The 57,671-nt window shown below is 66.3% G+C and carries 53 protein-coding genes, 1 tRNA gene and 1 pseudogene (2 of these 55 only partly in view); 43 read left to right on the top strand and 12 right to left on the bottom strand.

Translation table 11 applies throughout. The features are described 5' to 3' along the window. Positions 1-454 carry the 5' portion of a xanthine phosphoribosyltransferase gene (locus tag AC1AYP_RS03205; protein WP_476501586.1) on the bottom strand. It extends 128 nt beyond the left edge of the window, so only the first 454 of its 582 coding nucleotides appear in the window; its start codon is at positions 452-454; its stop codon lies beyond the left edge, outside the window. Between the two features lie 171 nt (positions 455-625). Here AC1AYP_RS03205 and AC1AYP_RS03200 point away from each other — a divergent pair, with 171 nt between their 5' ends. The 11 genes from AC1AYP_RS03200 to mltG all read left to right on the top strand — a co-directional run bounded on the left by AC1AYP_RS03200 (position 626) and on the right by mltG (position 12,717). Continuing rightward, positions 626-3,292: an ATP-dependent helicase gene (locus AC1AYP_RS03200; protein WP_476546707.1), complete on the top strand. Its 2,667-nt coding sequence runs from the start codon at positions 626-628 to the stop codon at positions 3,290-3,292. Positions 3,293-3,503: 211 nt separating this feature from the next. After that, entirely contained in the window at positions 3,504-3,896 is a 393-nt protein-coding gene (locus tag AC1AYP_RS03195) for a DUF4418 family protein (RefSeq protein ID WP_476532269.1), read from the top strand. A gap of 20 nt (positions 3,897-3,916) precedes the next feature. After that, positions 3,917-5,134, top strand: a complete 1,218-nt coding sequence (locus AC1AYP_RS03190) for an ABC transporter permease (RefSeq protein WP_476546739.1) — start codon at positions 3,917-3,919, stop codon at positions 5,132-5,134. Between the two features lies 1 nt (position 5,135). After that, positions 5,136-5,894, top strand: coding sequence for an ABC transporter ATP-binding protein (locus tag AC1AYP_RS03185; RefSeq protein WP_476546706.1), 759 nt, complete (start codon positions 5,136-5,138; stop codon positions 5,892-5,894). Positions 5,895-6,107: 213 nt separating this feature from the next. Beyond that, on the top strand, positions 6,108-6,734 hold the full coding sequence (gene rpsD, locus AC1AYP_RS03180) for a 30S ribosomal protein S4 (protein WP_101623104.1): 627 nt from the start codon (positions 6,108-6,110) through the stop codon (positions 6,732-6,734). Between the two features lie 169 nt (positions 6,735-6,903). Continuing rightward, on the top strand, positions 6,904-7,578 hold the full coding sequence (locus AC1AYP_RS03175; protein ID WP_476546705.1) for a histidine phosphatase family protein: 675 nt from the start codon (positions 6,904-6,906) through the stop codon (positions 7,576-7,578). Between the two features lie 36 nt (positions 7,579-7,614). Continuing rightward, positions 7,615-8,007: a DUF948 domain-containing protein gene (locus tag AC1AYP_RS03170; RefSeq protein ID WP_476501592.1), complete on the top strand. Its 393-nt coding sequence runs from the start codon at positions 7,615-7,617 to the stop codon at positions 8,005-8,007. Continuing rightward, the gene (locus AC1AYP_RS03165) at positions 8,007-8,243 is read left to right on the top strand and encodes a hypothetical protein (protein WP_476501593.1); all 237 of its coding nucleotides are present in this window, start codon (positions 8,007-8,009) and stop codon (positions 8,241-8,243) included. The genes AC1AYP_RS03170 and AC1AYP_RS03165 overlap by 1 nt, the downstream gene beginning before the upstream one ends. Before the next feature lie 131 nt (positions 8,244-8,374). Continuing rightward, positions 8,375-11,068, top strand: coding sequence for an alanine--tRNA ligase (gene alaS / locus AC1AYP_RS03160; protein WP_476532267.1), 2,694 nt, complete (start codon positions 8,375-8,377; stop codon positions 11,066-11,068). Positions 11,069-11,073: 5 nt separating this feature from the next. Then, positions 11,074-11,529 carry a Holliday junction resolvase RuvX gene (gene ruvX / locus AC1AYP_RS03155; protein ID WP_476501595.1) on the top strand — a complete coding sequence of 152 codons (456 nt, stop codon included), beginning with the start codon at positions 11,074-11,076 and terminating at the stop codon, positions 11,527-11,529. 9 nt (positions 11,530-11,538) lie between these two features. Then, on the top strand, positions 11,539-12,717 hold the full coding sequence (gene mltG / locus AC1AYP_RS03150; protein WP_476501596.1) for an endolytic transglycosylase MltG: 1,179 nt from the start codon (positions 11,539-11,541) through the stop codon (positions 12,715-12,717). A gap of 64 nt (positions 12,718-12,781) precedes the next feature. Here mltG and AC1AYP_RS03145 read toward each other — a convergent pair whose 3' ends face one another. After that, the gene (locus AC1AYP_RS03145) at positions 12,782-13,240 is read right to left on the bottom strand and encodes a prepilin peptidase (protein WP_476546704.1); all 459 of its coding nucleotides are present in this window, start codon (positions 13,238-13,240) and stop codon (positions 12,782-12,784) included. Between the two features lie 111 nt (positions 13,241-13,351). Here AC1AYP_RS03145 and aroC point away from each other — a divergent pair, with 111 nt between their 5' ends. From aroC to AC1AYP_RS03120, 5 genes are read left to right on the top strand one after another with little or no spacing between them, the layout of a single operon-like run. Then, positions 13,352-14,545, top strand: coding sequence for a chorismate synthase (aroC, locus tag AC1AYP_RS03140; RefSeq protein WP_476546703.1), 1,194 nt, complete (start codon positions 13,352-13,354; stop codon positions 14,543-14,545). Between the two features lie 8 nt (positions 14,546-14,553). Continuing rightward, the gene (locus AC1AYP_RS03135) at positions 14,554-16,176 is read left to right on the top strand and encodes a bifunctional shikimate kinase/3-dehydroquinate synthase (protein ID WP_476546738.1); all 1,623 of its coding nucleotides are present in this window, start codon (positions 14,554-14,556) and stop codon (positions 16,174-16,176) included. A 25-nt stretch (positions 16,177-16,201) separates the two neighbouring features. Continuing rightward, positions 16,202-16,651: a type II 3-dehydroquinate dehydratase gene (gene aroQ, locus AC1AYP_RS03130; protein WP_034528071.1), complete on the top strand. Its 450-nt coding sequence runs from the start codon at positions 16,202-16,204 to the stop codon at positions 16,649-16,651. A 31-nt stretch (positions 16,652-16,682) separates the two neighbouring features. After that, positions 16,683-18,134 carry a DUF2142 domain-containing protein gene (locus AC1AYP_RS03125; RefSeq protein WP_476546702.1) on the top strand — a complete coding sequence of 484 codons (1,452 nt, stop codon included), beginning with the start codon at positions 16,683-16,685 and terminating at the stop codon, positions 18,132-18,134. Positions 18,135-18,140: 6 nt separating this feature from the next. Beyond that, positions 18,141-19,802 (top strand): CTP synthase, encoded by a 1,662-nt coding sequence (locus AC1AYP_RS03120; protein WP_034528073.1) that lies wholly within the window; start codon positions 18,141-18,143, stop codon positions 19,800-19,802. 160 nt (positions 19,803-19,962) lie between these two features. On the opposite strand, the gene AC1AYP_RS03115 is transcribed toward AC1AYP_RS03120, so the two are convergent. From AC1AYP_RS03115 to AC1AYP_RS03105, 3 genes are all read right to left on the bottom strand, one after another. Continuing rightward, a complete protein-coding gene (locus AC1AYP_RS03115; RefSeq protein ID WP_476532256.1) occupies positions 19,963-20,886 on the bottom strand; it encodes a TraX family protein in 924 nt (307 codons plus the stop codon). Between the two features lie 276 nt (positions 20,887-21,162). Then, entirely contained in the window at positions 21,163-22,251 is a 1,089-nt protein-coding gene (locus AC1AYP_RS03110; protein WP_476546701.1) for a hypothetical protein, read from the bottom strand. A gap of 140 nt (positions 22,252-22,391) precedes the next feature. After that, a complete protein-coding gene (locus tag AC1AYP_RS03105; RefSeq protein WP_476546700.1) occupies positions 22,392-23,066 on the bottom strand; it encodes a LuxR C-terminal-related transcriptional regulator in 675 nt (224 codons plus the stop codon). Positions 23,067-23,224: 158 nt separating this feature from the next. On the opposite strand from AC1AYP_RS03105, the gene sufB reads away from it, so the two are divergent. From sufB to AC1AYP_RS03075, 6 genes are all read left to right on the top strand, one after another. After that, a complete protein-coding gene (gene sufB, locus AC1AYP_RS03100; RefSeq protein WP_034528076.1) occupies positions 23,225-24,724 on the top strand; it encodes a Fe-S cluster assembly protein SufB in 1,500 nt (499 codons plus the stop codon). A 4-nt stretch (positions 24,725-24,728) separates the two neighbouring features. Next, positions 24,729-25,964 (top strand): Fe-S cluster assembly protein SufD, encoded by a 1,236-nt coding sequence (gene sufD, locus AC1AYP_RS03095; RefSeq protein WP_476546699.1) that lies wholly within the window; start codon positions 24,729-24,731, stop codon positions 25,962-25,964. A 31-nt stretch (positions 25,965-25,995) separates the two neighbouring features. Beyond that, positions 25,996-26,775, top strand: a complete 780-nt coding sequence (gene sufC, locus AC1AYP_RS03090; protein WP_476501606.1) for a Fe-S cluster assembly ATPase SufC — start codon at positions 25,996-25,998, stop codon at positions 26,773-26,775. A 177-nt stretch (positions 26,776-26,952) separates the two neighbouring features. After that, the gene (locus tag AC1AYP_RS03085) at positions 26,953-28,224 is read left to right on the top strand and encodes a cysteine desulfurase (RefSeq protein WP_476546698.1); all 1,272 of its coding nucleotides are present in this window, start codon (positions 26,953-26,955) and stop codon (positions 28,222-28,224) included. Between the two features lie 82 nt (positions 28,225-28,306). After that, the gene (gene sufU, locus AC1AYP_RS03080) at positions 28,307-28,864 is read left to right on the top strand and encodes a Fe-S cluster assembly sulfur transfer protein SufU (RefSeq protein WP_476501608.1); all 558 of its coding nucleotides are present in this window, start codon (positions 28,307-28,309) and stop codon (positions 28,862-28,864) included. 93 nt (positions 28,865-28,957) lie between these two features. Beyond that, entirely contained in the window at positions 28,958-29,545 is a 588-nt protein-coding gene (locus AC1AYP_RS03075) for a metal-sulfur cluster assembly factor (protein ID WP_476546697.1), read from the top strand. A 94-nt stretch (positions 29,546-29,639) separates the two neighbouring features. Here the strand turns inward: AC1AYP_RS03075 and glgC are convergent, their stop codons facing one another. The 3 genes from glgC to AC1AYP_RS03060 all read right to left on the bottom strand — a co-directional run bounded on the left by glgC (position 29,640) and on the right by AC1AYP_RS03060 (position 32,089). After that, the gene (gene glgC, locus AC1AYP_RS03070; RefSeq protein ID WP_476501610.1) at positions 29,640-30,887 is read right to left on the bottom strand and encodes a glucose-1-phosphate adenylyltransferase; all 1,248 of its coding nucleotides are present in this window, start codon (positions 30,885-30,887) and stop codon (positions 29,640-29,642) included. A 141-nt stretch (positions 30,888-31,028) separates the two neighbouring features. Further along, positions 31,029-31,895, bottom strand: coding sequence for a TrmH family RNA methyltransferase (locus AC1AYP_RS03065; RefSeq protein WP_476501611.1), 867 nt, complete (start codon positions 31,893-31,895; stop codon positions 31,029-31,031). Between the two features lie 105 nt (positions 31,896-32,000). Next, positions 32,001-32,089 (bottom strand) — tRNA-Leu (locus AC1AYP_RS03060). Between the two features lie 100 nt (positions 32,090-32,189). Here AC1AYP_RS03060 and AC1AYP_RS03055 point away from each other — a divergent pair. The 6 genes from AC1AYP_RS03055 (at position 32,190) to era (ending at position 37,718) form a co-directional block, all read left to right on the top strand. Then, entirely contained in the window at positions 32,190-32,987 is a 798-nt protein-coding gene (locus AC1AYP_RS03055) for a 16S rRNA (uracil(1498)-N(3))-methyltransferase (RefSeq protein ID WP_476502013.1), read from the top strand. Between the two features lie 111 nt (positions 32,988-33,098). Further along, the gene (locus tag AC1AYP_RS03050) at positions 33,099-33,437 is read left to right on the top strand and encodes a histidine triad nucleotide-binding protein (RefSeq protein ID WP_476501612.1); all 339 of its coding nucleotides are present in this window, start codon (positions 33,099-33,101) and stop codon (positions 33,435-33,437) included. An 82-nt stretch (positions 33,438-33,519) separates the two neighbouring features. Then, positions 33,520-34,692, top strand: coding sequence for a PhoH family protein (locus AC1AYP_RS03045; protein WP_476501613.1), 1,173 nt, complete (start codon positions 33,520-33,522; stop codon positions 34,690-34,692). Beyond that, positions 34,682-35,227 carry an rRNA maturation RNase YbeY gene (gene ybeY, locus AC1AYP_RS03040; protein WP_476501614.1) on the top strand — a complete coding sequence of 182 codons (546 nt, stop codon included), beginning with the start codon at positions 34,682-34,684 and terminating at the stop codon, positions 35,225-35,227. Before AC1AYP_RS03045 ends, ybeY begins: the two co-directional genes overlap by 11 nt. Before the next feature lie 36 nt (positions 35,228-35,263). Continuing rightward, positions 35,264-36,706 (top strand): hemolysin family protein, encoded by a 1,443-nt coding sequence (locus tag AC1AYP_RS03035; protein WP_476545052.1) that lies wholly within the window; start codon positions 35,264-35,266, stop codon positions 36,704-36,706. 1 nt (position 36,707) lies between these two features. Continuing rightward, positions 36,708-37,718 carry a GTPase Era gene (gene era, locus AC1AYP_RS03030; protein WP_476546696.1) on the top strand — a complete coding sequence of 337 codons (1,011 nt, stop codon included), beginning with the start codon at positions 36,708-36,710 and terminating at the stop codon, positions 37,716-37,718. An 81-nt stretch (positions 37,719-37,799) separates the two neighbouring features. On the opposite strand, the gene AC1AYP_RS03025 is transcribed toward era, so the two are convergent. Then, positions 37,800-39,464, bottom strand: a complete 1,665-nt coding sequence (locus AC1AYP_RS03025) for a type 1 periplasmic-binding domain-containing protein (RefSeq protein ID WP_476546695.1) — start codon at positions 39,462-39,464, stop codon at positions 37,800-37,802. Between the two features lie 96 nt (positions 39,465-39,560). Continuing rightward, entirely contained in the window at positions 39,561-40,781 is a 1,221-nt protein-coding gene (locus AC1AYP_RS03020; RefSeq protein ID WP_476501618.1) for an NADP-dependent isocitrate dehydrogenase, read from the bottom strand. A gap of 138 nt (positions 40,782-40,919) precedes the next feature. Between AC1AYP_RS03020 and AC1AYP_RS03015 the strand changes: the two genes are divergently transcribed. The 14 genes and pseudogenes from AC1AYP_RS03015 to trpE all read left to right on the top strand — a co-directional run bounded on the left by AC1AYP_RS03015 (position 40,920) and on the right by trpE (position 55,432). Continuing rightward, positions 40,920-42,047: a GuaB3 family IMP dehydrogenase-related protein gene (locus AC1AYP_RS03015; protein ID WP_476501619.1), complete on the top strand. Its 1,128-nt coding sequence runs from the start codon at positions 40,920-40,922 to the stop codon at positions 42,045-42,047. A 186-nt stretch (positions 42,048-42,233) separates the two neighbouring features. After that, complete coding sequence (locus AC1AYP_RS03010; RefSeq protein WP_476501620.1) at positions 42,234-42,737, top strand: Rv3235 family protein; 504 nt, start codon at positions 42,234-42,236, stop codon at positions 42,735-42,737. A gap of 77 nt (positions 42,738-42,814) precedes the next feature. Further along, entirely contained in the window at positions 42,815-44,911 is a 2,097-nt protein-coding gene (locus tag AC1AYP_RS03005; RefSeq protein ID WP_476546694.1) for an AMP-dependent synthetase/ligase, read from the top strand. A gap of 2 nt (positions 44,912-44,913) precedes the next feature. After that, positions 44,914-45,399: a peptide deformylase gene (gene def / locus AC1AYP_RS03000; RefSeq protein WP_476501622.1), complete on the top strand. Its 486-nt coding sequence runs from the start codon at positions 44,914-44,916 to the stop codon at positions 45,397-45,399. A 297-nt stretch (positions 45,400-45,696) separates the two neighbouring features. Further along, positions 45,697-46,506, top strand: a complete 810-nt coding sequence (gene rpsB, locus AC1AYP_RS02995; protein ID WP_476546693.1) for a 30S ribosomal protein S2 — start codon at positions 45,697-45,699, stop codon at positions 46,504-46,506. 131 nt (positions 46,507-46,637) lie between these two features. After that, positions 46,638-47,489 carry a translation elongation factor Ts gene (tsf, locus tag AC1AYP_RS02990; RefSeq protein WP_476546692.1) on the top strand — a complete coding sequence of 284 codons (852 nt, stop codon included), beginning with the start codon at positions 46,638-46,640 and terminating at the stop codon, positions 47,487-47,489. Positions 47,490-47,655: 166 nt separating this feature from the next. Next, a complete protein-coding gene (yddG, locus tag AC1AYP_RS02985) occupies positions 47,656-48,591 on the top strand; it encodes an aromatic amino acid DMT transporter YddG (protein WP_476546691.1) in 936 nt (311 codons plus the stop codon). 164 nt (positions 48,592-48,755) lie between these two features. Continuing rightward, positions 48,756-49,505 (top strand): UMP kinase, encoded by a 750-nt coding sequence (gene pyrH, locus AC1AYP_RS02980; RefSeq protein ID WP_476501626.1) that lies wholly within the window; start codon positions 48,756-48,758, stop codon positions 49,503-49,505. An 84-nt stretch (positions 49,506-49,589) separates the two neighbouring features. Continuing rightward, positions 49,590-50,144: a ribosome recycling factor gene (gene frr / locus AC1AYP_RS02975; RefSeq protein WP_476501627.1), complete on the top strand. Its 555-nt coding sequence runs from the start codon at positions 49,590-49,592 to the stop codon at positions 50,142-50,144. 16 nt (positions 50,145-50,160) lie between these two features. Then, a complete protein-coding gene (locus tag AC1AYP_RS02970; protein WP_476501628.1) occupies positions 50,161-51,147 on the top strand; it encodes a phosphatidate cytidylyltransferase in 987 nt (328 codons plus the stop codon). A 150-nt stretch (positions 51,148-51,297) separates the two neighbouring features. Then, the gene (gene rlmN, locus AC1AYP_RS02965; protein WP_476546690.1) at positions 51,298-52,500 is read left to right on the top strand and encodes a dual-specificity RNA methyltransferase RlmN; all 1,203 of its coding nucleotides are present in this window, start codon (positions 51,298-51,300) and stop codon (positions 52,498-52,500) included. Positions 52,501-52,582: 82 nt separating this feature from the next. Continuing rightward, on the top strand, positions 52,583-53,353 hold the full coding sequence (gene hisF / locus AC1AYP_RS02960; protein ID WP_476546689.1) for an imidazole glycerol phosphate synthase subunit HisF: 771 nt from the start codon (positions 52,583-52,585) through the stop codon (positions 53,351-53,353). Between the two features lie 52 nt (positions 53,354-53,405). Then, positions 53,406-53,798, top strand: a pseudogene (gene hisI / locus AC1AYP_RS02955) (phosphoribosyl-AMP cyclohydrolase); the annotation flags it as partial. A 74-nt stretch (positions 53,799-53,872) separates the two neighbouring features. Next, on the top strand, positions 53,873-55,432 hold the full coding sequence (trpE, locus tag AC1AYP_RS02950) for an anthranilate synthase component I (RefSeq protein WP_476501630.1): 1,560 nt from the start codon (positions 53,873-53,875) through the stop codon (positions 55,430-55,432). A 66-nt stretch (positions 55,433-55,498) separates the two neighbouring features. On the opposite strand, the gene AC1AYP_RS02945 is transcribed toward trpE, so the two are convergent. Continuing rightward, positions 55,499-56,482: a cobalt transporter gene (locus AC1AYP_RS02945; RefSeq protein WP_476546688.1), complete on the bottom strand. Its 984-nt coding sequence runs from the start codon at positions 56,480-56,482 to the stop codon at positions 55,499-55,501. Positions 56,483-56,716: 234 nt separating this feature from the next. On the opposite strand from AC1AYP_RS02945, the gene AC1AYP_RS02940 reads away from it, so the two are divergent. Beyond that, positions 56,717-57,484 (top strand): DUF1287 domain-containing protein, encoded by a 768-nt coding sequence (locus AC1AYP_RS02940; protein WP_476532230.1) that lies wholly within the window; start codon positions 56,717-56,719, stop codon positions 57,482-57,484. A 41-nt stretch (positions 57,485-57,525) separates the two neighbouring features. Here the strand turns inward: AC1AYP_RS02940 and AC1AYP_RS02935 are convergent, their stop codons facing one another. Beyond that, positions 57,526-57,671 carry the 3' portion of an MATE family efflux transporter gene (locus AC1AYP_RS02935; protein ID WP_476546687.1) on the bottom strand. It continues 1,249 nt past the right edge of the window, so only the last 146 of its 1,395 coding nucleotides appear in the window; the start codon falls outside the window, past its right edge; its stop codon occupies positions 57,526-57,528.

Genomic DNA, 57,671 nt, shown 5'->3' with positions numbered 1-57,671 from the left:
CGATGCCCTCGACCACTGCGCCGGCCGACTCGCACAGGTCGATCAGGCCGCGCAGCGCCTTGCCGTTCGCCAGGAAGTCGTCGATGAGCAGCACGTGGTCGCCCGCGTTGAGGTACTTCTTCGCGACGATCACCGGGAACTCCTTCTGCTTCGTGAAGGAGTAGACGGTGGTCGTGTACTGGTCCCCATCAAGGTTGATGGACTGCGCCTTCTTCGCGAACACGACCGGCACGCCATCGAAATGACGGGCGGCGACGCAGGCGATGCCGATGCCCGACGCCTCGATCGTGAGGATCTTCGTGATGGTCTTTCCCGCGAAATGCTCGGCCCACGCGGCGCCCATGTGGTCGAACAGGGTCACGTCGCACTGGTGGTTCAGAAAGGCGTCCACCTTCAGCACGTCGCCCGGCTTGACCGTGCCTTCCCTGCGGATGCGCTCCTCGAGTTCCTTCATACAACCCCTTTGATGAATAACGGGTAACGGATGATTGAACCGACAGTCTACGCCGCGCGCATGACCTCCACGCCCCGTCCGCACGACGACGGCATGTGGTAGACATGGATGGCCGAAAACAGGGGGAGCGCGTCCCCCGGAAGAACCCATCAGACGACACAAGGGAGCAACGTGCAGCAGGATCCGGACGTCATCGCAAGAAGCGCCGACGAACTCGTCGGAGACCTCAATCCGCAGCAATCGCAGGCCGTGCAGTACCGCGGTCCCGCGCTGCTCATCGGCGCCGGCGCCGGATCGGGCAAGACCCGCGTGCTCACTCGACGCATCGCATGGATCCTGAGCCGGTTCGGCGCATGGCCCAGCCAGGTCCTCGCCATCACCTTCACCAACAAGGCCGCCGCCGAGATGCGCGAACGCCTCGAAACGCTCATCGGGCCTGTCGCCCAGCGCATGTGGGTGTCCACCTTCCACTCCGCCTGCGTGCGCATCCTGCGCCGCGACGGCAAGGCCATCGGGCTCAACAGCGGATTCTCCATCTACGACTCCGCCGACTCCGAACGCCTCGTCAAGATCATCGCCACCGAATTCAACATCGACGTCAAACGCTACACGCCGCGATCCATCCTCGGACGCATCTCCGACTACAAGAACCAGCTCATCGGCGTCCAGACGCAGCTCGCCCAGTACGCGCCCGACTTCAAACCCGGCCAGCGCGGCTACAAGATCGGCACCGTCGGCGACATCGAAGCGCTGTACGCGGTCGTCTACGCCGAATACCAGCACCGGCTCGCGCTCGCCAACGCCGTCGACTTCGACGACCTCATCGTGCGCACCGTCGAGCTGCTGCGCGACCATCCGGACGTCGCCGAGTATTACCACCACCGCTTCCGCTACATCCTCGTTGACGAGTACCAGGACACCAACCACGCGCAGTACGTGCTCGTGCGCGAACTCGCCGGCGTCGACGCGGGGGAGGGGAAGGCCGTCGCGCCCGCCGTCCCGTCGCAGGAGGCGACCGCCGGCCGCCAGGGCCCGGCGTGGATCACCGTGGTGGGCGACTCCGACCAGTCCATCTACGCGTTCCGCGGCGCCGACATCCGCAACATCCAGGACTTCGAGCAGGACTTCCCCGACGCGAAGACCATCATGCTCGAACAGAACTACCGTTCCACGCAGACCATCCTCGACGCGGCGAACGCCGTCATCTCCAACAACGAGGGGCGCAAGCCGAAGAAGCTGTGGACGGCGCTCGGCAAGGGCGAGCCGATCGTCGGCTATGCGGCCGACAACGCGCAGCAGGAGGCGCAGTGGGTCGCCGGCGAGATCGCCCGTCTCCACGCCGAGGAGGCCATCGCGTACTCGGACATGGCCGTCATGTACCGCGCCAACGCGCAGTCCCGCTCCCTCGAGGAGGCGCTCATCAACGCGGGGCTGCCCTACCAGCTGGTCGGCGGCACCAAGTTCTACGAGCGCCGCGAGGTCAAGGACGCGATGGCCTACCTGCAGGCCATCGTCAACCCGGACGACGATGTGAACCTCAGGCGCATCCTCAACGTGCCCAAGCGCGGTCTCGGCGCGCGCGCCGAAGGCATCATCCTCGACTACGCGCGGGCGCACGGGGCGAGCTTCTTCGCCGGCCTCATGCACATGGACGAGATCGAGGGCATCCCCACCCGCACGCTCAAGCAGCTGCACGCGTTCCGCGACCTCATGGGCGGACTGTCCGCGTTCGCGCGCGCCAACGAGACCAAGCCGAGCGAGATCGTCGCCGAAGTGCTCGAGAAGTCCGGCCTGCTCGAGGAGCTGCGCAAATCCACCGATCCGCAGGACGAGTCACGCGTCGAGAACCTCTCCCAGCTGCAGTCCACCGCCGCCGAATTCGAGCAGAAGACGCCGGACGCCACGCTCGCCGGGTTCCTCGAGACCACGGCGCTCGTCGCCGACTCCGACCAGTTGCCCGGCGAGAACGAGGATTCCGGCAAGGTCACGCTGATGACCCTCCACACCGCGAAGGGACTCGAATACCCGGTCGTGTTCCTGACGGGCATGGAGCAGGGCACGTTCCCGCATTCGCGTTCCATGGAGGACACGAGCGAACTGCAGGAGGAGCGTCGTCTCGCCTACGTGGGCATCACGCGCGCCAAGCGCCGCCTGTACGTGACGCGCGCCGCCGTGCGCGCCCAGTGGGGTCAGGCGGCGGACATGATGCCCAGCCAGTTCCTCGACGAGATTCCCGAGAACCTCATCGACTGGAAGCGCCGCGAGGCCGGCGTCGAACGCATGCGCTCCAGCTGGGACGACGACGAGTTCGGCGGATGGGACGACGGCATGCCCTCGTCCGGACCGACGTTCGGCGGCTCCTACGGCTCGTCGTCCTACGGTTCCGGTTCACGTTCGTACGGCGGCGGCTCGTCGTACGGCTCGCGCTCGCGCTCGTACGGCTCCTCGTACGGTTCCGGCTCGTGCGGCTCGTCCGGTTCGTCGCGGCGTGGATCGGCCTACGGCTCGTCCACATACGGCGGCTCCTCCGGCTCACGGTACGGCTCGGGCTCATATGGTTCGGGTTCCGGCTCGCGCTCCGGCAAGGTCACGACGCGACGTGTCACGCCGAAGGCCGCGTCGTCGGGTCACGGCGTGCCGGCGTCGTCGTTGACGAAGGACAACGGCCTCGACGTCAAGGACTTCGCGATCGGGGACCGCATCACCCACGACCGCTACGGCATGGGCAAGGTCGTCGACGTGCAGGACAAGGGACGCAACTCGGTCATCACCGTCGACTTCGGCACCGACGGCGTCAAACGCCTCATGCTGCGCGTGGCGCCTATCGAGAAGCTCTGACGGCTTCCCGATAGGCGCCCTTCGCGGCCGCCGCCGCTCACCTCGCCTACGGACGTCCCACCGGGCTGTCCGTTCGACGGCCCGGCCATGGAAAAGCTCTGATTCCGTAGCAGACGGGCGGGCGACAGTCAAGACTTGTGTTCCATGGGATCATCTGCGCATAATGCCAGACGTTCCGGCAAACGGGACAGCAGCATAGGAAGAGAGAACCATGAAGAACAAGCTCATCGCATCCGTCCCGTCCATCGTCATCGGTGCCTTGACCGCCATCGCGCCGCAAACCTTCGCCCACGCCTGCACGGGTCACGGCGCGTTCGGCGCCTGCCACTGGTCGCAGCAGGCCGCCACCGGCATCGGCGTCGTGATCCTCGTTCTCGGCGTCATCGCTTTGTTCTCCGGACCGAAGACCCGCATGGGCCTCAACATCGCCGTCATCGCCGACTGTCTGCTGCTGCTCGCCGTGCCCACGATCCTCATCGGCGTCTGCCCGGGCGCGATGATGCACTGCCGCATGGTCATGCTGCCGACACTCATCGTGCTCGGCGTGCTCGGCATCGCCTTCGCGGCGGCCGGCGCATGGCTCGACTCCCGCACCCGCGCGTGACGACGCGACACGGCGACGCCATGGACACGCACGTCACGCTCCGCGACCTTCCCCTCGCGAACCTCGCACGCAAACCCCTGCGCACGACGGCGCTGCTCGCCGTCGTCACCGTACTCGCCGTCGCCCTGTTCGGCGGAACCATGCTCGGCATGAACCTCGGCAACGGCATGCGCAGCATGGAACGCCGGCTCGGCGCCGACCTCATGGTCGTGCCGCAGAACAGCGCGAACCAGGCCGAGGCGCTGCTCATCGGATCGAACTCCAGCACGTTCTACTTCACCCGCGACATCGCGCGCAAGGTCGAACGCGCCGACGGCATCGCACAGGCCACCGAACAGACCTACATCTCGTCGCTCGCCGCCGCATGCTGCGAGGAGAAGCTCCAGATCATCGGCTACGATCCCGCCACCGACTTCGTCATCGCGCCATGGGTGGCCTCCCAGTTCCAAAGCGAGTTGGAGGACGGGCAGATGGTCGCCGGGGCGAACGTCAACGTCTCCACGGACGGCACCATCGAACTCTACGGACGCAGCTGGCCGGTCGTCGCCCAACTCGCGAACACCGGCACCGGACTCGACAACTCCGTGTTCATCAACCAGCGCACCGTGCCCGACATGGTCGAGGCGTCCGCCGCGGTCTCCAAGCGCGTCATGCCCGAGGAATACGCGGGCAAGGCCGTCTCCACTGTGATGATCAAGGTGAAGGACGGCTACGATCCGCAGACCGTCGCCGCGAACATCAAACGGCTCGACACGCGGTTCGCCGATCTCGGCTACGTGTATCCGGGAGGCGTGACCGCGACGACGAAGACCGCGCTGGACGCGCTGACCGGCTATATGGCGGCGTTCGTCGCCGCGTTGTGGGCGATGGGCGTCATCGTCCTGCTCGCCGTGTTCGCGGCCAGCGCCAATGAGCGCAAACGCGAATTCGCGTCGCTGCGCATCATGGGCGCCACACGCGGCATGGTCAACGGCGTCATCGCGAAGGAGGCCGCCGTCATCGGAGCGGCCGGCGGTGTGATCGGCGTCGCCTTGGGGGCTCTAGGCATCCTGCCGTTCAGCGCGCTCATCGGCAGCAGACTCCAACTGCCGTACCTGCAGGCCGGGCCCTGGACGGTCATCGGCCTCGCCCTGCTCGCCGTCGCCTGCTCCACGGCGGTGGGCGTCGTCTCGTCGTTCGCCGTCATGGGCAGGATCTCCCGCGGCGACGCCGACATCATCCTCAAGGAGGGACGCTGACATGACGGCCGAAACGGAGAAGCGAGACCCGGGCGCGACCCCGCTGCTGCGCATCGACGACCTGACCCGGACCTTCACGCGCCGTGGCAAGCCGTTCGACGCAGTGAGCCATGTGAGTCTCGACCTGGACGCGGGCGGATTCGTCGCCATCGTCGGGCGTTCCGGCAACGGCAAGAGCACGCTCATCAACATGGTCGCCGGACTCGTGCGGCCCACCGGCGGATCCGTCGAGGTGGACGGCGCGCGCGTCGCCGACCTCGACGACCGCGGGCTGTCGCTCCTGCGCAACCGGACCATCGGATTCGTCACGCAGGAGCAGACGCTGCTCGGCAACCTGCCCGTGCTCGATAACGTGATCCTGCCCGCCACCTTCTTCCCGGACGGGAAAGCCGGGTCGGAGCCGTCCGGGGAACGGGGCGACGGGGAAGGGGAGGGCCGCGATCCGCTCGTCGACCGCGCGATGCGGCTGCTGGAACGGCTCGGCGTCGACGATCTCGCGGGATGCCTGCCGCGCGAACTGTCCGGCGGCGAGATGCGCCGCGTGTCGATCGCCCGCGCCCTCATCAACGATCCGAAGCTCATCATCGCCGACGAGCCGACCGGCGACCTCGATGCGGACAGCACCACGACGGTCATGCGTCTGCTGCGCGAGCGCGCGGATTCCGGCGTCGGAGTGCTCATGGTCACGCATGACGCGGACGCGATTGGCTACGCCGACACGGTGTACCGGATGGACGCCGGAACGTTGTCCCGGGCATAGGTGTAGATTAGTCGATTGGTGTCTGCCGCAAGGCGGACGTCATCTGGAGTCTTAGCCCGTCAACGGGTCGGCAGCCGGAATCGTCAGAATCCGAATGATACGGCCGCTCGTGAGCAATCACGATGAAGCGTTGGAGAGGCCCGACTCAGCGCGGGGCGCCGCACAGGCGCATCGCGTTCCGTTCAGATAACGACAGAAAGAGAACAAACCAAAATGACGAACGTTCAGCGTTCCCGCCGTCAGGTGCGCCTGTCCCGCGCCCTCGGCATCGCCCTGACCCCGAAGGCTCAGCGCATCTTCGAGAAGCGCCCGTACGCTCCGGGTGAGCACGGCCGCACCCGCCGCCGCACCGAGTCCGATTACGCGGTGCGTCTGCGCGAGAAGCAGCGTCTGCGCGCCCAGTACGGCGTGTCCGAGAAGCAGCTGCGCGCCTCCTACGAGAAGGCCACCCGCACCGCCGGCCAGACCGGCAACGCCATGCTGGCCGATCTCGAGGTCCGCCTCGACAACCTGGTCCTGCGTGCCGGCTTCGCCCGCACCACCGCCCAGGCCCGCCAGTTCGTGACCCACCGCCACATCCTCGTGGACGGCAACATCGTGAACCGCCCGTCCTACCGCGTCAAGCCGGGCCAGACCATCCAGGTCAAGGCCAAGAGCCAGACGATGGTCCCGTTCCAGATCGCCGCCGAAGGCGTCCACCGCGACGTCCTGCCCGCGGTCCCGGGCTACCTCGATGTGAACCTGGCCTCCCTCAAGGCCACCCTGACCCGCAAGCCGGAGGCCGAAGAGGTGCCGGTGCAGGTCAACATCCAGTACGTGGTCGAATTCTACGCCCGCTGATCCGGGCCCACTTCTGTATCCACATACAGTCAAGGACATACCGCCGAAACCCCGCGCCTCCCGGAAGGGACGCGGGGTTTCCGCGTTCCCGGGACCCCGGCGTGGCGGCCGTGGCGTCCGCCGGCCCCGGCCGGAGCCTTCGCGCCGCTTCCCGTTGTAGAGTGGTGCCATGATTCTCCACCTGCATCTCGTCCGCCACGGACAGACCACGTTCAACAAGTACAACCGCCTCCAGGGCTGGTGCAACGCCCCCCTGACCGAATCCGGACTCGCCGACGCCGACAAGGCCGGACACAAGCTCGAAGACCTCGACTTCGCCGCCGCCTACTGTTCGGACACCTCCCGCGGCGAGATCACCGCGAAACGAATCCTCGACATCAACGAGGCCGCCGGGCACCGCCGCCCCGAGCTCGTCGCCGACATGCACTTCCGCGAGCAGTGCTACGGCTACTTCGAAGGACAGGACATGTCGCTCGCATGGACCGCTGCCGGCGGCCCCCACGGCGCGAAGAACTACAACGACATCGTCGCGAGGTTCGGGCTCGCCGCCACCCGCGATTTCCTCAAGGAAGCCGATCCGTTTCACGATGCGGAATCCGACGAGGAATACTGGAAGCGCGTCGAAGGGGCGTTCGCGCTCATCGCCTCGAACCCCGATCTCAAGGACGGTGACCACGTGCTCCAGATCTCGCACGGCAACACGCTGCTGAGCCTCGGGCACCGCTTCGGCGGCCCCGATCTCGACCTGAGCGAGCGTCCCGCGAACGGGTCCGTCACGCTCGTCGACTTCGATACGGACAAGCCGTTCGCCGAGGCGATCGCCATCGTGTCGTATGGCAAGTGATAGTCTTGTGCGGGTAACTGTGTACTAGGAGGCAATATGGGAGTTGGAGAGATCGCCGGTCTCGTCGCCGCGATAGCGTTCGCCGTGCTCGCCGGGTTCATGATCTATCCGCTGATCCGTCTGGGCAAGCTGTTCGACCAGATCGCCGACACCGTGCGCGAATCGGGCGAGCACGCCATCCCGGCGCTCGACGAGGGCGTCACCACCGTCAAGCAGGTCAACAAGTCGCTGGAGGACGTCAACAAGATCTCCGCCGCCGCCTCGACGACCGCGAACAACGTGGGCGCGCTCACCGACCTGTACGGCTCGTTCCTCGGCAAGCCGGTCATCAAGGTCGCCTCCGCGGCGTACGCCCTCAAGTCCACCGCGCAGTCCTTCCTCGTCCGCCAGTCCGCCGGGCGCCCCGACGACCAGGCCAAGGGGGAGTGATGTTCAAACGCATCTTCTGGGTCGGCCTCGGCTTCTCGCTCGGAGTCATCGCCGTCACCAAGGCCCAGGCCTACGTCAAGGCCAACACCCCGGACACGGCGCGGCAGTTCCTGCTCGGCCCCGATCAGGACCATGTCGGGATGAAGACGCTCGAAGGGCTCGTCAACGAGTTCAACGCCACGCGCCGAGCCCGCGAGGCTGAGCTCAACAAGCAGTACATCGGCGAAGACCGCTGAGACGGTCCCGCGTCGTGTGCCGCCCGCGCCGTACGGGCGGCACACGCATGATGTAGGACGGTTACGGCGACGATACGTTCCCATAGGGCCCCATGCCCGCACAAACACACAACAAGGAGTTCCATCCGCTTATGCGCACCTCAGAAATCGCGAAGCGCTACCTCGACTATTTCGCGGCGCACGACCACATGGTCGTCCCTTCGGCGTCGCTGATCTCACCGAACCCGACCACGCTGTTCACCATCGCCGGCATGGTCCCGTTCATCCCGTACCTCATGGGCGAGCAGACCCCGCCCCACAAGCGCATGGCCTCCAACCAGAAGTGCGTGCGCACCCTCGACATCGACGAGGTCGGCAAGACCACGCGCCACGGCACGTTCTTCCAGATGATCGGCAACTTCTCCTTCGGCGACTACTTCAAGGAGGAGGCCATCCACTACGCGTGGGAGCTGCTCACCTCCCCGCAGGACAAGGGCGGCTACGGCTTCGACCCGGAGAAGCTGTGGATGACCACGTTCACCGACGACGAGGAGGCCCGCTCCATGTGGGTCAACGAGGGCGTCGACCCCGAGCACATCCAGAAGATGGGCATGGAGGACAACTTCTGGACCACCGGCGGCCCCGGCCCCGGCGGCCCCTGCTCCGAGATCTACGTGGACCGCGGCCCCGCCTTCGGCAAGGAGGGCGGCCCGATTGCCGACGAGAACCGCTACATCGAGATCTGGGACCTCGTGTTCGAGAACTACGAGGTCGACAACGTCAAGTCCAAGACCGACCTGCACATCGTCGGCGAGCTCGAGAACAAGAACATCGACACCGGTGCTGGTCTTGAGCGCCTCGCCTACCTGCTGCAGGGCAAGAACAACATCTACGAGACCGACGAGGTCTTCCCCGTCATCGAGGCCGCCGAGCGCCTCTCCGGCCGCAAGTACGGCGAGGACGAGGCGATGGACGTCAAGTTCCGCGTCGTGGCCGACCACGTGCGCTCCGCGCTCATGATCATGTCCGACGGCGTGCGCCCGTCCAACAACGGCCGCGGCTACGTGCTGCGCCGCCTGCTGCGCCGCACCATCGAGGCCATGCGTGTGCTCGGCGTCGAGAACGAGGTGCTGCCCACCCTGTTCCCGACCTCCAAGGCCGCCATGGAGCCCAGCTACCCGGAGCTCGACAAGACCTTCCACGAGGTGAGCGAATCCGCGTACGGCGAGGAGGACGCCTTCCGCCGCACCCTCACCTCCGGCATCGAGATCCTCGACGTCGCCGTGAAGAAGGCGAAGAAGGACTCCGCCGACGGCAGGTCCGAGGCCGTCGTCTCCGGCGACGACGCGTTCAAGCTGCACGACACCTACGGCTTCCCGATCGAGCTCACGCTCGAGATGGCCGCCGACCAGGGCGTGAAGGTCGACGAGGCCAAGTTCCGCGAGCTCATGGCGGAGCAGAAGGGCCGCGCCCGCGCCGACGCGTTGAAGAAGCGCCACAACGTGGACCTGTCCGTCTACGACGACTTCAAGAAGACGCTCGTCAAGCCGATCGACTTCCTCGGCTACACCGACATGTCCGCCCGCGCCACCGTGCTCGGCATCATGCAGGAGGGCAAGGGCTCCGTGCCCGCTGTCACCGGACCGGCCAACATCGAGGTCGTGCTCGACCGCACCCCGTTCTACGCGGAGGCCGGCGGCCAGCTCGCCGACCAGGGCGAGATCCTGTCCGACGACGGCGCCGTGCTCGAGGTCGATGACGTGCAGAAGCCGATCAAGGACCTCATCGTCCACCAGTGCCGCCTGACCGAGGGCACGCTGGTCGTCGGCACTCAGGTGAACGCCAGCATCGACCTGGCCCGCCGCGGCGCCATCGCCCGTTCGCACACCGCCACGCACATGGTGCACAAGGCGCTGCGCGAGGAGCTCGGCCCGCAGGCCACCCAGCGCGGCTCCGAGGACGCCCCGAACCGTCTGCGTTTCGACTTCCAGTGGTCCAAGGCTCCGACCAAGCAGGTGATGAGCGCCGTCGAGGAGCGCGTCAACGACCGTCTGCGCGACAACCTCGTCGTCACCACCAAGGAGATGAAGTTCGACGACGCCATCGCGCTCGGCGCGATGCACCTGTTCGGCGAGAAGTACGGCGACATCGTGCGCGTCGTGTCCATCGGCGAGGACGGCTGGAGCCGCGAACTGTGCGGCGGCACCCACGTCGACCACGTCGGCAAGATCGGCGCCATCAACATCATGTCCGAATCCTCCATCGGTTCCGGCGTGCGTCGCGTCGACGCCGTGGTGGGCGCCGGTGCCTACGAGTTCAACGCCCGCGAGCACGCGCTCGTCTCCCAGCTGAGCGACAAGCTCAACGCCCGTCCGGACGAGCTCGCCGAGCGCGTCAACGCGCTGCTCGCCAAGCTCAAGGAATCCGACCGCCGTCTGGCCTCCATGTACGAGAGCCAGCTCGCCGCGGCCGTCCCGGAGCTCGTGAAGAACGCACAGGCCTCCCAGGCCCCCGTCAAGGTCGCCGCGAAGAACGTCGGCCACTTCGGCTCGTTCGACGCGCTGCGCAAGACCGTGCTCGACGTGCGTTCCCGCCTCGGCGAGGAGTCGCCGGTCGTCGTGGCCCTCGCCGGCGTGAGCGCCGACGACAAGCCGATGGTCGCCGTCGCCACGAACGAGGCGGCGCGCAAGCTCGGCATCAAGGCGGGCGATCTCGTGCGCGGCGCCTCCAAGGTCCTCGGCGGCGGTGGCGGCGGCAAGCCGGACTTCGCCCAGGGCGGCGGCGCCGACGCGTCGAAGATCGACGACGCGATCTCCGCTCTCGAACACGAGGCGCTGAAGGGCTGAGCCGTTTGACCTGGCTTGGTATCGATCTGGGTGACGCCCGGGTCGGACTCGCGTTGTCCGACCCGGAGCTCACCCTCGCACACCCCATCGGCAACATCCAGGCGTACGGTGATTCATTCCGTGCGCTCGACGATGTGATCTACGTCATCGAGGACGAACAGGTCGACCACGTCGTCGTCGGGTTGCCCCTGCTGCTCAACGGCGATGAAGGAAAAAGCGCCAAAAAGGCGCGTCGTTGGGCCGCCAATCTCGTCAAACGCATCGAGCGTATGATCGCCGACGGCGACATACACCTCGATGCGACACCTGACGTAGAATTGCTGGACGAGCGTCTGACCACGGTGAGCGCGCATCGTCAGCTGCATGAGGCGAACATCGCCGGTCGGAGGCACCGCCCGGTGGTGGACCAACAATCCGCCGTCGTGATCCTGCAATCCGCGTTGGATCGCAAAGAGCGATAGGGAGAAGTGATGTCCGAAAGCTTCAACGATTTCTTCGAGGAGAACGCGCAGAAGGTCTCAGGCAATTCCGCCGCGCCGGCGGCCGAACCGCCCAGGCCTCCGAAATCCCGCAAGGAGATGCGCAGGCATCGTCGCAAGGGACGGCAGAAGAAGGTGATCGTCCTCGTCTCCGTCCTCGTCGTGCTCGCGCTCATCGGCGTCGGCTGCTTCTTCGGCTACCGGCGCATCGCCGCGATCCGCGCGGTCAACGCGTACAACGAGAGCATCTCCCAGGAGTTCAAAGGCAAGGCGTACGGCACCGTCTACTTCACCATCGAACAAGGGCAGGATTCGCTGACCGTCGGCAAGAACCTCGTCAAGGCGAAGATCGTCAAATCCGCCGAGACGTTCGCGGCCACGGTGTCCGCCAATTCGGCGACGCTCTACCCGGGCACGTACGAGATGCAGTACCACATGCAGTCGGCCGACGCGGTCGAGATCCTCTCCGACCAGACGAAGGCCACCGGCTTCCTCGACGTGAAGTCCGGCGAACGCGTGTCCGACGTGATCGCGAACGCCGCCCAGCTGAGCGGCATCGACGAGTCCGAGTTCAAGTCCGTCGTCGACGGCGGTGGCAGCGGCATCCTGCCCGCCGAGGCGAAGGGCAAGTTCGAGGGTTGGTTCGAGCCGGGCCAGTACGACGTGAAGTCGAAGAAGTCCGCCTCCGACATCCTCAAGATGATGGTCGACAGGCGCATCGCCAAGCTCGACGATCTCGGCGTGCCGACCGGCGACGAGCGTGAGCGCATCCTCAACATCGCCTCCATCGCCGAGGCCGAGGTGAACTCGAAGGAGTACTACGGCAAGGTGACGCGCGTCATCCTCAACCGTCTGGACAAGAACATGACCCTCGGCATGGATTCGACCGTCGCCTACGGCAACAACGTGAAGTCCGCCGACATCACGCAGGCCATGCTCGACGACTCCTCGAACGCGTACAACACGCGCATCAGGAAGGGGCTGCCGCCCACGCCGATCTCCAATCCGGGCGACGACGCGATCGACGCCGCGCTCCACCCGGAGAACGGCGACTGGCTGTACTTCGTGACCGTCGACCTCCAGAGCGGCGAGACCAAGTTCACCGACAACGAGGACGAATTCGACAAGTTCGTGCAGGAGTACAAGAGCAACAACGCCGACGCGAACTGATACGCAACGCGATCGGAACCATGTGGGCTCCTTCCCGGGAAACGGGGAGGAGCCCACATCCGTATCAGGCCAGCACGGCGACGACGGCGGCCATCACAATCACCGGAACGAACGGGGCCTTGTCCGCATAGGGGGTCCCGCGCTGGGGGTCGAGACGCGTCCACGCGGCGACGAACACCAGACCCAGCACACCCATCGCGAGCCACCAGACGGCCACATGGACCAGTCCGTACGCGCCGACGGCGAGCCCCGACGGCAGCATCGCCGTCACGTCGCCGAGCCCCAGCGCCCCCGGTTTCGCCAGGGCGAGCAGCAGCTGGACGCCCGCGCACAGGGCCGTGAACAGCAGCGCCTGCAGCACGGTGAAGAAATCATTGGCCATCGCCGCCCACACGAGATCCGCGGCGAGCTGCAACCCGCATCCGGCAGCCACCCATGCGCGCGGCACGCGCCGCCGGCGCACGTCCTCGACGGCGAGGGCGATGCCGCAAATGAGACCGGGCAGACAATACAGGTATGGCATGCCTTAACATTAACCCCTAGTTGCAAAACGCGAGAGCCGCCCACGCCGCGGCCACGGGCCATGTCCCGACCGGCGGCGAGGCGGCGTACGACCATGGAGGAGCGAGAGAGTATGTTGCGTTGGCAGACGGCGGGGGAGTCGCATGGCGAGGCGTTGGTCGCGATGATCGAGGGGCTGCCCGCGGGGGTGTCCGTCACCAGCCAGGACGTGGTGGACGCGCTGGCGCGCCGCCGACTCGGCTATGGCCGCGGCGCGCGCATGAAGTTCGAGCAGGACAAGGTGAGGCTGCTGACCGGAGTGCGTCACGGCTCCACGCTCGGCGGCCCGATCGCCGTCGAGATCGCCAACACCGAATGGCCGAAGTGGACCGAGGTGATGAGCGCCGACCCGCTCGACCATGAGATTCCGCGCGAGGGCCGCAACGCGCCGCTGAGCCGTCCGCGCCCCGGCCATGCCGACCTGACCGGCATGCGCAAGTACGGTTTCGACGACGCCCGTCCGGTGCTCGAACGCTCCAGCGCGCGCGAGACCGCCTCGCGCGTCGCGCTCGGTTCGATCGCGGCGCAGTTCCTGGAGCAGGCGTTCGGCATCCGCACCGTCGCCCACGTGATCTCCATCGGCGGGGCCGGCGTCGAGGACGCCGACGACGCCGCGCTGCCCACCCCGGACGACGTCGCCGCGCTCGACGCCTCCCCGGTGCGCACGCTCGACAAGGCCGCGGAGCAGCGCATGATCGAACGCATCGACGAGATCAAGGCGAACGCCGACACGGTCGGCGGCGTCATCGAGGTCATCGCCTACGGTGTGCCCGCGGGCATCGGCACCTACGTGGAATCCGACCGTCGTCTCGACGCCGCCCTCGCCTCCGCCGTCATGGGCATCCAGGCCATCAAGGGCGTCGAGATCGGCGACGGCTTCCTCGAGGCCGTGCGCCCCGGCTCCGCCGCGCATGACGAGATGGTGCCCGGCGAGGACGGACGCATCACCCGTCTCACCAACCGCGCCGGCGGCATCGAAGGCGGCATGTCCAACGGACAGCCGATTCGCGTGCGCGCCGCCATGAAGCCGATCCCGTCCATCCCGCGCGCCCTGCGCACCGTGGACGTCGCCAACGGCGAGGCGGCGCAGGCCATCAACCAGCGTTCCGACTCGACCGCCGTGCCCGCCGCATCGGTCGTCGCTGAGGCCATGGTGCGTCTCACGCTCGCCAAGTACGCGCTGGAGAAGTTCGGCGGCGACAGCGTCGCCGAAACGCGCCGCAACTGCGAGAACTACCTCGCCTCCTGGCCGGAGCACATGAGGTGAGGCGCGGCATCATCCGCCCGAAAGCCGTCATCATCGGCATGATGGGCGCCGGCAAGACCCGCGTCGGCAAGGAGGTGGCGCACCTCATGCACCTGTCGTTCGCCGACGCCGACATCGAGATCGAACGCGAGGTCGGGATGAAGATCCCCGCCTACTTCGAACGGTACGGCGAACCCGCGTTCCGTGAGGTGGAGGCCGACCTCATCGCCGACTATCTGGAGGACTTCGACGGCATCTTCTCCCTCGGCGGGGGAGCGCCGATGACCCCGTCCACGCAGGACGCGCTGGCCGACTACATCGCCGACGGAGGCCGCGTCGTCTACCTTGACGCCGACCCGCACGAGGCGATGGAACGCGCCAACCGCGGTGGTGGCCGCCCCATGCTCAACGGCGACGCGAACGCGCGCTGGAGGAAACTGTACAAACAGCGCGACCCCGTGTTCCGCGAGGTCGCGAACGTGCATGTACGCACGCGCAGACAGACGCCGCAGATGGCGGCGAGGAAGGTGATGGACATGATCGGCGAACGCACGGTCCACGTGACCGGCAGCGGCATCGAGCCATACGACGTGGTGATCGGCGAAGGGGCGATGAACCATCTCGCCGACGTGCTGGGGGACAAGGTCGCCAAGGTCGCGCTCATCCACACGCAGCCCGTGCAGCGCCACTCCGACCGTGCACGCACCCTGCTGCGCCAGGGCGGCTACGACGTCGTCGACATCGTCGTGCCCGACGCGGAGGCCGGCAAGACCGTCGACGTGGCGAACGGCGTGTGGACGCGCCTCGGCGACGAGGGCTTCACCCGCTCCGACGCGATCGTCGGCGTGGGCGGGGGAGCGGCCACCGACCTGGCCGGTTTCATCGCCGCCACGTGGATGCGCGGCATCCGCTACGTGAACTGCCCGACCTCGCTGCTCGCCATGGTCGACGCCTCCACCGGCGGCAAGACCGGCATCAACACTGAGGCCGGCAAGAACCTCGTCGGCTCGTTCTACACGCCGGCCGGTGTGCTCGCCGACACGAAGACGCTCGCCTCGCTGCCGAACGACATCTTCATCGAAGGTCTCGGCGAAGTCGCGAAATCCGGTTTCATCGAGGACACGGAGATTCTGCGCATCCTCGAGGAGCACGCCGACGAGCTGCGCGCGTTCGACGGGGCGACGTTCCTCGGCTCCGGACTGGAGGACGTGGTCGGCGAGCTCATCGAACGCACGGTCACCGTGAAGGTGCACCACGTGTCCGCCGACCTCAAGGAGAAGGGCAAGCGCGAGTTCCTCAACTACGGGCACACGCTCGGCCACGCCATCGAGAAGCTCGAGCACTTCCGCTGGAGGCATGGCAACGCGGTCGCCGTGGGCTGCGTGTACGCGGCCGAACTCGCCCACCAGCTCAGCTATATCGACCAGGAGCTCGTCGACTACCATCGCGCGTTGCTCAGCTCGCTCGGACTGCCGATCTCCTGGAACGGAGGCTCGTTCGACGACGTGCTCGCGCTCATGCACAAGGACAAGAAGGCCCGCGGCAACAAGCTGCGCTTCGTCGTCCTCGACGGCACGCCCGGCCACATGATCCACCTCGAGGATCCGCCAGCCGACGCCGTGCGCGAGGCGTTCCGCCGCATCCAGCACTGAACCGTCCGAAGGAGGAGAGAGAACCATGTCCACCAAAGTCATCGTCGTCAACGGGCCGAACCTCGGTCGTCTCGGCGTGCGTCAGCCCGACGTGTACGGCCGTCAGGACCTCGCCGAGCTGCGTCGCCTGTGCACCGCATGGGGCGCCGAACTCGGCCTCGAGGTCGAAGTGCGCCAGACCGACGACGAATCCGAGATGGTGCATTGGATGCACCAGGCCGCCGACGAGAAGACGCCGGTCGTCATGAACCCGGCCGCGTTCACCCACTACTCGTACGCGCTGGCCGACGCCGCCCACATGGTCGGCGACGCGGGCCTGCCGCTCATGGAGGTGCACATCTCCAACCCCTCCGCGCGCGACGAGTTCCGCAAGCGCTCCGTGATCTCCCCGGTCGCCACCGGCACCATCACCGGCATGGGCTTCTACGGCTACAAGCTGGCGCTCGACGCCGTCGCCCACATCGTCAACGGCTGATTTCCGGATCGTCCCAGGAACCTTTCCGTATATGAGTCGTACCGACGAATCGAAACATACCGGCGGCGGGCGCGGCAGGGCATGGCTCACGACGCTGCGCGCCGTCATGCCCGTCGTCGTCGCCATAGGCACCCTGCTCATCGGCGGACTGTTCATGACGCACATGCCGCCATGGCGCATCCCCGACATCTGGTCCCACGTCTACCGGGTGGACGGCATCCTCAACGGCGACGTGCTCGCCCGTCCGGTCACGTCGATGAGCTACCTGCATCACCGCGACGGCAACGTGGGCGGCCGCGTCGACTGGCAGTGGATCGAGTTCTCGCTGGAACGCGACGAAGGGCACGACCCCACGATCATCCTCCCCGACACGATCACCGTCTCGGACGCCTCCGGCGCCGACGTGCCGTACAACAACACGGCCACGAACTCGCCGGTGGCCTATCTGCCGCAGCTCGCCGGATTCGCGCTGGGGAGGGCGCTGGGGCTGACCGCGGGCGCGACCTACCTGCTCGCCGAGACGATCATGCTCGTCGTGTACGCCGGTTGCGCCGCGGCGGCCGTCGCCCTGCTGGCCAAGTGGAGGATTCTCGTCGGACTGGTCATGCTGTGCCCAGTGCTGCTCTACCGCTACTCGTTCGCCATATCCGCCGACTCGCTGACCCAGGCGTTGACGTTCCTGCTCTCCTGCATGCTGCTGCGCATGCTGCACCGGCGCGCGGCCGTCGCGGGTCATGCCGCGACGGCCGTCGTGTGCGTGCTGCTCGCGATGTGCAAGTTCATCTACGCGCCGCTCGTGCTGCTCGCATTGCCGGCCGCGTGGGCGGCATCGCACGGCATCGGGTCCGCCCCACGTGACGCCGATTGCGACGAGGCCGCGTCGTCGGTCCCGTCGCAATCGACGTCCCGCTCCGGTCTTCCCATCGCGGCGGCCGGCGTCGTCGTCTCGATGGCATGGCTCGCCGTGTGGATGAGGCTCACCGGATGGTTCGTCACGACGCCGATGATGGTCCCCTACGCCGAGATGGAGCAACGCAAGCATGCGATGCTCACCGACCCACAGGCGCTGCTGGCGACGCTCAAGGCGATCGGACTGTCCGTCGTCACCGGGCGGGCGAACCTCGAGAGGCCCGTGGACACGTGGCTCATCCGCTGTTGCTGGGCGGCGATGCTGGCCATGGTGGTCATGCTCGCCATAGCCACCGCGCGCAGGGCCATGGACGCGCGGGAGACGGTATTCTGGTGGTGCACGTCGGCCGTGATGGTCGGCATCGCGCTGCTCACCTATCTGGCGTTGTGGCTCCAGTACACGCCGGCCGGCTCCGTCATGGTCGAGGGCATGCAGCACCGCTACTTCCTGCCGTTAACGGTTCTCGGCGTGCTGTGCGTCGCCGAAAGCGCGTCGCACCTGAAGCGGCGTACGACGGGCGTACGGCGATGCCTCCGGGCGAACACGCCGGGTCACGCACGCGTGATAGAGTGAAATTCCATGGTTAGAAGAACACATGGCAATTCGCAAGAGCACGTCACCAAGCACATCTTCGTCACCGGCGGCGTGGTCTCCTCCCTCGGCAAAGGCCTGACGGCGTCCTCGCTCGGCCGTCTGCTGCGTTCCCGCGGTCTGCATGTGCTGCAGCAGAAGCTCGACCCGTACATCAACGTGGATCCGGGCACGATGAACCCGTTCCAGCACGGCGAAGTGTACGTGACCGAGGACGGCGCCGAGACGGATCTCGACATCGGCCACTACGAGCGCTTCCTCGATGTGTTCCTTTCGCAGAAGGCGAACGTCACCACCGGCCAGATCTACCAGGAGGTGCTGCGCAAGGAGCGCGCCGGCGAGTACCTTGGCCAGTGCGTGCAGGTCATCCCGCACATCACCAACGAGATCAAGTCCCGCATGCGCGCCCAGGCGGCGGACGACGTGGACGTGATCATCACCGAGATCGGCGGCACCGTCGGCGACATCGAATCCCAGCCGTTCCTCGAGGCGGCCCGCGAGGTGCGCCGCGAGCTTGGCCAGGAGAACTGCATGTTCGTGCACGTCTCCCTCGTGCCGTACATCTCCGCCGCCCACGAGCTCAAGACCAAGCCGACCCAGCATTCCGTGATGATGCTGCGCCAGCTGGGTATCACGCCGGACGCGCTCGTGCTGCGCTCCGACCGTCCGCTCAACCAGTCCATCAAGGACAAGATCTCCCTCATGTGCGACGTGGACGCGGAGGGCGTGGTCAACTGCGTGGACGCGCCCAGCATCTACGACGTGCCGAAGATCCTGTTCAACGAGGGTCTCGACGCTTACGTGGTGCGCGAGCTCGGACTGCCGTTCCACGACGTCGACTGGGACGAGTGGGCGGACCTGCTCGAGCGCGTCCACCACCCGAAGCACGAGGTCAACATCGCGATCGTCGGCAAGTACATCGACCTGCCGGACGCCTATCTGTCCGTCACCGAGGCCATCAAGGCCGGCGGCTTCGCCAACTGGGCGAAGGTGAACGTCAAGTGGGTGGCGGCCGACCGCTGCGAGACCGAGGAGGGCGCGGCCGCCGCGCTCGACCAGGTCGACGGCATCGTCGTGCCCGGCGGCTTCGGCATCCGCGGCATCGACGGCAAGATCGGCGCCCTCAAGTTCGCCCGCGAGCACAAGCTGCCCGCGCTCGGCCTGTGCCTGGGCTTGCAGTCCATGGTCATCGAATACGCCCGCCACGTGCTCGGCATCGAGGACGCGAACTCCACCGAGTTCGAGCCGGACTGCGTCAACCCGGTCATCGCCACGATGGAGGAGCAGAAGGACATCGTCGCCGGCAAGGGCGACATGGGCCACACCATGCGTCTCGGCTCCTACCCGGCCGACCTCGAGGAGGGTTCGCTGGTCGCCGAGCTGTACGGTTCCACGCACGTCACCGAGCGTCACCGCCACCGCTACGAAGTGAACGTGGCCTACAAGGACCGCCTGCGCGAAGGCGGCCTGCGGATTTCCGGCCAGAGCCCGGACGGCGAGCTCACCGAATTTGTCGAGCTGCCGCAGGAGGTGCACCCGTTCTACGTGGCCACCCAGGCGCACCCGGAGTTCAAGAGCCGCCCGACCAAGCCGCACCCGCTGTTCGCCGGCCTCGTCAAGGCCGCGCTTGACCACCAGCGCGAGCGCTGAACGGTCTGTTTTCGGCGCTTGTCTGAGCGGTTGATGCGATGACCGGTGTGGGTGGCCATCTTCTCTTATGGGGATGGCCACCCACACCGGTCATCGTCTTTATGAAGGTCGTCTTTCTGACGGCGACATGGAGGTGAGGGAGATGATTATTCGGTGTGTATCAGAACAGCATATAGTTGTTTAACGCTATGCCGGTAAGGAACAGCACGATGATGTGTGCAGGGTAAAAAATATAGAAAAACCATTTGACGTTCGGACCGCGTCGATGATTGTACAGCAGCATGAACGGCAGGGAAAAAATCATCATCCACTGGTAGTTGACGGTGATTGCCGAACGTCCCAGTATGACGGGGTTGAAACCAAGCGTATTCATAACGAAATTGGTGGTCATGAATACCGTTCCATCGTCGTCCGGGAAGGCAAGGGTGATCTTCGCCATCAGTATGGACAGTATAGGCGTCGCCATCAACACGATATAGATGAGAACCAAGCTCCCGAAGACCAGCGACAGACGGACTCTATTGTTCCGAACCGCCCAGAGGGACACGCCGACGATGATGAAGTACAATCCTCCATCCATTCCGATGATCGTGCCGCTGACCGCCTGGATCATGTACGGTATCCCGTATCGCCCTAATGGTTCGTCCAAAGACTCGAGCATGCGGCCGACGAATGGCAAAGCCGCGGCGAGAATCACCTGTATCAGTACATATAACGCCATATGGCCCAGTCTTTTTCGCGCGTCGGATGCCGACAGGAGACAGATGATGAGACATGTGTGGAACAATGTACGGAAGATGTTGGCGTCGATGGGAATGGCCCCAAACGTATAAGGAAGCACATCCAGCAAGGCATATGACAGGAACTGGATGATGGACATGATGACGCTCGCGATGTACAGACGCATGAGGAACCGGCGTCTGTTGCTGGTATACATGCAGCTCCACCCGATGAGGAAAAGAAAGATTGGAAAGGCGAGACGGCCGATCCAATGCATCCACACCGGCATTCCCGGAAGATACAGTGCGACATGGTCGATGAGCATGAACACGCATGCCAGAATCTTGAGTTGGAAGCTCGTCATGGTTCATCCCGTTCGCATATGGGTTTATCGATTTCGTCGATGAAACCGTGGGCCGGTGCAATCCGCTTAATTTCAATATTAGATCAATATTTGGTGGCATCGTCTAAAAGACGATAGGGCCATCAGCCTATAAAGTTGGTACGAGGAAAGGAGTTGTCATGCGATTGATATCAGGCATCATGATTGCTGTGGTCCTTATGGTCGGTCAGCACGCCCCTTCGCATCAACGGATGGAAACGGTGAATACGTCGATATCCATGCAGACGGTGGTGGGATTCAGTTGTCCGCCATGGTTCGCATGGTTCTGCAATTGGTAGTATGAAAAAGAGGGATACGCGCACGCACAATCCAATTCTCTTCCTCTTTGCGCGTCTCAAGAGAACCTCCGAACGCATGGATGCGTTTTGCGTGGAGGGACAGACCTCTGCCGCGGTGCGGCCACATCCGCGATTCATTCCTGATGATATTGAACTGCTCCACACACAGCACCGAGTTCTCGATCTCCACGTGCATGTAGTAGGCGTCATCGCCTCGGGCGCCGTATACGGCAATGTTCGAATATAGTTGATTCAGGAAGTCCGAGATTTCCTGAATGATATCGGACGGAACGGTACGCATATCTGATGCCGTTTCACTTTCACCCTGCATCGCGCTGTGCCCGTATATGCCGATGCTGCGCAGTTCCGCATCATTGCTCTCCATGATGCCGTGCACCATATCCGCAATGGTGAGCGTTGCATCGTCGTGTGCGGACTTCGCATTTCGGTCGGTTTCAAGGGCGTCTATCACCTTGCGCACGTCGGCCAACGTGGATTGCGCGGTGGATTGGATGAGTGCCAGATTGGCCTGCCTCTCATCCGGAGGGCAATCCATGCACTGATTCGCCAGAATCGTAATGAGCGCGAGCCCGCGCGTCGTGGAATCATGGATGCGGCTCGCCAACTCGATATCCCGTCGCAGCAGATCGCGTTCACGTTTCGCATTCGCCGTCTCAAGGGCCTTCTGCCGCAGGATGTCGGCCGATCGATGCTCCGCTATGGCGTATCCGACGACAATCATGATGATGCAGCTTGCATTGAAGGTTCCTATCCCGGAAAGACTCCAACCGCTGGTGCCATGAAGATGCCACATACCCGTCATAGCTGCGGCCTGGACGAGAATCGTCATGGCCGCCGCCAGGAGATGACGACCATACCCGAGCATGCCGAAGGCCAGCCAGACATTCCAGAACTGCATGGGGAAATCGGCATCCGGAACGCAGCCGAGAACGATGGACAGCGATAAAATCGTCGTTCCACAGAGGAATGGATTCCAGTACATTCCGATCAGCAGACCGATATAGACGGCGAAGATGGTCAGCGGCATGAGCCCGCCATCCCCATCGGCCATTCCCTGGATGCAGGTGCAGCATACGGCGATGGCTATCATCGCCGCCGTACGGGGACGCCTGATCGGCTTTGTGGGTTCATGCCCTATTCCGGCGGAAGATAAGGATGGAACGCGCATCATCGCCCTCTTCTGATTTCGGACCATACCCTGACGGCCTGCAGCTTGTTGCGTACCTGTAGCTTTTCGATGGCGTGGCGGATATGGGTTTTCACCGTTGATTCGGAAACCGACATCTTCAGGGACACCTCCTTGGCCGTCAATCCCTCGATGGTCCAATCCATGGCTTCGGCCTCCCTGGAGGACAACGATTGTGGAACAGACGATTCGCCGTCGGGGTATTCGACGACCGCGGCTGCCGGTGGCGACATCCGATCGGGGGCCGGGCTGAGGTCTCCGGATACGCAATCATGTAGGCAGCGGAGCAATCCGGCGATATCGGACTTGTCCAACAGAATCCTGGCTCCTGCCCTTTGGGCGGAAGTCCTGTAACGGTTCAGGGAATGCGAGGTCATCGCCAACAACATGATCCGTGATGAGAAACGCCGGAGCCGCTCCAACACCGACGCCCCGTCCACATCATCCATGCCCATGTCGACCAGTACCGCATCCGGTCTGCTCCGTTCATCCACACACAGGTCGATGGCCGTTTCGCCGGATCTCGTCGTCCATGCCACGGACACGCCCTCCTCCGCGAGGCGTTGCGTGATGAGCGCATGCAACGCCGCAAGGGTCAATGCGTCGTCGTCGACGAGCCCTATGCGGTAGCCTGTTCCTTTTTGTGCACCCGGCATCGTTACCTCCCCTCCATCTCATTATGGCCTTGTGCCGGGGAACAATCGCCCGTAACCAAGCTCACGTTCATCCATAGCCGACATGCGGTGTCGGTCGTGGAGTTCGCGCATGGGTTCTGCTACATTGACGTAGGAATGTTGTGACAACGGAAGGCAGGATGGTGAGCGAAACACAAGCGCCAAACGCCGCCGCTGACGTGGAGATGAGCCAGTACGTGGCCGATCGCTCCCGCGTCAACGAGGAGAAGATCAGACAGGATGACGAGATCATCCAGCAGTTCGGCGACTACAGCTACGGCTGGCATGATTCCGACGCGGCCGGCGAGGCCGCCAAGCGAGGCATCGACGAACAGGTCGTGCGCGACATCAGCGCCGACAAGGGCGAACCCGAGTGGATGCTCGACATGCGTCTGCGCGGCTTCAAGGCGTTCCTCGACAAGCCGATGCCCAAGTGGGGCGTCGACCTGTCGGGCTTCAACGCGGACGATTTCAAGTACTACGTCAAGCCGATCGAGAAGCAGGCGAAGTCGTGGGAGGAGCTGCCGGACGACATCCGCAACACCTACGACCGCCTTGGCATCCCGGAGGCGGAGAAGAACCGCCTCGTCTCCGGCGTGGCAGCCCAGTACGAGTCCGAGGTCATCTACAACTCCATCCAGGAGGACCTGAAGAAGCAGGGCGTCATCTTCGTCGACACGGACACCGCCGTGCGCGAATACCCCGACCTCGTCAGGAAGTACTTCGGCACCGTCGTGCCGCCGGAGGACAACAAGTTCGGCGCGCTCAACACCGCCGCATGGTCCGGCGGCTCGTTCGTGTACGTGCCGAAGGGCGTGCACGTGGACATCCCGCTGCAGGCGTACTTCCGCATCAACACGCCCGCCATGGGCCAGTTCGAGCGCACGCTCATCATCGCGGACGAAGGCTCCTACGTGCATTACGTGGAGGGCTGCACCGCCCCGATCTGGTCCGAGGACTCGCTGCACGCCGCCATCGTCGAGATCATCGTCGAGAAGCACGCGCGCGTGCGCTACACCACCGTGCAGAACTGGTCGAACAACGTCTACAACCTCGTCACCCAGCGCGCCTACGTGCGCGAGGGCGGCACGATGGAATGGGTGGACGGCAACATCGGCTCCAAGGCCACGATGAAGTACCCCGCCTGCATCCTCGCCGAGCCGTACGCGAAGGCCAGCACCATGTCGCTCGGCTTCGCCGGCAAGGGCCAGTACCAGGACACGGGCGCGAAGATGATCCACCTCGCCCCGCACACCAGCTCCACGATCGTCGCCAAGTCCATCTCGCGCGGCGGCGGCCGTTCCGCCTACCGCGGCCTGGTCAAGATCGTCAAGGGCGCGGAGGGCTCCTCCAACTCGACCGTGTGCGACGCGCTGCTCGTCGACGACTTCAGCCGCTCCGACACGTACCCGCATGTGGACGTGCGCGAGGACGACGTCTCCATGGCCCACGAGGCCACCGTCTCCAAGATCTCCGAGGACCAGCTGTTCTACCTGATGAGCCGCGGCCTGTCCGAGGAGGAGGCGCAGGGCATGATCGTGCGCGGCTTCGTCGAGCCGATTAGCCGTGAGCTGCCGATGGAATACGCGCTCGAACTCAACAGACTCGTCGAACTGCAGATGGAAGGATCGGTGGGCTGATCCCATGGCCGAAACCGAAAACAAGGCGGCGGAACTGAACATCCCGGTCGCCGACCCGAACGACCCGTACAAGATCCCGGCGGCCATGCCGTCGAGCGCCGACCGCGCGCCCCGCTCCTTCGAGGTGTCCGCGTTCCCGGTGCCCGCGCGCGACCAGGAGGACTGGCGCTACACGCCGATTGACCGCATCGGCGAGTTCTTCGACGTGTTCAAGCCTTCCGGCGAGACCGAGATCGAAGTGTCGATGATCGACGGCTCGCCGCTGGCCGAAGGCGTCACGCTCAGCCAGGTCAGGCTCGGCGAAGGCGCGTCCGGCACCGTCTCCAAGCCGAACGACCGCGTCTCCGCCGTCGAATGGAACTCCGGCTCCACGGCGACGATCCTGCGCCTCGACGGCGAGATCGCCCAGCCCGTGCTCGTCAAGGTGCACGGCGCTGGCGAGGACCTCGACGCGTTCCATCTCGTCATCGACGCCGCGGACCGCGCGCACGCCGACGTGGTCGTCGAACACGACGGCGACGCCCGCCTCGCCGAGGGCGTCGAGATCACGACCGGCAAGGACTCGCACGTCTCCGCCACGTTCATCCAGGAGTGGGACCGCACGGCCAAGCACGTCGGCAACCACCGCATCCACGTCGGCGAGGGCGCGTCCCTGCGCCACTCCGTCGTCACGCTCGGCGGCGACGTGGTGCGCATCCGCATGGACCAGGACTTCGGCGGCGAGCAGGGCGAGCTCAACATGCTCGGCATCTACTTCGTCGACCCGGGCGAGCACATCGAACACCGCACGATGGTCGTGCACAACCATCCCGACTGCCGCAGCCGCGTCGTCTACAAGGGCGCGCTCGACGGCAAGGGCGCGCACTCCACGTGGGTGGGCAACGCCCTGATCGAGCCGACCGCCCCCGGCACCGACTCCTACGAGCTCAACCGCAACCTCGTGCTCACGCCGGGCGCCATCGCCGACTCCGAGCCGAACCTCGAGATCGAGAACGGCAACATCATCGGTGCCGGCCACGCCTCCTCGGTGGGCCGCTTCGACGACGAGGAGCTGTTCTACCTCGAATCGCGCGGCATCCCGGAGGCCGAGGCACGTAAGCTCGTCGTGCGCGGCTTCTTCGGCGAACTCGTCGAGGAGATCGGCATCCCCGCCGTCTCCGACCATCTCATGGACGTCATCGACCGCCGCCTGGCGCGCGGCGAGAACGCGGCCATGGCGCAGGTGCTGGAAGACAAGTAACCCAAGACTTTTCGGACTGTTAGGAGAACCAATGTCCACTCTCGAAATCAAGGACCTCTACGTCCACGTCGAAACCAAGGAAGGCACCAAGCAGATCCTCAAGGGAGCCTCCCTGACCGTCAACTCCGGCGAGACCCACGCCATCATGGGCCCCAACGGCTCCGGCAAGTCCACGCTCGCCTACACGCTGGCCGGCCACCCCAAGTACGTGGTCGACTCCGGCGAGGCGCTGCTCGACGGCCAGGACATCCTCAAGATGACCCCGGACGAGCGCGCCAAGGCGGGCCTGTTCCTCGCCATGCAATACCCGGTCGAGGTGCCCGGCGTCTCGATGACCAACTTCCTCAGGACCGCGAAGACCGAGGTCGACGGCGAGGCGCCGTCCATCCGCACGTGGACCAAGGAGCTGTCCCAGGCGATGAAGCGCCTCAAGATGGATCCGAAGTTCGCCACGCGCTCCGTCAACGAGGGCTTCTCCGGCGGCGAGAAGAAGCGTGCCGAGGTGCTGCAGCTCGAACTGCTCAAGCCGAAGTTCGCCATCCTCGACGAGACCGACTCCGGCCTCGACGTGGACGCGCTGCGCATCGTGTCCGAGGGCGTGAACCGCGCCAAGGAGGCCAACCAGTTCGGCATTCTCATGGTCACGCACTACACGCGCATCCTCAAGTACATCAAGCCGGACATCGTGCACGTGTTCGCCGACGGCCACTTCGTGAAGACCGGCGGCCCGGAGCTGGCCGACGAGCTCGAGGAGAACGGCTACGACGCGTACCTGCCGGAAGGGGCGGACTCCGAGTCCGCACTCGCCTGACGTCCGACGGACGGTTCCATCCGGCTTCTTCACGGTTCCGGCGGAGCCATGGGAGTCGGCGGAACGCATACCGTGACACGCTCCGGGCCGCTCTGGCCGAGTCTTTACGGTCTCGGCATGCGTTCCGCCGACTCCCACTCACTTGCATGTGAATGTCACGAAATGGGGGAAATGACAATGGTTGATTTCGCAGCGATCAGGGACGAGTTCCCGATTCTGGACCAGGAGATCCACGGGCATCCGCTCGTGTACCTCGACTCGGCGGCCACCTCGCAGAAGCCGCAATGCGTGATCGACGCGGAGAGCGACTTCTACCGCACGATCAACGCGGGCGTGCACCGCGGAGCCCACGAGCTCGCGGCGCGCTCCACGGTGGCGTTCGAGGAGGCGCGTGCGAAGGTCGCGAAGCTGGTCGGCGCGAGCGCCGAAGAGGGCAACGAGGAGATCGTCGTCACCGGCGGCGCGACGGCGGGCCTGAACCTGTTGGCCACCGCGTTCGGCAACGCGTCGCTCGGCCGTGGGGGAGCGGCTGCCAAGCGCTTCGCGTTGAAGCCGGGCGACGAGATCGTCGTCTCGAAGGCGGAGCACCATTCGGTGCTGCTGCCGTTCCAGGAGCTCGCCTACCGCACCGGCGCCACGTTCAAGTGGATCGACCTGACCGAGGACGGCCGCGTGCGCACCGACGATCTCGACGAGGTCATCACCGAACGCACGAAGGTCGTGGCCGTCACGCACGTGGGCAACACGACCGGCGCGATCACCGACATCGCCCCGATCGTCGCCCGCGCGCACGCCGTGGGCGCCGTGTTCATCCTCGACGCCTGTCAGTCGGTGCCGCATCTCAAGGTCGATTTCCACGCGCTGGACGTCGACTTCGCCGCATGGAGCGCGCACAAGATGTACGGCCCCACCGGCGTCGGCTTCCTGTACGGCAGGCGCGAGCTGCTCGAGGCGTTGCCGCCGGCCAACTTCGGCGGATCGATGGTCGAGCTCGCATGGATGGACCAGCCGGCCCAGTACATGGAGCCGCCGGCCCGCTTCGAGGCCGGCACGCAGCCGGTCGCGCAGGTCGTGGCCGCCGGCGTCGCCGCCGAATGGATGATGAACGTCGGACTCGAGAACATCGAGGCGCATGAGCGCACGATCGCCGCCGAACTGCTCAAGCTCGGCGACATCGACGGCATCCGCATCCTGGGCCCCCGCGAGAACGTGGACCGCATCGGCACCGTCGCCTTCGACGTCAAGGGCGTGCACCCGCACGACGTCGGCCAGTACATCGACGCGCAGGGCATCGCCATCCGCGTCGGCCACCACTGCGCCCAGCCCGTGCACCGCCACTTCGGCCTGTACGCCTCCAACCGCGCCTCGTCCGGCGTGTACAACACCGTCGAGGACGCGCAGGCGCTCGTCGAGGCGGCGAAGGGCATCAGGAAGTTCTTCGGCGCCTGACGGCACCTGACGGAGCCGCGGGCGTCCGGCCCCGTCCACGTCCGTCCGCGTCTGTCCGAGGGGACGATACGATAAGGAAGTTATGAACGATTACGGCATGAGCGGCGACGACCTCGAGCAGATGTACCAGGAGGTCATCCTCGAGGCCGCGAAGAACCCGCATGGCAAGGAGCATTTCGCGGCGGACCTCACCAAGGAGGGAACCGGCGCCCAGTCGTCCGGCGACACGGTGGTGCGCGCCAGCCACGAATACTGCACGCCCGGCGAATCCCACCAATTCAACCCGACCTGCGGCGACGAGGCGACCGTGCACGTGGAGGTCTCCGACAAGGAGCCGCACACCATCGAACGCGTCGTGTGGGACGGCCAGGGTTGCTCCATCTCCCAGGCCAGCCTGTCCGTCATGGTCGATCTGGTCGACGGCAAGACCGTGGATGAGGCCATGGAGCTCGAGCACACGTTCCATAAGCTCATGGAATCGCGTGGCAAGGGCCTCGGCGACGACGAGCTCGAGGAGTCGCTCGGCGACGGCATCGTCTTCCAGGGCGTGTCCAAGTACCCGATGCGCATCAAATGCGCGCTGCTCGCCTGGGAGGGTCTCAAGGACTCCGTCGCCAAGGCGCTGGCCGCCAAGCAGTGACCGACGCCCGAATTCCCGTATGCGCGTCGCCCAGGGCGAAAAGCCGTGGGCGACGCGTACAGTGGATACGACCCGACGATTTTGGAGTGAACTATGAGCGATAATCTCGTGCCCGAACCCCAGCCCAGCGTGTTCGACGCGGTGAACGGCGTGCTGCAGGACGAGGAGGCGTCCCGTCGCGTGATGGCCAACCCGGCCCTCGCCAAGGGATTCCCGAACGGCCGTCCCGCCGAACCGGCAGCCGACGACGACATGTGCGCATGCGGACGCCACAAGAAAAGCGAATGTGGTCACGGCGACGATGCGGAATCGGATGACAGCCATATCCCGCTGAAGTTCGTCGACGACATCGGCCGCGCCACCGCGGAGGACGTGCGCGAGGCGCTGCACCAGGTCATCGACCCGGAGCTCGGCATCGACGTCATCGACTTGGGACTCGTCTACGGCATCGAGATCGACGATCTCGGCCGCGCGATCATCACGATGACGCTCACCACGCCCGCCTGCCCGCTGACCGACCTCATCGAGGATGAATGCGCGAGCACGCTCGCCGGCCTCGTCGAGGAGTTCCGCATCGACTGGACGTGGCAGCCGCGCTGGACGATGGACAAGATCACGCCGGAGGGACGCGAGCAGCTCGCCGCCCTCGGCTTCAACTTCGACAATCTGCCGAAGTACTGATCCGATGCCGATCCAATCGGAAACGGCTGAGGATACGGGAAGGCCCCGAACCGGATGAACGGTTCGGGGCCTTTTTCGCGTCCTCGGGAATCCGTCAGTCGTCGACGACGGTGCCCTTCGGCACGACGGTGATGCCTTCGGGCGTGACGGTGAAGCCACGGGCGAGATCATGCTCGGTGTCGATGCCGACCGTCGAGTTCTCGGTGAGCACGACGTTCTTGTCGAGGATGGCCTTGTACACGCGCGCGCGACGGTTCACGACGACGCCGTCGAACAGCACGGAGTCCACGACCTGCGCCCACGAGTGGATGCGCACGTTCGGCGACAGCACGGAATGGTGCACCTCGCCGCCGGAGACGATCACGCCGGGGGAGACGATCGAATCGGTCGCGTGGCCGAGGCGGTCGCGGCCGGCGTGCACGAACTTGGCCGGCGGCAGGGTGCCGGAGTTCGTGTAGATCGGCCAGGCCTGGTTGTACAGGTTGAACTCGGGCACGTAGGCGATCAGGTCCATGTGCGCGTCGTAGAACTGCTTGATCGTACCCACGTCGCGCCAGTAGGCGTGGTCGGTGGGCGTCGAGCCCGGAATCTCGTTCGAGTTGAAGTCGTACACGCCGGCCTCGCCGCGGGATGCGAAGTACGGGGCGATGTCGCCGCCCATGTCATGCTTCGTGTTCTCGTTCTTCTCGTCCTTGGCGAGCGCGTCGAACAGGGCGTCCGTGTTGGCCACGTAGTTGCCCATGGAGGCGAGGAACGAATTCGGGTCGTCCGGAAGGCCCGCGCAGGTGTCCGGCTTCTCCAGGAAGCTCTTGATCTGGTTCGGGTGGTTCGGATCGACGTCGATTACGCCGAACTGGTTGGACTGCTCGATCGGCTGGCGGATGCCGGCCACGGTGAACTCCGCGCCGGATTCGATGTGCTGCTCGACCATCTGGCCGAAGTCCATGCGGTAGACGTGGTCGGCGCCGACGATCACGACGATGTCCGGCTGGACGTCCTCGATGATGTTGATGGTCTGGTAGATGGCGTCCGCGGAGCCGAGGTACCAGTGCTTGCCGAGACGCTGCTGCGCGGGGACCGGGGAGACGTAGTTGCCGAGCAGCGAGGAGAAGCGCCACATCTGGGAGATGTGACGGTCAAGGGAGTGGGACTTGTACTGGGTGAGCACGACGATGTGGCGGTAGTCGGAGTTCACCAGGTTGGACAGCGGGAAGTCGATGAGGCGGAACACGCCGCCGAACGGAACGGCCGGCTTCGCGCGGTCGCGAGTCAACGGCATCAGTCGGGTGCCCTCGCCGCCCGCCAACACTATCGACAGAATCTTCTGCTTGTTTTTGGCCATTGTCGTGTTGCTCCTCTCAACAACCAACAGCGCCTTTCGGCGCCGCGCTCGGGTTTGGTCCGGGCTTCCTCGCTCCGAACTCACAATGACAATGATTGCACAAAAACCGCGACACGCCCGAATCGTGTCCAGCGCGTCGCGTCAGCGCATGCGCGTGGCGTAGAAGGCGACCGCGCTGGAGGCGGCCACGTTGAGCGAGTCGACATCGTGGCTCATCGGGATCTTCACCGTCAGGTCGGCGCGGGCGATGGTGTGGCGCGACAATCCGTCGCCTTCGGTGCCGAAGATGAGCGCGAGACGGTCGATGCGGTCGGGGTCGCCGTCGTCGGCGTGGAGACGTCGCGTGAGCTCGTCCAGGCTGATCGAATCGTCCTCCAGCGCCATCGCGACGGTGGTGAAGCCGAGCGACTTCAGCTCGTCGATGCCCTGGAACGGCCAGTAGCGCTTGTCCTCGCCGCCGATGCGCGTCCACGGGATCTGGAAGACGGTGCCCATCGACACGCGCGCCGCACGACGGTACAGGGGATCGCCGCAGGAGGGGGTGACGAGCACGGCGTCCACGTCGAGCGCGGCCGCGGAGCGCATCAGCGCGCCGACGTTCGTATGGTCGACGATGTTCTCCATCACGGCCACGCGGCGCGCGCCGCGGCAGACATCGGCGACGGACGGCAGCGGCCAGCGGCGCATCGCCGCGAGCGCGCCCCGGTGCAGGCGGTAGCCGGTGAGCCGCCGCAGCTGTTCGGGGGAGGCGACGTAGACGGGGACGTCCGCGCCCCAGCGCGCGTCGATGGCGTCGAACGTGGCGGCCATGCCCTCGATCCACGGCTCCTCGACGAGCAGGGAGATGGGTTCACGGCCCGCCGCCAGCGCCCGGTCGATCACCTTCGGGGATTCGGCGATGAACAGGCCCTTGGCCGGCTCGAGACGATTGCGCAGCTGGATCTCCGTGAGATTGACGTAGGCGGACACACGTTCGTCGTCGATGGATTCCAGATGGACGAAGCGCATGGCGGTGCCTCCTGTGGTGAGTGTGATGGGCCGTATCGCGGGGACACGGGGCCGATATACATGCAGATACGAGAAAACCCCTTGTTTCCAAGGGGTTTTCGACGGTGCCCGAGACGGGACTTGAACCCGTACGCCCGTTAAAAAATAGGCACTAGCACCTCAAGCTAGCGCGTCTACCATTCCGCCACCCGGGCAGGTGCGTTGTCGCTGTGAAGCAACGAGTGATTACAATACACGGTTTCCTAGCTTGCGCAATCGTCGGCGTGTCGCAATGATGCTGATAGCCTTGTGGGCATGACGAAAGCCCTGTTCCTCTTGGATTCCGACCATGACGACGTCCCCGTGAACTCGGACGAGCTCAACGCCGGGTGGAAGCTCACGCTGCCCGCGCAGGTCAGACGGCACGCGGTGCAGTCGATGCGCCTCAAGGCCGGCGACGAGCTCCAGCTGTCCGACGGCCGGGGGCTGCGCGTCACCGCGGTGCTCGACGATCCGGACGACGGCGTCGCCGAGGTGCGCGAATTCGTGCGCGAACCCGCGCCCGTGACCCGCCTCGCGCTCGTGCAGGCCCTCGCGAAGAACGGGCACGACGAGCAGGCCATCGACATGGCCACGCAGATCGGCGTCGACGAGGTGATCCCCTGGCAGGCGGACCGTTCCATCGCCAAATGGAAGGCCGGCCGCACCGACCGCAAGTGGAGGACCACGCTGGACGCGGCCACCGAGCAGTCCCGTCGCGCGTGGCGGCCCGGATTGGGGGAGTGCGTCTCCTCGAAGCAGATCGTCGCCATGTGCCTGCGCGCCAACGTGCACGGCGACCTGGTCATCGTGCTCCACCAGGACGCCACCGACACATGGGCGTCGGTGGAGGGGCTCGTGTCCGGACTCATGGACCGCTGCCTGAAGGACGCCAAGGCCCGCACCGTCTACGTGGTGGTCGGCCCCGAAGGCGGCATCAGCGAGGATGAGGTCGCCGCGTTCACCGAGGCCGGCGCGCACAGCGTCGTGCTCGGCTCGAACATCCTCAGGGCGTCCGCCGCCGGCCCCGTGGCGCTGTCCCTGCTCAGCCGCGCCCTGGGACGGTTCGCGTAGGGCGGACGTCCGCAGGGGCGTATGGAAGGCGGGTGACGGGACGCGCTAAGCTGGGTGCGGAAACCATGGCCGTGCGTCCCGACACCGCGCGGCCCGCATGAAGGAGCAACCATGAGCGCATCGGACGACTGCCTGTTCTGCAAGATCATCGCCGGGGACATCCCCAGCGCCAAGGTCTACGAGGACGACACCACATACGCCTTCAAGGACATCAACCCCAAGGCCAAGGTCCACGTGCTGGTCGTGCCGAAGAAGCATTACGCGAACGTCGCCGAACTCGCCGCCGCCGATCCCGCCGAGCTCGCGCACATCGTCGAAGTCGCCCAGAACATCGCCGACGACGCCTTCCATGGCGCGTTCCGCCTTGTGTTCAACACCGGGCTCGACGCCGGCCAGACCGTCTTCCACGTGCACGCGCACGTGATGACGGGCGAGAAGCTCGACGAGTAGCGGAACCGGCCCGCGCCGGCGGACCGCCGGACGCGCGGGCCATCCACCCTTCAGGAACGGTCCATATTCCAGAAAGGAATCCGTGGCGACCACAACACGCACCATCACCATCCCCACCCAGCTCGACCCGGTGGCCGTGCTCGGCCCCGTGGACCAGGTGATCCGCGAGATAGAGAAGGCGTTCCCCGAACTGACGATCATCGTGCGCGGCAACCGCGTGGCCATCGTCTCGCGATCCAAGCAGACCGAGACCGATGCGTCGAAGGCCGAGGAACTCATCAACACGATCATCGAAGCCGCCCACACGGCGCCCATGGACGCCGACACCGTGCGGCGCATGATCGACCAGGACGTGCTCGACAACCGCACGCGCGCCACGCACCCCGGCCACGGCCGCGAGATCGAGACGCTGCAGCGCGTCGAAGCCGCGTCGACGAAGAACCGCCGCGACGGGGGCGGACGGCGCAGGCCCGCGGTGCCCGGCGTCATCACCTACGCGAACGGCAACCCGGTACGCGCCAAGACCCCCGGACAGGCCGCCTACGTGGCCGCCATCGAATCGCACACCATCACGTTCGGCATCGGCCCGGCCGGCACCGGCAAGACCTACCTCGCCGTCGCCAAGGCGGTGCGGGCCTTCCAGGACCGTCAGGTGCGCCGCATCATCCTCACGCGCCCGGCCGTCGAGGCGGGGGAGAGCCTCGGCTTCCTGCCCGGCACCCTCAACGACAAGGTCGACCCGTACCTGCGCCCCCTGTACGACGCGCTCGGCGACATGCTCGGCGCCGACCAGCTCAGACGGCTCATGGACGACAACACCATCGAGGTGGCGCCGCTCGCCTACATGCGCGGACGCACCCTCAACGACGCCTACGTCATCCTCGACGAGGCGCAGAACACCACCGAACAGCAGATGAAGATGTTCCTCACCCGCCTCGGCTTCAACACGAAGATGGTCATCACCGGCGACATCACGCAGGTCGACCTCACCGTGCCGCGTTCGGGTCTCGCCACCATCGAACGCATCCTCGGCGGCATCAAGGACATCGCGTTCGTGCACCTGAAAGCCGAGGACGTGGTACGCCACCGCCTCGTCGGCCAGATCGTCGAAGCCTACAACCGCCACGAGGGACTGGACGGCGACCACCGGCGCATCTCGCGGGCGAAAGGCTCGAAAGACACGAAGGCCATGACCGCCGAAGCCGCGGACGGCGCGACGGACGAACGAAAGGACACCGACACCGATGAGCGTTGACGTCTCCAACGAGACCGTATGGACCATCGACCCGAAACTCTTCTCCGACCTCGGCGTATGGGTCCTCGACCAGATGCGCGTGAGCACCCAGTCCGACCTGACGATCCTGTTCGTCGACCCGGAGCCCATCGCCGAGATGCACGAGCACTGGATGAACCTCGAAGGACCCACCGACGTGATGAGCTTCCCGATGGACGAGCTGCGCCCCGGCGACGGCAAGACCGTGATGGAAGGCGTGCTCGGCGACATCGTCATCTGCCCATGGGTCGCCGCCCAGCAGGCCGCCGCCGCCGGACACGGCGTGCTCCAGGAGATGATGCTCCTGACCATCCACGGCATCCTCCACCTGCTCGGCTACGACCACGTGAACCCGCAGCAGGAACGCCAGATGTTCGGCCTGCAACGCCAGCTGCTGCTCACGTTCATCGCCGTGCGCCACGACCTCGGCGCTCCCGTCGCGCTGCCCGCCGGCAGCGAGGACGCGCTCGCCGCCTACGACGCGCAGCACGGTTCCGGCCGCCAGATCACCCACTGACCGCCGACCGCCGACACAAAAGGAAACACGACACCGATGGAGTATTCCCAACAGACCCTGATCGCGGTCACCGCCGCGCTCGTCATCGTCGCCGCGCTGATGGTGTGGCTGTCCCTGTCCCTCGCCGCCGCCGAAGGCGCGGTCGGCAGGGTCACGCGCGCCAGCCTCAACAACCTCGTGCTGGAGGCGCAGACCGACGGCGAGCTCACCCAGTTCAGCCGCATGAAGCGCGTCGACCGCATCCACCGCGTGCAGCGGCTCATCGCCGACCGGTACGTGACCGCCGGCGCGTGCGCGTTCTTCCGCATCGCCAGCAACGTGCTCGTCGGCGTGCTCGTCGCCATCGTCGCCGGGCTGTGGGACGCCCGCGTGTGGCTCGCGCTCGTCATCGGGGCCGTCGTCGCCATCGTCGTCGCCGTGGTCAGCGTGTTCGTCCGTCCGCGCGAGACCGGCGCGATCAAACCCGCCGACATCATGATCGAACACTCCCGTCTCGTCGCCGCGGCCGTCCGCCTCACGCCGTTCCTGCGCCTCGGCGCGGCGCGCGAGGGGCGTCGCCGCGCGCAGGAGCTGTCCGACGACGAGGAGCTGGAGAAGATCCAGCAGGAGCAGGGGCGCGCCACCATCGACCGTCTCGTCGAATCGAACGACTTCGACCCCGAGGTCTCCGAGATGCTGCGCAACGTGCTCACCCTGTCCGACACGCTGACCCGTGAGATCATGGTGCCGCGCACCGACATGATCTGCATCGAGAGGGACGCGACGCTCGAGGCGATGCTCAAGCTGTGCTCGCGTTCCGGCTTCTCCCGCGTGCCCGTCATCGGCGACGACGTGGACGACCTCATCGGCGTCGCCTACCTCAAGGACGCCGTGCGCGCCACCGCGTTCAACCAGGCGGCGCTCGGCCGTGCGGTCGAATCCATCGTGCGCGACCCGATGCTCGTGCCCGAATCCAAGCCGGTCGACGACCTGTTCCACCAGATGCAGCGCTCCCGGCAGCACGTCGCCGTCGTCGTCGACGAATACGGCGGCATCGCCGGACTCGTCACCATCGAGGACGCCATCGAGCAGATCGTCGGCGAACTCGAGGACGAGCACGACCGCACGCAGCGCGAGGAGCCGGAGCGGATCGGCGACCGCAAATGGCGGATGCCGGCGCGCACTCCCATCGCCGATCTGGAGGAGATCTTCGAGATCGACATCGACGAGGACGACGTCGACACCGTCTACGGACTGCTCACCAAACTGCTCGGCCGCGTGCCGATCGTCGGCGCCTCCGCCGTGACCCGCGGCCTGAAGCTCACCGCCGTCGATTCCGCCGGCCGACGCAAGAAGGTGTCCACCATCGTGGTGGAGCCCGCCCACGTCGAGGGGCGCGAGGAAGATGGCAACGCCGGAGACGGCGAGCGGCAGGCCAAGGCGTCCGAGGACGACGCCGACGGCGGGGCCGCGGACACGAAGACCCAAGCCAAGGAGTGACATGACCGAAACCGCCGTATCGACGAACGAGAACACGACCGCTGACGACGGCGCGGACCGCCGCGAGGCGCAGCCGTACCGTTCCGGATTCGTGGCGGTCGTGGGCAGGCCGAACGTCGGCAAATCCACGCTCATCAACGCGCTCATCGGCAAGCGCATCGCCATCACGTCGTCCCGTCCGGAGACCACGCGCAAGGCGATCCGCGGCATCCTCACCACCGAGAACGCGCAGCTCGTGCTCGTCGACACGCCCGGCATCCACCGTCCGCGCACGCTGCTCGGCCAGCGGCTCAACGACATCGTCGACGAAAGCCTGTCCGACGTGGACGAGGTAGCGTTCCTGCTGCCCGCCGACCAGGAGATCGGCCCCGGCGACAAACGCATCCTGTCCCGTCTGCGTTCCGACTTCGCCGTGAAGCGCGACGACGGCACGTTCGCATGGAAGGTGCCGCTGATCGCCGTCGTCACCAAGATCGACGAACTCTCGCGCGAACAGCTCGTCGCCAAGCTCATCGAGATCGACGGGTTCGCCGATTTCGCGGACATCGTGCCGGTGAGCGCCCTCGGACACGACAACGTCGACGAGGTGCGCAAGGTGCTCATCGAGCACACGCCGGAAGGCCCGCAGATGTACCCGGAGGAGCAGATCAGCGAGGAACGCCCCGAGGACACCATCGCCGAGCTCATCCGCGGCGCGTTCCTCGAACAGCTGGACGACGAGCTGCCGCATTCGCTGGCGGTCGTCGTCGACTCCATCGACTATCCGGAGGACAACGAGACCGGCGAGGCCTACGACGGCAAGACGGACGTGCGCGTGTCCATCTACGTGGAGCGCGACTCGCAGAAGCCGATCATCATCGGCAAGGGCGCGAGGAACCTGACCGCCGTGAAGAAGAAGCTACGCACCCCCGTCAACCGCATCGTCGGCCAGAAGGCGCGCCTCGACCTGCACGTCAAGGTCGCCAAGAGCTGGCAGTCCGATCCCAAGCAATTGGAGCGTCTCGGCTTCTAGCCGTTCTATCGCGCGATGAAGGCCCGCTTCCCATCAGGGGGAGCGGGCCTTCATCGTATCCGGATGTTGGTGCGGGGAACGTCACAGGCCGGCGTCGGCCATGGTGATGTAGCCGGGGTCGATGAGCGTGGCCTTGAGGTTCGAGGCGCTGACGGCCAGCGGCTCCTCCTCCACGACGTTCGTCTTCTTCAACGCGCCGGGGGCCTTCTTCCTCGACACGTAGGCGAGCTTGCCGAGCGATTCGCCCCGGTTGAGCCTCACCGTGACCTCGGCCGTGTCGGCCGCCAGGGCGACGCGGTTCTCCAATCCGGTCATCCACTGCTTGCCGTTCACCACCTGGGGAAGGGTGTCCACGTAGCCGCCGAAGCCGGTGACGATCGGCCAGCGTCGGTTCACTTCGCTGGTCCCGGCCTGCGCGGGAGTGTCGGAGCCGTCCGCTTCGTCGCCTTGGCCGCCGTCCGTATCGTCTTCGGGGGCCTTCGCCGGATCGGGCACGCCGCCGCGCTGCAGGTCCTTGCGGCCGGCGATGTTGCCGACGATGCCCGAGATGGTGATCTGCGGGTTGACGTCCGCCGCCGAACCGGTGTATCCGAGCGCGTCGAGTTCGTCGGTCACCGCGGAGGCGACGTAGTCGTTCATCGCGATGACGCCGTCGATGCGCGTGAACGAGGTGCCGTCGGCGGTCCTCTTCGTCGGCAGACGCTTGTCGACCTCCGCCGTGATGTGCTTCTCATCGGTGGCGTCGACGGTCACGTCGTCCCAATCGGAATCCGACGTGTCCTTGGTGAGCAGGCCGGAGGGCGAATACGCCTTGCCCTGCGTGAAATACGGTTGCAGCACCTGCCACATGCCGGCGAACGCCTCACGCGCGAACGCGTCGTCATCGACGGCGTCGGTCGCCTCGTCGCCGTCCTTCGCGTTCGCGGAGTAGGGGATGAACACCTCGACGGCCTTCGGATTGTCCTTGCTTGCCTTGGCCAGGTCGAGCTTCGTGACGAGCTTCTGCGCCTGCGTGCGGCCGATCTGCTCGGCCGTGGAGAACCGCACGAACGCGTCCGGCGTGATGTCGTCCACCCCGTTGGCGAGCAGCACGACGTGCATGCCGGAATCCTGCGCGAGCTGGAGCGCTGAGGCGAGACGGGAGTATGCGTCGTCCTGCGTTTGGTCGTCCGTGGACGTATCCGTGGCGGTATCCGTCGTATCCGTGTCCGCCGAATCGGACCGCGACGCATCGGATTGCGACGCATCGGAGGAGGACTCGGACTGCGGCTGCGTGACGTAGTCGCCGTACTGGCGTGTCGAGGAATCCACGTCGACGGCGGGGGCGACGATCAGCGTCGTACGCTTCGCCTCCGCCTTGCCGGACTTGGACGCGTCCGCGGCGGTCATATGGTCCACGACCCAATCCTGCACGTCACGGCTCTGCGTGCCGAGGTCGGAGGAGGTCTTCATCTCGATCGACTTCTTCGCCATGCCGGCGTCGACGAGTTTGGCGGTGATCTCGGGCGTCAGCTTCGCCCACTTGTTGAGCGGCGTGCGCTGGGAGATGGTGATGCCGTCCGACGGCGTGAAGATGACGGCGCTGCCGGCGGACGTCTTCGACGTGGTCGCGGTGCCGCCGGAGGATGTGGCGCCATTCGTCGGACCGTCCTGCGCGGCGCCGCACGCCGCGCAGGACGCGAGCATGGCGAATCCCGCCGCCATGGCGATCAGTCGTGCCGCGGGATTGCTGCTGCGAAGTGCCATGGGACGGGATTCCTTTCGATCGGCGGGCTGTGCACTGCCGTCGATTGTAGTAGCATCCCCGCGGATACGCCGCTGGGGGAGCCGCGCGTGCCGCCGTCAGTCGGCGAGCGCCCTGGCGAGGTTCTCGTCGAGCGCGTCCATGAAGCCCTCGGTGTCGAGCCACGGCTCGTCGGGGCCGATGAGCATGGCGAGGTCCTTGGTCATCTGGCCGCCTTCGACGGTGGAGACGATGACCTTCTCGAGCGTCTCGGCGAAGTGGCGGACCTCGGGGGTGCCGTCGAGGTCCGCGCGGTGCTTGAGGCCGCCGGTCCAGGCGAAGATCGAGGCGATCGGGTTCGTGGAGGTCTTCTCGCCCTTGAGCCAGCGGCGGTAGTGGCGGGTGACGGTGCCGTGGGCGGCCTCGGCCTCGACGGTCTGCCCGTCGGGGGTCATGAGCACGGAGGTCATGAGGCCGAGGGAGCCGAAGCCCTGGGCGACGGAGTCGGACTGCACGTCGCCGTCGTAGTTCTTGCAGGCCCAGATGTAGCCGCCGTGCCACTTGAGGGAGCTGGCGACCATGTCGTCGATGAGGCGGTGCTCGTAGGTGAGGCCCTCCGCCTCGAAGCGTTCCTTGTATTCGGTCTCGTAGATCTCGGCGAAGATGTCCTTGAACTGGCCGTCGTACGCCTTGAGGATCGTGTTCTTCGTGGACAGGTACACGGGGTAGTGGCGCATGAGGCCGTAGTTGAAGCAGGCGCGCGCGAAGCCGCGGATCGAATCGTTGACGTTGTACTGCACCTGGGCGACGCCGCCGTCGGGGCCGTAGTCGTAGACCACGTGCTGGATCGGCTCGGAGCCGTCCTCCGGCGTGAAGGTCACGGTGAGGCGTCCGGCGCCCGGCACCTTGAAGTCGGTGGCCTTGTACTGGTCGCCGAAGGCGTGGCGGGCGACGACGATCGGCTTGGTCCAGCCGGGCACGAGGCGCGGCACGTTGCTCATCACGATCGGCTCGCGGAAGATGGTGCCGCCGAGGATGTTGCGGATCGTGCCGTTGGGGGACTTCCACATCTTCTTCAGGCCGAATTCCTTGACGCGCGCCTCGTCGGGGGTGATCGTCGCGCATTTGACGCCCACGTGCTCGCGCTGGATGGCGTGCGCCGCGTCGATGGTGACCTGGTCGTCGGTGGCGTCGCGGTTCTCGATGCCCAGATCGTAGTAGTCGAGATCCACGTCGAGGTACGGCAGGATGAGACGGTTCTTGATGTCCTTCCAGATGACGCGCGTCATCTCGTCGCCGTCGAGCTCGACGACCTTGCCTTCGACCTTGATTCTGGCCATGCTTCCTCCTGACAGTTCGGTTGAGACATTGCCATTCCTAGCGCAGGAATGTAACGCCGCATGCGGGCGTTCGATTATGTGAGATGGCGGGCGGTATGCCGCGCGCCGCCGTCCCGCGCGCGCATTAGTCTCGGAGGCATGTCTCAGGAAATTGAAATCGGTTTGGGCAAGAAGGGCCGCATGGCCTACTCGCTGGACGACGTCTCGATCGTCCCCTCCCGCAGGACGCGCGACCCGCAGGACGTCTCCACGTCCTGGCAGGTCGACGCCTACGAGTTCGACGTGCCGGTCATCGGCGCCCCGATGGACTCGGTGACGAGCCCGGCCACCGCGATCGCGATGGGCAAGCTCGGCGCGCTCGGCGTGCTCGACCTCGAGGGTCTGTGGACCCGCTACGACGATCCGGAACCGTATCTGAAGGAGATCGCGGACCTGCCGGCCGAGAGCGCGACCCGCCGCATCCAGGAGATCTACGCGGAGCCGATCAAGCCGGAGCTCATCACGAAGCGTCTGCACGAGATCCGCGACGCCGGCGTCACCGTGGCCGGCGCGCTCTCCCCGCAGCGCACCCAGCAGTTCTACTCGACCGTGGTCGAGGCGGGCGTCGACCTGTTCGTGATCCGCGGCACCGCCGTGTCCGCCGAGCACGTGTCGCAGGACCACGAGCCGCTCAACCTCAAGCAGTTCATCTACGATCTGGACGTCCCGGTCATCGTCGGCGGCGCCGCCAACTACACGGCGGCCCTGCACCTGATGCGCACGGGCGCGGCCGGCGTGCTCGTCGGCTTCGGCGGCGGCGCCGTGTCCGCCACGCGCCAGACGATCGGCGTCGAGGCGCCGATGGCGACCGCCATCGCCGACGTGGCCGAGGCCCGTCGCGACTACATGGACGAGTCGGGCGGCCGCTACGTGCAGCTCATCGCCGACGGCGGCATGGGCGACTCCGGCAGCTTCGTCAAGGCGCTCGCCCTCGGCGCCGACGCGGTCATGCTCGGCGCGCCGCTCGCCCGCGCCACCGAGGCGCCGGGCCGCGGCAAGCACTGGGGCGCCGAGGCTCGCCACCAGACGCTGCCGCGCGGCTTCCGCACCGACGTCGGCACGGTCGCGCCGCTCGAGCAGATCCTGTTCGGGCCGAGCCACACGGCCGACGGCACCACGAACTTCGTCGGCGCGCTGCGCCGCGCGATGGCGTCCACCGGATACGTGGACGTGAAGAACTTCCAGCGTTGCGGCGTGGTCGTCACGCCGTACGCCGGCCGCCGCTGAGACGGCGGCGCACGGGCGCGGCGAGGGAGCTCCCCGCCGCGTCCGTGCGCGCTTGTCCACCGTGTCGTCCACGGTGATGCACCAAGGTCCCGCGCCTGTTGACGCGGGACCTTTCGCATGATGTGATGGCCCCACGTCCGGCCCGCCGCCGGTCCGGACGCGAGACATCGGACGAAGGAGCCCATCATGCAGCCGCAGCAGTACGTCATCTTCCCGTCAGCCGGATTCTCGTATGGCCGTACGCCTCCCGTCTACGAGGGCGTCGTCCACGTCGAACTGTCGCCGGAACCCGTCCCGTACCGCGTCGTCGCGGTCGTCGACGACGCGATGAGCGACGAGCAGATGCACGCGATGGCCGTGTCCGGCTGCCGGGTCGCATGCCTGGCGGCCGACGTGATGCGGGGCAGCCTGTCCCCGTCGATACTGCGACGCGCCGTCGAACCGTCATGCGTAGGCAAGCTGGAGACGATGGCGTACATGATGGACGGCAGGATGCGCGCCGACGACGCGTACCGGGCGCGCATGCGCTACCTGCCGGTGGTGCCTCTCTCGCTCAGCGGCATGCTGGTGAGCGCCACCGCGCTCGAATTCGCCGTGCACCTGTCCGTCGGAGGGGAGTCCTACTGGTCGAACCTCAGATTCGAGGTCCGCGGGTCGCGGTGGATGTGCACCGTCGCCGACATCGGATAGCGACGGTCCCGGATCCTCGCGCGGACGTGCGGCCGCGCCGGCACGGCTGATACCGGACCGGGTATAGTCTGGTGTCCATGTTGCGTGAGTATATTTCCGACCCCGAGTATGTGACCAACGACGGCGACACGATCTTCTCGCTGCTCGCCGCCCGTGCCGAGAGCGCTCCCGATGACGAGATCGCCGAATACCAGGACGACGACCGGCGCTGGCATTCGGTGAAGGCCTCCGAGATGCTGGAACGCGTGCGCGCCGTGGCGAAGGGGCTGCTCGGGCTGGGCGTGCGTCCCGGCACCATGGTCGCCATCTACTCGGCCACCTGCTACGAGTGGGGCGTGACGGACTTCGCCTGCGCGGCCATCGGCGCGGTCAGCGTGCCGATCTACGAGACCGACTCGGAACGCCAGGCCGCCTCGATCATCGAGGACACCGCGCCGCTGATCGCCTTCGCCGGCGACCAGGCACATGCACAGACCCTCGAACAGGTGCGCGACGAGGTCAAGAGCCTCGAATACGTGTTCAACTTCAAGGCGAAGGGACTCGACGCGGTCGCCGACTTCGGCGCGAACGTCCCCGACGAGGAGCTCGACGAGGCCATCGCACGCGTGAAGGCCGACGACATGACGACCATCGTCTACACGTCCGGCTCCACCGGCAAGCCGAAGGGTGCGATGCTGTCCAACCGCAACTTCACGCACATCGTGAAGAACGGCTACATCATCCTCGAGGACATGCTCTACAACCCGAACCGCCTGCTGCTGTTCCTCCCGCTGGCGCACTGCTTCGCCCGCTACATCCAGTACGTGGCCATCGGCGGCCACGGCGTCGTCGGCTACATCCCCGGGGCCAGGCACCTGCTCGCCGACCTGCGCTCGTTCAAGCCCACCTACCTGCTCGGCGTGCCCCGAGTGTTCGAGAAGGTGTACAACGCCGCCTCGCAGAAGGCCGGCAACGGCATCGCCGGACGCGTGTTCGCCGCCGCCTACCGGCACTTCGTCCAGTGGTCGAAGGACACGCAGGCGGGCAAGGCCCATTCGCCGATCGCCCGCATCCAGCACTCGTTCTACATGGGCACGGTGGGCAAGTCGGTGCGTTCCGCCCTCGGCCCCAACCTCGCGTGGCTGGCGTGCGGCGGCGCCCCGCTCAACCCGGACCTCGCGCACTTCTTCAACGGCATGGACGGCATCACGTTCATCCAGGGCTACGGCATGACCGAGACCGCGGCCCCGATGCTCGTCAACTGGCAGGACGCCAACAAGGTCGGTTCCGTCGGCAAGCCCGGCCCCGGCATGGGCGTCAAGCAGGGCGAGGGCGACGAGCTGCTGCTCACCGGCCCGAACGTGTTCCTCGGCTACTACAAGCAGCCCGAGCTCACCGCCGAGACGAAGACCGCCGACGGGTGGATCCGCACCGGCGACCTCGGCACGATCGACGACGACGGCTTCGTGTACATCACGGGACGCAAGAAGGACATCATCATCACCGCCGGCGGCAAGAACGTGAGCCCTGCGCCCATGGAGGAGACCATCGCCACCTGTCCGATCGTCGACCATGCGGTCGTCGTCGGCGACGGCAAGCCGTTCATCTCCGCGCTCATCGAGCTCGACCCGGAGATGACCCGCTCCTGGCTCGCCTCCCAGGGCCTCGACCAAGATGCGCCGATGGCCGAGATCGCGGCGAACGATGCGGTGCGCGCGTTCGTCCAGCAGTACGTCGACAAGGCCAACGCGAACGTCTCGCGCGCCGAATCGGTGCGCAAGTTCGCCATCCTCGACGAGGAGTTCAGCCAGGAGACGGGCACGCTGACGCCGAGCATGAAGGTCGTGCGTCCGAAGGTGCTCAAGCGCTACGAGGACGTGATCGAGCACGAGATCTACACGCCCCGCAACCCCGGCAAGCCGCTGCCCGCCACCGTGCGCATCCTCGACAAGACCACCGAATCGGTCAAGCGCACCGCGGAGACCGTCAAGCAGGCGTCCGAGACCGTCAACACGAAGACGCTGCGCTCCGCCTACGAGCAGGCCAGGGAGAACGTGTCTGATTCGCTTGCTACCGTGTCCGAGAAGATCAAGCGCCAGCCTGACGGCGCGGACGGGAACGACGACGCCGCTTCCCCCGCCGACCAGGCCGACGGCCGCAACGCCACCGACACCACCGACAACGAGGAGAACTAGCCTTGGCAATCCGTGAGATCCGCATCGTCCCCGACCCCGTGCTGCGCACCCCCTGCGACGAAATCCGCGAGATCACGCCCGCCGTGCGCCGACTGGTCGACGATCTGCTCGAGACCGTCGACGATCCGGGGCGCGCGGGCCTGTCCGCCAACCAGATCGGTGTGAGCCTCAGGGCCTTCTCCTACAACATCGACGGCAAGATCGGCTACATCCTCAACCCGGTGCTCGAGGAGACGCGCGGCGAACAGTACGGCGACGAGGGATGCCTGTCCGTGCCCGGACTGTGGTACAAGACGCGTCGCGCCGACTACGCCCGCGTGCGCGGCATCGACCTCGACGGCAAGGAGATCGTGCTGGAGGGGACCGGGCTCATGGGACGCATGCTCCAGCACGAGACCGACCACCTCGACGGCCACGTCTACCTCGACCGTCTGGAGAAGGAGGAGCGTCGCGCGGCGTTGAGGTACATGCGCGAACACCAGAAGTGAGCCGTGTCCCGCGGGAACGCGGGACGGACGGACATGGAAAAGGCGGCCCGCCGGCGACGATGCGTCGGCGGGCCGCCTTTTCCATGAGGTGTGTTATCTTTGTGCATCGTGCGCCAACCGGCGAGGAGCGGAGTCGCAGCCGTTCCGGACCACCCAATATCGTCAACCGGCGCGCGACGAATTCGCGTCATGTCCGCGACGGCCTGTGTCGGTCGGCCCGAACCCGTGGAGACACGGTCTGGGCTGCACGCAGGTGCGCATGACCAGGCAATAACCGACAAGAAAGGTAGCATCACCATGGCTCAGATCACGATGAGCGAAATGCTGAAGGCAGGTCTGCACTTCGGCCACCAGACCCGTCGTTGGAACCCGAAGATGAAGCAGTTCATCCTCACCCAGCGCAACGGCATCCACATCATCAACCTGTTCAAGTCGCTCGAGATGATCGACAAGGCGTACGACTTCATCAAGACCACCGTCGCCCACAACGGCACCGTGCTCTTCGTCGGCACCAAGAAGCAGGCCCAGGAGGCCATCTCCACCCAGGCCACCCGCGTGAACATGCCGTACGTCTCCGAGCGCTGGCTCGGCGGCATGCTGACCAACTTCCAGACCGTCTCCAAGCGCGTCAACCGCCTCAAGGAGCTCGAGGAGATGGACTTCTCCGACGTGCACGGCTCCGGCCTGACCAAGAAGGAGCTGCTGCTCCTCGAGCGCGAGAAGGACAAGCTGGAGAAGCAGCTCGGCGGCATCCGCAACATGGGCCGCACCCCGTCCGCGATGTTCGTCGTCGACATCAACAAGGAGGCGCTGGCCGTCGAGGAGGCCCACAAGCTGGGCATCCCGGTCGTCGCCATCGTCGACACCAACACCGACCCGGAGTCCGTCGACTACCCGATTCCGGCCAACGACGACGCCATCCGCGGCATCGAGCTGCTGACCAGCCTCATGGCCGACGCCGTCGCCGACGGCCTGCTGGAGCGTTCCGGCAAGGCCGCCAAGGAGGAGGGCGCCTCCGAGCAGCCGATGGCTGCTTGGGAGAAGGAGCTCCTGGAGAACCAGGACGCCGTCGCCCCGGCCGCCGAAGGCGAAGCCAAGGCCGAGTGAATCCCCGCTTAAGGATTCGCCGAGCGTGAACCGCGAAGGTTCACCTACCGCTAGGATGGGAGGTGCAACGATGATTGCACCTCCTGTCATAGGGGAACGCAATCGATTTTCATCCCAAGGAGACAAGTTTCATGGCAGCAATTACCGCCGCTCTGATCAAGCAGGTTCGTGAGGACACCGGCGCCGGCATGCTCGACGTCAAGAAGGCCCTGACCGAGGCCGAGGGCGACGTCGCCCGCGCCAAGGAGATCATCCGCGCCAAGGGCATCGCCGCGGCCGGCAAGCGCGAAGGCCGCAAGGCCCAGGAAGGCACCATCGCCTCCAAGGTCGTCGCGGGCGTCGAAGGCGAGACCGGCTACGCGGTCGAGCTGAACTCCGAGACCGACTTCGTGGCCAAGACCCCGAAGTTCGTCGAGTTCGCCGACACCATCCTCGGCTACGCCGTGGCCGCCGACGCGGACAACGCCGACGAGCTGCTGGCCGCCAAGGCCGGCGACGAGACCGTCAAGGAGGCCATCGAGGAGGCCGCCGCCCTGTTCGGCGAGCACGTCAAGGTCGGCCAGTTCGCGAAGATCTCCGGCGAGCACGTCGAGATCTACGCCCACAAGAAGTCCGCCGAGATGCCGCCGAGCATCGTCGCGATGATCGCCACCGACAAGGCCGGCGCCGCCGTCGCACACGAGGCCGCGCTGCAGATCTCCGCGATGGGCGCCAAGTGGCTGACCCGCGAGGACGTCCCGGCCGACGTGGTCGAGTCCGAGCGCCGCGTCGCCACCGAGAAGTCCCTCGCCGAGGGCAAGCCGGAGAAGATCGTCCCGAAGATCGTCGAGGGCCGTCTCAACGCCTTCTTCAAGGAGGTCGTCCTCCTCGAGCAGCCGTTCGTCAAGGATCCGTCCAAGACCGTCGGCAAGCTCTTCGAAGAGGTCGGCGGCAAGGCCCTGGCCTTCGCCCGTGTCGAGGTCGGCAAGGGCGAGGAGGCCTGAGGCCCCCTCCCGTCGGATTCCGTCGGATCGGCCGCTACGGTCCGCTGACGGTCATGCGACACGCTGAATGACGGCGGCCGCGCATCCTGGGTGATGCGCGGCCGCTATCGTATTCCCGGAAAGTCCGCGGAACCGAAGGAACCGGAAGGAACGAGGGGGAACCGATATGGATGCCGACGAGAAACGTCATGGATACGTGCCCGCGACGCGCGCGACCGCCGTGGGGCTGCTCGCCATCGCGGTGTGGAGCCTCATGACCGGGCTGGTGCGCGTCGTCGCCGAATCGTTCGGAGCCACGCTCGGCTCGGCGCTCATCTACACGAGCGGCGCCATGCTGCTGCTCGTCTTCCATCGCCCCGCGCCGCTCCGCGACTATCCCAGACGCTACCTGGTCGTCGGGGGAGCGCTCTTCGTGTTCTACGAATCCTCCATCTCCCTGTCCATCGGATTGGCGTCCACCGCCGAGCAGTCCGTCGAGGTGAGTCTCGTCAACTACCTGTGGCCCACGCTCATGGTGCTGCTCGCCGCCGCCATCGGCCGACCGCGACGCAGGGGAGCGGTGCGGCGGGCGCTGCCGGGCGCCGTCGTCGCCACCGCGGGCGTGGCGCTGGCCGTCGGCGGCAACGGCGGGTTGCGTCCCGAAGCGGCGATCGGACATATCATGTCCGATCCGCTGCCGTACCTGCTCGCCTTCCTCGGCGCGTTCGCATGGTCCCTCTACGCGGTGATCACCCCCGCCATGTCCGGCGGGCTGGACGGCACATCGGTCTTCTTCCCCGGGGTCGCGGCCTCCCTGTGGATCATCCACCTCGCATCGGGTGAGGGATTGCCGGCATCGATGCCGGGGCCGCTCGACTGGCTCGCCGTCATCGCCTGCGCCGCCGTCATCGGCGGCGGATACGCGTTCTGGGGGTACGGCATTCTGCACGGGAGCCTCAGGACGCTCGCCGTGGCCTCATACGCGACGCCCGTGCTGTCGGTCGCCGCCAGCTCGCTCATCCTCGGCCTGTCATTGTCCCTGCCGTTCTGGTGCGGCGCGTTGCTCGTCGTCGCCGGTTCGGCGCTCAACCTGATCGCGGAACGGCTAAGCGGCGGACGGTGAACCCCGCGCGCCGGCCCCTCGGGACGCTCCCGGCGCATCGCTACACGGTGAGGCCGTACGGTGTCGGGAACGGCGGATAACCTGTCAGATGGTAATTTTCGTGGATGCGCCGCGCGGCGTCGATCCGCCGCATGGCGCATCCGAGAACGAAAGGGTGTAACAGTATGACTGGCAACGAGGCGAAAGACAAGCCGCGCAGGGTGCTGCTCAAGCTGTCCGGCGAGGCGTTCGGCGGCGGCAGGGTCGGCATCGACACCAAGGTGATCCGACGCATCGCCGAGGAGATCGTCCCCGCGGTCCAGCAGGGCGTGCAGGTCGCCATCGTGACCGGCGGCGGCAATTTCTTCCGTGGCGCCGAGCTGCAGCAGGCCGGCATCGACCGCTCCCGCGGCGACTACATGGGCATGCTCGGCACCGTGATGAACTGCCTCGCGCTCCAGGACTTCCTCGAGCAGGAGGGGCAGGCCACCCGCGTGCAGACCGCCATCACCATGGGCCAGGTCGCCGAGCCGTACATCCCGCTCAAGGCCATCCGCCATCTGGAGAAGGGCCGCGTGGTCATCTTCGGCGCCGGCGCCGGCATGCCGTACTTCTCCACCGACACCGTCTCCATCCAGCGTTCGCTGGAGATCCACTGCGACGAGGTCCTGATGGGCAAGAACGGCGTCGACGGCGTGTACACCGCCGACCCGCGCAAGCACGCGGACGCCAAGCGCTTCGAGACCCTGAGCTACAACCGCGCCCTGGTCGACAACCTCGCCGTGATGGACGCCTCCGCCCTGTCCATGGCGCGCGACAACAGGAAGCTCATCCGCGTCTTCGGCCTCGAGGAGCCGGGCAACGTGACCCGCGCCCTGCTCGGCGAGGACATCGGCACGCTCGTGTCCACCGCCGAATCGCGCGTGGCGGAATAGCCCGGAACCGCCCCGAGACCCTACAATCGGTAGGGAAGCAAACCGTAAACGAACCGTTCGCAGACGAACAGCAAGGAGCACAACATGGCAAACGTCGTCGAGCAGGCCAAGGAGCAGATGGCCAAGACCGTCGAGAACACCAAGGAGAACTTCGCGGGCATCCGCACCGGCCGTGCCAACCCGGCCCTCCTCAACGGCATCGTGGTCGACTACTACGGCGCCCCCACGCCGATCAAGGCCGTCGCCTCCATCGGCGTGCCGGAGCCGCGCACCCTTTCCGTCACCCCGTTCGACGCCTCCCAGGCCGGCGCCGTCGAGAAGGCGATTCGCAACTCCGACCTCGGCGTCAGCCCGAACCGCGACGGCAACGTGATCCGCATCACGATGCCGGAGCTCACCGAGGAACGCCGCAAGGAGTACGTCAAGCTCGCCAAGGCGAAGGCCGAGGACGGCAAGGTCGCGGTGCGCAACATCCGCCGCAAGACCAAGGAAGGCATCGACAAGTCCGTCAAGGACGGCGACATGGGCGAGGACGAGGGCGACCGTCTCCTCAAGGACCTCGACAAGGTCACCAAGTCCGTCACCGACGAGATCGACACCCTGCTGGAGACCAAGCAGAAGGAGATCATGGAGGTCTGAGCCTCCGCACGCCGTTATGGAACGCAACGAACAACTCCACGAAGAGGCCGAAGTCGCACTCGACGAGATCAACAAGAAGACCGGCCGGAACATGCCCCAGGCGGTAGGCACCGCCGTCGTCCTGATCGCCGTCATCCTCGCCGCGATGCTGCTCAGCATCGACCTGTTCGTGGCGTTGATCGTCGTGTTCATGATCCTCGCCCTGTGGGAGCTGCGCGTCGACTTCGCGACCGTCGGGCTGCACATCCCGTTCGTCATGCTGTGCGCGTGCTCGGCGGCGACCCTGTTCGCCACCTACTACGCGCCGCTGCACGTCGTCGCGATGGCGCTGTGCGCGATGGCGTCGATCATGCTCGTCTCCATGACCGCCACCGCCAAGTTGAGCTTCGGCAACCGCCTGTCGCTCGCCGTGGCGGACAAGCTCTCCAACACGGAGGCGGGCGCGCGCCTCGAATCCTCGTTCAACCACGAGGGCGGCGAACAGCACCACTCCCGGCTGAGCCACGTGTCCGTGTCGGTACTCACCGTGCTGTACATCCCCGTGCTCGCCGCGTGCATCGTCATGCCGCTGACCTTCCACGGACATCCGGTCGCCCACGCGATCATGCTCGTGTTCCTGCCCGCCCTGTCCGACACCGGCGGCCTGTTCGCCGGCGCATGGCTCGGCAAGCACAAGCTCTCCCCGCGCATCTCGCCGAAGAAGAGCTGGGAGGGACTCGCCGGATCGGTGCTGTTCGCCATGGCCGGCGCGTTCGCCGTCCTGTTCTGCACGTACACGCCGGACGTGTGGGCCGCCATGTGGTGGGTGCCCGTGCTCGAAGGCGTGCTCGTCGGCGTGGTCGGCACGTTCGGCGACCTGTGCGCCTCGATGATCAAGCGAGATCTCGGCATCAAGGACATGGGCCACCTGCTCAAGGGCCACGGCGGCGTGATGGACCGCGTCGACTCCATCCTCATGGCGGCGCCGTTCACCTGCATCCTCCTGTGGTTCACCGGCCTGTGACGCCGTGACGCCCATGACCAGCGGCCGGTGAGGAACCGGACGATCCCCGGGCCGGACAGTCGTGACGATTGTCCGGCCCGTTCCGCGTTTTCGCGGGAGAACCGCGACGAACGACGACACGTGATGAACCGTGACGAAAGGAAGCCACCCATGGCCGACCAGAACCCCATCATCGACGGGGACGCCCCCGAGACCGGCATCACGCCGGGAGGCACCACCGGCGCGTTCCGCGACGTGCTGTCCAAAGACTATGCGCGCCGCGGCAAGCCGCCGTTGCACTTCGCCGACATGACGCCCGAACAGCGCGTCGAGACCGCGAAGGAGCTCGGCATGCCGAAGTTCCGCGTCAAGCAGCTCGCCAACCACTACTACGGGCGCTTCGACGTGAACGCCGCCGAATTCACCGACTTCCCGGCCGCCAAACGCGACGAGGCGGCGGCCGCGTTCTTCCCCGAACTCATCCACGAGGTCACCCGCCAGGTGGCGGACGACGGCGCCACCATCAAGACGCTGTGGCGCCTGTTCGACGGCTCCCACATCGAATCGGTGCTCATGCGCTATCCGACGCGCACCACGCTGTGCATCTCCTCGCAGGTCGGCTGCGGCATGGGATGCCCGTTCTGCGCCACCGGCAAGCTCGGACTCACCCGCAACATGTCCGCCGGGGAGATCCTCGAACAGGTGCGCGTCGCCGCGCGCATGATGCGCGACGGCGAGGTCGCCGGAGGCCCCGGGCGCCTGAGCAACATCGTGTTCATGGGCATGGGCGAGCCGATGGGCAACTACCGTTCCGTCCTGTCCGCCGTGCGCCAGATCTCCGCCATGCCGCCCGAGGGCTTCGGCATCTCCGCACGCAACATCACCGTCTCCACGGTGGGCGTCGTGCCCGGCATCAGGAAGCTCGCCGCTGAAGGCATCCCGGTGCGTCTCGCCGTCTCCCTGCACGCGCCGAGCGACGAGCTGCGCGACGAGCTCGTGCCGATGAACAAGCGTTTCGATACCACGCAGGTGCTCGACGCCGCGCACGACTACTGGCTGGCCTCCAAGCGCCGCGTCAGCATCGAATACGCGCTGATGCGCGGCATCAACGACCAGGCCGAGCATGCGCGTCTGCTCGCCAAGCGTCTCAACCATTACGGCGACGACTGGGCGCATGTGAACCCGATCCCGCTCAATCCGATCGAAGGCTCCCGCTGGACCGCCTCCAAGCCGGAGGACGAGGCGCGGTTCCTCGAGATCCTGCACGACGCGGGCATCACCGCCACCCTGCGCGACACCCGTGGCCAGGACATCGACGGCGCCTGCGGGCAGCTCGCCGCCAAGACCCGGGAGGCGTTCGAGCGCGCGAAGTGAGACGCCGGCCGCCCGTACGGCGCGCGGCCGGTAGTCTGGGGTGTCGTACAGAAGAAAACCTTGCGAACAGGGGAGTGGAGTTATGTCGCTGGCGGTTCGAGTCATCCCGTGCCTGGACGTCGATGCCGGACGAGTGGTCAAAGGCGTGCATTTCGAGAATCTGAAGGACGCCGGCGACCCGGTGGAGCTCGCCGCCGAATACTACCGGCAGGGCGCCGACGAGCTCACCTTCCTCGACGTGACCGCCTCCAGCTCGCACCGCAACACGATGATCGACGTCGTGTCGCGCACCGCCGAGCAGGTGTTCATCCCCATGACCGTGGGCGGCGGCGTGCGCACCCCGGAGGACGTGGATTCGCTGCTGCGTTGCGGCGCCGACAAGGTGGGCGTCAACACGGCGGCCATCAACGATCCGACGCTCATCAGCCGCGTCGCCGAACGCTTCGGCAACCAGGTGCTGGTCCTGTCCGTCGACGCGCGCCGCGAGAAGGGCGAGCAGCACACGCAGTCCGGTTTCGAAGTCACCACGATGGGAGGCCGCAAGTCCACCGGCATCGACGCGATCTGGTGGGTGAAACGCGCCGAGGAGCTGGGCGCCGGCGAGATCCTCCTCAACTCGATGGACGCCGACGGCACGAAGGAGGGCTTCGACCTCGAGATGATCCGCGCCGTGCGCAAGGAGGTCAAGATCCCGATCATCGCCTCCGGCGGCGCCGGCAAGGTCGAGGACTTCGCGCCGGCCATCGAGGCCGGCGCGAACGCGGTGCTCGCCGCATCGGTCTTCCACTTCGGGCTCATGACCATCGCCGACGTGAAGGCGGAGCTCAAACGCCACGGCTACACGGTGCGCTGAGACACGCGCGGACATGCGCCGGAACACCCAAGGAACCAACGGAAAGACTGCAATGACGGACATCATCTACGACAACACGACCGAACTCGACCCCCGCATCGCCGCGCGGCTCAAGCGCGACGCGAAGGGCCTCGTGGCGGCGGTCATCCAACAGTACGACACGCGTGAAGTGCTCATGGTCGGCTACATGAACGACGAGGCGCTCCGGCGCACGCTCACCACGGGGCGCGTGACCTTCTGGTCGCGATCCCGCCAGGAATACTGGCGCAAGGGCGACACGTCCGGTCACGTGCAGTACGTGAAGGGCGTGTCCCTGGACTGCGACGGCGACGCGCTGCTCGTCGAGGTCGACCAGGTGGGCGCCGCATGCCACACCGGCAAACGCAGCTGTTTCCTCGAAGGCGGACCGCTGCCGGTGGCCGTCGGCCATCGTACGCCGGAACAGGCCGACGGCGCCGACGATTCCAATGGCTCCGACTGCGAAGCACATGCGGACGATAGGGAAACGGAGGCGCGGGCATGACCGAGTGCAGCGTCGAACATCTCAACTGGGGCGGCACCTGGCCGAACCGCGAACAGTTCCTCGAACTGGCCGGCGAAGGCTACCGCGTGATTCCGATCGTGCGCCGTCTGCTCGCCGACTCGCTCACCCCGGTCGGCTTCTACGAGCGCCTCGCCGGCGGCCGCACCGGCACGTTCATCCTCGAATCCGCCGAATACGGCGGCTCCTGGAGCCGCTACAGCTTCATCGGCGTGAACTCGATGGCGCAGCTGCGCGCCGACAAGGACGGCAACGCCGACTGGTTGGGCACCGTACCCGCCGGAGTCCCCACGCACGGCGACGTGGTCGAGGTCGCGCACGCCACGCTGAAGACGCTCAAGGCGCCGCGCGTGGAGGGGCTGCCGAACCTCACCTCCGGTCTGGTCGGCACCGTCGGCTGGGACGCGATCCGCCACTGGGAGCCGACGCTGCGCGCCAAGGCCCCGAACGAGACCGGCCAGCCGGAGATGGTGCTCGCCCTCGCCACGGACATCGCCGTCGTCGACCACGTGTCCGGTTCGGTGTGGCTCATCGCCAACGCGGTGAATGTGGACGACAAGCCCACGCGCGCCGACATCGCCTACGACCAGGCCGTCAGGCGGCTTGACCGCATGCAGGAGAACGCGGCCACGCCCACGCCGGGCGAGGCCCGCGTCAGCGCGCTCGACACTTCAGTCAAACAGCCGGAACTGCGTTTCCGCACCCCCAAGGAGGTGTACGAGAAAGCGGTGGAGGCCACGCGGCGGCACATCATCGACGGCGACGTGTTCCAGACGGTCATCTCCCAGCGCCTCGACATCGACTCGCCCGCCGATCCGTTCGACGTGTACCGCGTGCTGCGCACGCTCAACCCGAGCCCGTACATGTACTTCATGGCGTTGACCGACGCCGAGGGCCGTGATTTCAACGTGATCGGCTCCAGCCCGGAGACGCTTATCAAGGTGGACGACGGCCACGCGCTCACCTTCCCGATCGCCGGCTCCCGGCCGCGCGGCAAGACCCCGGAGGAGGACGCGCGCCTCGCCAAGGAGCTGCTCGCCGATCCGAAGGAACGCAGCGAGCACATCATGCTCGTCGACCTGTCGCGCAACGACCTGAGCAAGGTGTGCAGGCCGGAGACCGTCGAAGTGGTGTCCCTCATGGACATCAAACGGTTCAGCCACATCATGCACATCTGCTCGACCGTCACCGGCGAGGTCAACCCGGACATGACCGCGTTCGACGTGTTCATGTCCGCGTTCCCCGCGGGCACGCTGTCCGGCGCGCCGAAGCCGCGCGCCATCGAGATCATCGACGAGCTGGAGCCCGCCGACCGCGGCATCTACGGCGGCACCGTCGGCTATTTCGACTTCTCCGGCAACATGGACATGGCGATCGCCATCCGCACCGCGTTCCTGCGCGACCATGAGGCGAGCGTGCAGGCCGGCGCCGGACTGGTGCTCGACTCCGTGCCCGCCAACGAATGGCAGGAGACCCGCAACAAGGCGGAGGCCAGCGTCGAGGCCATCCAGATCGCCGCCCAGCTGCGCGAACTGTAGTCTCCCGGGCTTCTTTCCGGGATTTCCGGCGTTTTTCCGGGATTCGGGCGGGGAACATGGCGAGGGTCACGCGAACGTGACCGTCACCGTGTTCCCCGCCTTCTCGTCGCCGGTCCACGCGGTCGCCGCGCGCGTCCACGTCATGCCGTTCGCGGTGATCGTCGTGACGCCGTAGTGACGTGCGTTGACGACGATCCATGTCGCCGTCTGCCAGACCGCACGACGTGTGTTCCCGTCGCTCAGTCCATTCGGCATGGTGAAGGTGACGGTCGTGGCCGTCGCGCCGTCGCCCGTGGCATTATTCCCGTCCCCGCTTTCGCCGGCGTCATCCGTCGATTTCGATGACGACGATGACGTGACGGACGGATACGCGCCCTGCAGTCCGGCGGTCAATCCGTCCGGATCCGACGACATGACGTCGCCCGGCAGCCTGCACCCCACGCCGGCGGCGACCTCGCCGGTCAACGACTGCGCCCAGGCGCGCGCCAACCCGTCCCATTGCGCGTACGCGTCCGGATAGCCGGACAGCTGCACCGCCTGCGCCGCGTCCTCCACGGGAATCGACTCCCAATCGGACACCTTCACCAGCCCGTCGTAGAACGCATTCGTCGCGTAGGTCTCGTCCATGAGCTGTTCGACCGTGCCCCACCCCTGGCTGGGACGCTGCTGGAAAAGCCCCAGCGAATCACGGTCGCCGTACTCCAGGTTCGTGATCTTCGACTCCTGCATGGCGGTGGCGAGCGCCACCGTGGCCGCGTGGTCGGGCAGTCCGCGCGTCACGCCGATCGCGGTGATGAGGCCCGCGTTGCGCGCCTGTTCGGCGGACAGCACGTAGCTCATCACGCCGTCCGTCTGCTTCGCCATGCAGTATGTGCTCGTGTCCTTCGCAGAGGATGCCGCGTCCCCCAAGCCGGCGAGCCATTGCGCGGAGAGCTTCACGACGCCCACGATCACGGCGGTGACGATGCAGATGGTGGCCACGACGATGATGAGCGCGTGGCGGAGCGCCGTCGAGCCGCGCCGCGCGCCCGGTGCCGTGCGTTTCGTCATATGGGATCGCCCCTTCCGGCTTCCGTATGTTCTTGTCCGAATCCGTGATGCCGCGTCTCACGTTACCAGTCCGATTGTGGTTGTTCGGCAAGAGAACCCTGGGAACGACCCTGATGGTTGCCCTGAACGAGGTCGGGGGAGGATAATGGGCGGCGAGTGGTTGGTTGGATGTCGTGCAGCGTATGCGGGGAGGTGCCGGTGATGATGGAACAGGACGGTGGACGGCGACGGAGAATGAGGGGAACGCGGTCCCGTCGCGTCGTCGCATGGATCGTGGTGGTCCTGATGGTCGTCGTGCTGGGCGTCGCCGGTTCGATCGCCGTGCGCACGCTGACGGGGACGGATTGGCGTTCCGGCGATGCGGCGGGGGAGACGTCGACGGATGCGACGGCTCCGAGCGCCGCCGCCGAAGCGAAGTATCCGAAGGCGGTGAGCCCGGTCGACTACAACGGCAACGGGGTTGACGATTACGCGGACATCGTCGCCGGTGCCCGCAGGGATGCGGAGAACCGGCCCGCCTACGACGACGGCTATTATGAGGGCGGCTATCCGCCGGACGACCGCGGCGCGTGCACCGATCTGGTGTGGCGCGCGTTCAAGACGGCCGGATACGATTTGAAGGCCATGGTGGACGCGGATGTGGCGGCCGATCCGGCGAGCTACGCCGCCGTCGCGCCGAACCCGGATCCGAACATCGACTTCCGTCGCACCGGCGTGCTCGACGTGTTCTTCTCGAAATACGGGGAGAAGCTGACGCTCGACCCGGCCGATCACGCGCAATGGCAGGGCGGCGACGTCGTCGTGTTCCAGAACGTCAAACACATCGGCATCGTCTCGGACAAACGCGACGCGGACGGCACCGCGTTCATCCTGCACAACATGGGCCAGCGGCAGCGTGAGAACGACTATCTCGCGTTCAGGACGCACATGACCGTCACCGGCCACTACCGTTTCGACGCGTCCAAGGTCCCGCAGAGCGTGCTGCGCCAATGGCGGCAGTGACGGTTGCGGTGCGGCGGTCCGCGGGACGAGGATGACCGCGGCTACCTGCCGTTCCGGTCGTACTTCACGCGCAGTTCGGGCAGCATCACGACGAACAGGGCGGCAGCCATCACCGCGGTGACGAGGTCGGCGAGCGCCTGCGCGGCGATGACGCCGTCATAGCCGAACAGGCGCGCGCCTGCGGTCA

The sequence above is a fragment of the Bifidobacterium sp. LH_424 genome (assembly GCF_056356895.1).
Note: the sequence above shows the minus strand (reverse complement) of the source record. Positions and strands in the feature narration are given on the sequence as shown.

Coding starts and splice junctions, on each gene's coding strand:
- mltG (WP_476501596.1), top strand. CDS start 11,539: ATGTCCGAAAGCTTCAACGATTTCTTCGAGGAGAACGCGCAGAAGGTC.
- rpsD (WP_101623104.1), top strand. CDS start 6,108: ATGACGAACGTTCAGCGTTCCCGCCGTCAGGTGCGCCTGTCCCGCGCC.
- AC1AYP_RS03035 (WP_476545052.1), top strand. CDS start 35,264: ATGGAGTATTCCCAACAGACCCTGATCGCGGTCACCGCCGCGCTCGTC.
- AC1AYP_RS03105 (WP_476546700.1), bottom strand. CDS start 23,066: ATGCCGGGTGCACAAAAAGGAACAGGCTACCGCATAGGGCTCGTCGAC.
- pyrH (WP_476501626.1), top strand. CDS start 48,756: ATGACTGGCAACGAGGCGAAAGACAAGCCGCGCAGGGTGCTGCTCAAG.
- AC1AYP_RS03115 (WP_476532256.1), bottom strand. CDS start 20,886: ATGACGAGCTTCCAACTCAAGATTCTGGCATGCGTGTTCATGCTCATC.
- AC1AYP_RS02970 (WP_476501628.1), top strand. CDS start 50,161: ATGGAACGCAACGAACAACTCCACGAAGAGGCCGAAGTCGCACTCGAC.
- AC1AYP_RS03195 (WP_476532269.1), top strand. CDS start 3,504: ATGAAGAACAAGCTCATCGCATCCGTCCCGTCCATCGTCATCGGTGCC.
- sufD (WP_476546699.1), top strand. CDS start 24,729: ATGGCCGAAACCGAAAACAAGGCGGCGGAACTGAACATCCCGGTCGCC.
- AC1AYP_RS03175 (WP_476546705.1), top strand. CDS start 6,904: ATGATTCTCCACCTGCATCTCGTCCGCCACGGACAGACCACGTTCAAC.
- AC1AYP_RS03170 (WP_476501592.1), top strand. CDS start 7,615: ATGGGAGTTGGAGAGATCGCCGGTCTCGTCGCCGCGATAGCGTTCGCC.
- AC1AYP_RS03015 (WP_476501619.1), top strand. CDS start 40,920: ATGTCTCAGGAAATTGAAATCGGTTTGGGCAAGAAGGGCCGCATGGCC.
- AC1AYP_RS03085 (WP_476546698.1), top strand. CDS start 26,953: ATGGTTGATTTCGCAGCGATCAGGGACGAGTTCCCGATTCTGGACCAG.
- era (WP_476546696.1), top strand. CDS start 36,708: ATGACCGAAACCGCCGTATCGACGAACGAGAACACGACCGCTGACGAC.
- AC1AYP_RS03025 (WP_476546695.1), bottom strand. CDS start 39,464: ATGGCACTTCGCAGCAGCAATCCCGCGGCACGACTGATCGCCATGGCG.
- tsf (WP_476546692.1), top strand. CDS start 46,638: ATGGCAGCAATTACCGCCGCTCTGATCAAGCAGGTTCGTGAGGACACC.
- AC1AYP_RS03020 (WP_476501618.1), bottom strand. CDS start 40,781: ATGGCCAGAATCAAGGTCGAAGGCAAGGTCGTCGAGCTCGACGGCGAC.
- AC1AYP_RS03145 (WP_476546704.1), bottom strand. CDS start 13,240: ATGCCATACCTGTATTGTCTGCCCGGTCTCATTTGCGGCATCGCCCTC.
- AC1AYP_RS03165 (WP_476501593.1), top strand. CDS start 8,007: ATGTTCAAACGCATCTTCTGGGTCGGCCTCGGCTTCTCGCTCGGAGTC.
- AC1AYP_RS03010 (WP_476501620.1), top strand. CDS start 42,234: ATGCAGCCGCAGCAGTACGTCATCTTCCCGTCAGCCGGATTCTCGTAT.
- hisF (WP_476546689.1), top strand. CDS start 52,583: ATGTCGCTGGCGGTTCGAGTCATCCCGTGCCTGGACGTCGATGCCGGA.
- frr (WP_476501627.1), top strand. CDS start 49,590: ATGGCAAACGTCGTCGAGCAGGCCAAGGAGCAGATGGCCAAGACCGTC.
- ybeY (WP_476501614.1), top strand. CDS start 34,682: ATGAGCGTTGACGTCTCCAACGAGACCGTATGGACCATCGACCCGAAA.
- glgC (WP_476501610.1), bottom strand. CDS start 30,887: ATGGCCAAAAACAAGCAGAAGATTCTGTCGATAGTGTTGGCGGGCGGC.
- sufB (WP_034528076.1), top strand. CDS start 23,225: ATGGTGAGCGAAACACAAGCGCCAAACGCCGCCGCTGACGTGGAGATG.
- aroQ (WP_034528071.1), top strand. CDS start 16,202: ATGTCCACCAAAGTCATCGTCGTCAACGGGCCGAACCTCGGTCGTCTC.
- AC1AYP_RS03005 (WP_476546694.1), top strand. CDS start 42,815: ATGTTGCGTGAGTATATTTCCGACCCCGAGTATGTGACCAACGACGGC.
- trpE (WP_476501630.1), top strand. CDS start 53,873: ATGACCGAGTGCAGCGTCGAACATCTCAACTGGGGCGGCACCTGGCCG.
- rpsB (WP_476546693.1), top strand. CDS start 45,697: ATGGCTCAGATCACGATGAGCGAAATGCTGAAGGCAGGTCTGCACTTC.
- yddG (WP_476546691.1), top strand. CDS start 47,656: ATGGATGCCGACGAGAAACGTCATGGATACGTGCCCGCGACGCGCGCG.
- AC1AYP_RS03050 (WP_476501612.1), top strand. CDS start 33,099: ATGAGCGCATCGGACGACTGCCTGTTCTGCAAGATCATCGCCGGGGAC.
- AC1AYP_RS03125 (WP_476546702.1), top strand. CDS start 16,683: ATGAGTCGTACCGACGAATCGAAACATACCGGCGGCGGGCGCGGCAGG.
- AC1AYP_RS03065 (WP_476501611.1), bottom strand. CDS start 31,895: ATGCGCTTCGTCCATCTGGAATCCATCGACGACGAACGTGTGTCCGCC.
- aroC (WP_476546703.1), top strand. CDS start 13,352: ATGTTGCGTTGGCAGACGGCGGGGGAGTCGCATGGCGAGGCGTTGGTC.
- AC1AYP_RS02940 (WP_476532230.1), top strand. CDS start 56,717: ATGAGGGGAACGCGGTCCCGTCGCGTCGTCGCATGGATCGTGGTGGTC.
- AC1AYP_RS03120 (WP_034528073.1), top strand. CDS start 18,141: ATGGTTAGAAGAACACATGGCAATTCGCAAGAGCACGTCACCAAGCAC.
- sufC (WP_476501606.1), top strand. CDS start 25,996: ATGTCCACTCTCGAAATCAAGGACCTCTACGTCCACGTCGAAACCAAG.
- rlmN (WP_476546690.1), top strand. CDS start 51,298: ATGGCCGACCAGAACCCCATCATCGACGGGGACGCCCCCGAGACCGGC.
- alaS (WP_476532267.1), top strand. CDS start 8,375: ATGCGCACCTCAGAAATCGCGAAGCGCTACCTCGACTATTTCGCGGCG.
- AC1AYP_RS03110 (WP_476546701.1), bottom strand. CDS start 22,251: ATGCCGCTGACCATCTTCGCCGTCTATATCGGTCTGCTGATCGGAATG.
- AC1AYP_RS03185 (WP_476546706.1), top strand. CDS start 5,136: ATGACGGCCGAAACGGAGAAGCGAGACCCGGGCGCGACCCCGCTGCTG.
- sufU (WP_476501608.1), top strand. CDS start 28,307: ATGAACGATTACGGCATGAGCGGCGACGACCTCGAGCAGATGTACCAG.
- AC1AYP_RS03190 (WP_476546739.1), top strand. CDS start 3,917: ATGGACACGCACGTCACGCTCCGCGACCTTCCCCTCGCGAACCTCGCA.
- AC1AYP_RS03055 (WP_476502013.1), top strand. CDS start 32,190: ATGACGAAAGCCCTGTTCCTCTTGGATTCCGACCATGACGACGTCCCC.
- AC1AYP_RS03075 (WP_476546697.1), top strand. CDS start 28,958: ATGAGCGATAATCTCGTGCCCGAACCCCAGCCCAGCGTGTTCGACGCG.
- AC1AYP_RS02945 (WP_476546688.1), bottom strand. CDS start 56,482: ATGACGAAACGCACGGCACCGGGCGCGCGGCGCGGCTCGACGGCGCTC.